The organism is Brevibacterium daeguense, assembly GCF_021729135.1.
GTDB lineage: Bacteria > Actinomycetota > Actinomycetes > Actinomycetales > Brevibacteriaceae > Brevibacterium > Brevibacterium daeguense.
The window spans coordinates 1-55,213 of sequence record NZ_JAJTWW010000021.1; the positions used below are offsets into that span (position 1 = coordinate 1).

53 protein-coding genes (1 of these 53 cut by a window edge) are annotated in these 55,213 nt (G+C 70.0%); 23 read left to right on the forward strand and 30 right to left on the reverse strand.

Translation table 11 applies throughout. The features are described from left to right. Positions 1-599: 599 nt before the first annotated feature. Together LXN01_RS14260 and LXN01_RS14265 are read right to left on the reverse strand one after the other, a co-directional pair. Positions 600-2,507 carry an acyl-CoA dehydrogenase family protein gene (locus tag LXN01_RS14260; RefSeq protein WP_236866140.1) on the reverse strand — a complete coding sequence of 636 codons (1,908 nt, stop codon included), beginning with the start codon at positions 2,505-2,507 and terminating at the stop codon, positions 600-602. Positions 2,508-2,523: 16 nt separating this feature from the next. Further along, positions 2,524-3,315, reverse strand: a complete 792-nt coding sequence (locus LXN01_RS14265) for an enoyl-CoA hydratase/isomerase family protein (protein ID WP_236866143.1) — start codon at positions 3,313-3,315, stop codon at positions 2,524-2,526. Between the two features lie 370 nt (positions 3,316-3,685). On the opposite strand from LXN01_RS14265, the gene LXN01_RS14270 reads away from it, so the two are divergent. Beyond that, entirely contained in the window at positions 3,686-4,270 is a 585-nt protein-coding gene (locus LXN01_RS14270; protein ID WP_236866145.1) for an NADPH-dependent FMN reductase, read from the forward strand. 154 nt (positions 4,271-4,424) lie between these two features. Next, a complete protein-coding gene (locus LXN01_RS14275; protein ID WP_236866147.1) occupies positions 4,425-5,090 on the forward strand; it encodes a 4a-hydroxytetrahydrobiopterin dehydratase in 666 nt (221 codons plus the stop codon). A gap of 47 nt (positions 5,091-5,137) precedes the next feature. On the opposite strand, the gene LXN01_RS14280 is transcribed toward LXN01_RS14275, so the two are convergent. Further along, a complete protein-coding gene (locus LXN01_RS14280) occupies positions 5,138-6,853 on the reverse strand; it encodes a glycerol-3-phosphate dehydrogenase/oxidase (RefSeq protein ID WP_236866149.1) in 1,716 nt (571 codons plus the stop codon). A gap of 130 nt (positions 6,854-6,983) precedes the next feature. Between LXN01_RS14280 and LXN01_RS14285 the strand changes: the two genes are divergently transcribed. Beyond that, complete coding sequence (locus tag LXN01_RS14285; RefSeq protein WP_236866151.1) at positions 6,984-8,621, forward strand: thiamine pyrophosphate-binding protein; 1,638 nt, start codon at positions 6,984-6,986, stop codon at positions 8,619-8,621. Between the two features lie 128 nt (positions 8,622-8,749). Here the strand turns inward: LXN01_RS14285 and LXN01_RS14290 are convergent, their stop codons facing one another. From LXN01_RS14290 to LXN01_RS14315, 6 genes are all read right to left on the reverse strand, one after another. Next, positions 8,750-9,808 (reverse strand): alcohol dehydrogenase, encoded by a 1,059-nt coding sequence (locus tag LXN01_RS14290; RefSeq protein ID WP_236866153.1) that lies wholly within the window; start codon positions 9,806-9,808, stop codon positions 8,750-8,752. Positions 9,809-9,946: 138 nt separating this feature from the next. Then, positions 9,947-10,846, reverse strand: coding sequence for an NADP-dependent oxidoreductase (locus LXN01_RS14295; RefSeq protein ID WP_236866155.1), 900 nt, complete (start codon positions 10,844-10,846; stop codon positions 9,947-9,949). A gap of 142 nt (positions 10,847-10,988) precedes the next feature. Then, a complete protein-coding gene (locus LXN01_RS14300; RefSeq protein WP_236866157.1) occupies positions 10,989-12,176 on the reverse strand; it encodes an acyl-CoA dehydrogenase family protein in 1,188 nt (395 codons plus the stop codon). A 140-nt stretch (positions 12,177-12,316) separates the two neighbouring features. After that, positions 12,317-14,002: an AMP-binding protein gene (locus tag LXN01_RS14305; RefSeq protein ID WP_236866159.1), complete on the reverse strand. Its 1,686-nt coding sequence runs from the start codon at positions 14,000-14,002 to the stop codon at positions 12,317-12,319. Continuing rightward, positions 13,999-14,853 (reverse strand): alpha/beta fold hydrolase, encoded by an 855-nt coding sequence (locus tag LXN01_RS14310; RefSeq protein WP_236866161.1) that lies wholly within the window; start codon positions 14,851-14,853, stop codon positions 13,999-14,001. Before LXN01_RS14310 ends, LXN01_RS14305 begins: the two co-directional genes overlap by 4 nt. A gap of 3 nt (positions 14,854-14,856) precedes the next feature. Further along, positions 14,857-15,729 carry a hypothetical protein gene (locus tag LXN01_RS14315; RefSeq protein ID WP_236866163.1) on the reverse strand — a complete coding sequence of 291 codons (873 nt, stop codon included), beginning with the start codon at positions 15,727-15,729 and terminating at the stop codon, positions 14,857-14,859. 44 nt (positions 15,730-15,773) lie between these two features. Between LXN01_RS14315 and LXN01_RS14320 the strand changes: the two genes are divergently transcribed. Continuing rightward, on the forward strand, positions 15,774-16,430 hold the full coding sequence (locus tag LXN01_RS14320; protein WP_236866165.1) for a TetR-type transcription factor C-terminal domain-containing protein: 657 nt from the start codon (positions 15,774-15,776) through the stop codon (positions 16,428-16,430). Positions 16,431-16,440: 10 nt separating this feature from the next. Here the strand turns inward: LXN01_RS14320 and LXN01_RS14325 are convergent, their stop codons facing one another. The 4 genes from LXN01_RS14325 to glyA all read right to left on the reverse strand — a co-directional run bounded on the left by LXN01_RS14325 (position 16,441) and on the right by glyA (position 20,604). Further along, positions 16,441-17,031, reverse strand: coding sequence for a nuclear transport factor 2 family protein (locus tag LXN01_RS14325; protein ID WP_236866167.1), 591 nt, complete (start codon positions 17,029-17,031; stop codon positions 16,441-16,443). Further along, positions 17,024-18,481, reverse strand: coding sequence for an MFS transporter (locus tag LXN01_RS14330; protein ID WP_236866169.1), 1,458 nt, complete (start codon positions 18,479-18,481; stop codon positions 17,024-17,026). Before LXN01_RS14330 ends, LXN01_RS14325 begins: the two co-directional genes overlap by 8 nt. A 172-nt stretch (positions 18,482-18,653) precedes the next feature. Further along, positions 18,654-19,244 carry a hypothetical protein gene (locus LXN01_RS14335; RefSeq protein WP_236866171.1) on the reverse strand — a complete coding sequence of 197 codons (591 nt, stop codon included), beginning with the start codon at positions 19,242-19,244 and terminating at the stop codon, positions 18,654-18,656. Between the two features lie 25 nt (positions 19,245-19,269). Beyond that, on the reverse strand, positions 19,270-20,604 hold the full coding sequence (gene glyA, locus LXN01_RS14340) for a serine hydroxymethyltransferase (protein WP_236866172.1): 1,335 nt from the start codon (positions 20,602-20,604) through the stop codon (positions 19,270-19,272). A gap of 111 nt (positions 20,605-20,715) precedes the next feature. On the opposite strand from glyA, the gene LXN01_RS14345 reads away from it, so the two are divergent. From LXN01_RS14345 to LXN01_RS14365, 5 genes are all read left to right on the forward strand, one after another. Continuing rightward, positions 20,716-22,275 carry a sensor histidine kinase gene (locus LXN01_RS14345; protein ID WP_236866175.1) on the forward strand — a complete coding sequence of 520 codons (1,560 nt, stop codon included), beginning with the start codon at positions 20,716-20,718 and terminating at the stop codon, positions 22,273-22,275. After that, a complete protein-coding gene (locus LXN01_RS14350) occupies positions 22,263-22,907 on the forward strand; it encodes a response regulator transcription factor (RefSeq protein WP_236866177.1) in 645 nt (214 codons plus the stop codon). The genes LXN01_RS14345 and LXN01_RS14350 overlap by 13 nt, the downstream gene beginning before the upstream one ends. A gap of 58 nt (positions 22,908-22,965) precedes the next feature. Beyond that, positions 22,966-23,898, forward strand: a complete 933-nt coding sequence (locus LXN01_RS14355) for a DUF4097 family beta strand repeat-containing protein (protein WP_236866179.1) — start codon at positions 22,966-22,968, stop codon at positions 23,896-23,898. Between the two features lie 63 nt (positions 23,899-23,961). After that, a complete protein-coding gene (locus LXN01_RS14360) occupies positions 23,962-25,320 on the forward strand; it encodes an amidase (RefSeq protein ID WP_236866180.1) in 1,359 nt (452 codons plus the stop codon). 94 nt (positions 25,321-25,414) lie between these two features. After that, positions 25,415-26,731: an MFS transporter gene (locus tag LXN01_RS14365; protein ID WP_236866182.1), complete on the forward strand. Its 1,317-nt coding sequence runs from the start codon at positions 25,415-25,417 to the stop codon at positions 26,729-26,731. Positions 26,732-26,829: 98 nt separating this feature from the next. Here LXN01_RS14365 and LXN01_RS14370 read toward each other — a convergent pair whose 3' ends face one another. Next, on the reverse strand, positions 26,830-27,702 hold the full coding sequence (locus LXN01_RS14370) for a PhzF family phenazine biosynthesis protein (RefSeq protein ID WP_236866184.1): 873 nt from the start codon (positions 27,700-27,702) through the stop codon (positions 26,830-26,832). A gap of 188 nt (positions 27,703-27,890) precedes the next feature. After that, the gene (locus tag LXN01_RS14375; RefSeq protein ID WP_236866186.1) at positions 27,891-29,603 is read right to left on the reverse strand and encodes an HNH endonuclease signature motif containing protein; all 1,713 of its coding nucleotides are present in this window, start codon (positions 29,601-29,603) and stop codon (positions 27,891-27,893) included. A 241-nt stretch (positions 29,604-29,844) separates the two neighbouring features. Between LXN01_RS14375 and idi the strand changes: the two genes are divergently transcribed. From idi to LXN01_RS14390, 3 genes are all read left to right on the forward strand, one after another. Next, a complete protein-coding gene (idi, locus tag LXN01_RS14380; RefSeq protein ID WP_236866188.1) occupies positions 29,845-30,387 on the forward strand; it encodes an isopentenyl-diphosphate Delta-isomerase in 543 nt (180 codons plus the stop codon). Between the two features lie 101 nt (positions 30,388-30,488). Further along, entirely contained in the window at positions 30,489-31,376 is an 888-nt protein-coding gene (locus LXN01_RS14385; protein WP_236866189.1) for an enoyl-CoA hydratase/isomerase family protein, read from the forward strand. Between the two features lie 71 nt (positions 31,377-31,447). Then, positions 31,448-32,779, forward strand: coding sequence for an MFS transporter (locus LXN01_RS14390; protein ID WP_236866191.1), 1,332 nt, complete (start codon positions 31,448-31,450; stop codon positions 32,777-32,779). Between the two features lie 18 nt (positions 32,780-32,797). On the opposite strand, the gene LXN01_RS14395 is transcribed toward LXN01_RS14390, so the two are convergent. After that, a complete protein-coding gene (locus LXN01_RS14395) occupies positions 32,798-33,217 on the reverse strand; it encodes a cupin domain-containing protein (protein WP_236866193.1) in 420 nt (139 codons plus the stop codon). Positions 33,218-33,352: 135 nt separating this feature from the next. Then, entirely contained in the window at positions 33,353-34,282 is a 930-nt protein-coding gene (locus tag LXN01_RS14400) for an amidohydrolase family protein (RefSeq protein WP_236866196.1), read from the reverse strand. 31 nt (positions 34,283-34,313) lie between these two features. Between LXN01_RS14400 and LXN01_RS14405 the strand changes: the two genes are divergently transcribed. Together LXN01_RS14405 and curA are read left to right on the forward strand one after the other, a co-directional pair. Beyond that, entirely contained in the window at positions 34,314-35,114 is an 801-nt protein-coding gene (locus tag LXN01_RS14405; protein WP_236866198.1) for a ribonuclease FAU-1 family protein, read from the forward strand. Positions 35,115-35,186: 72 nt separating this feature from the next. Beyond that, entirely contained in the window at positions 35,187-36,206 is a 1,020-nt protein-coding gene (curA, locus tag LXN01_RS14410) for an NADPH-dependent curcumin/dihydrocurcumin reductase (RefSeq protein ID WP_236866200.1), read from the forward strand. 74 nt (positions 36,207-36,280) lie between these two features. On the opposite strand, the gene LXN01_RS14415 is transcribed toward curA, so the two are convergent. Then, positions 36,281-36,448, reverse strand: coding sequence for a hypothetical protein (locus LXN01_RS14415; RefSeq protein WP_236866202.1), 168 nt, complete (start codon positions 36,446-36,448; stop codon positions 36,281-36,283). A gap of 263 nt (positions 36,449-36,711) precedes the next feature. After that, positions 36,712-37,749, reverse strand: coding sequence for an asparaginase domain-containing protein (locus LXN01_RS14420; protein ID WP_236866204.1), 1,038 nt, complete (start codon positions 37,747-37,749; stop codon positions 36,712-36,714). 165 nt (positions 37,750-37,914) lie between these two features. Here LXN01_RS14420 and LXN01_RS14425 point away from each other — a divergent pair, with 165 nt between their 5' ends. Further along, complete coding sequence (locus LXN01_RS14425) at positions 37,915-40,161, forward strand: heavy metal translocating P-type ATPase (RefSeq protein ID WP_236866206.1); 2,247 nt, start codon at positions 37,915-37,917, stop codon at positions 40,159-40,161. On the opposite strand, the gene LXN01_RS14430 is transcribed toward LXN01_RS14425, so the two are convergent. The 6 genes from LXN01_RS14430 to LXN01_RS14455 form a co-directional block, all read right to left on the reverse strand. Further along, positions 40,136-40,987: a prenyltransferase gene (locus LXN01_RS14430; RefSeq protein WP_236866214.1), complete on the reverse strand. Its 852-nt coding sequence runs from the start codon at positions 40,985-40,987 to the stop codon at positions 40,136-40,138. The two genes, LXN01_RS14425 and LXN01_RS14430, sit on opposite strands and share 26 nt — an antisense overlap. Continuing rightward, complete coding sequence (locus tag LXN01_RS14435) at positions 40,980-41,327, reverse strand: lycopene cyclase domain-containing protein (protein ID WP_236866216.1); 348 nt, start codon at positions 41,325-41,327, stop codon at positions 40,980-40,982. Before LXN01_RS14435 ends, LXN01_RS14430 begins: the two co-directional genes overlap by 8 nt. After that, positions 41,324-41,686, reverse strand: coding sequence for a lycopene cyclase domain-containing protein (locus tag LXN01_RS14440; protein ID WP_236866218.1), 363 nt, complete (start codon positions 41,684-41,686; stop codon positions 41,324-41,326). Before LXN01_RS14440 ends, LXN01_RS14435 begins: the two co-directional genes overlap by 4 nt. Beyond that, a complete protein-coding gene (gene crtI / locus LXN01_RS14445; RefSeq protein WP_236866228.1) occupies positions 41,683-43,254 on the reverse strand; it encodes a phytoene desaturase family protein in 1,572 nt (523 codons plus the stop codon). Before crtI ends, LXN01_RS14440 begins: the two co-directional genes overlap by 4 nt. Continuing rightward, entirely contained in the window at positions 43,251-44,201 is a 951-nt protein-coding gene (locus LXN01_RS14450; RefSeq protein ID WP_236866230.1) for a phytoene/squalene synthase family protein, read from the reverse strand. The genes crtI and LXN01_RS14450 overlap by 4 nt, the downstream gene beginning before the upstream one ends. 101 nt (positions 44,202-44,302) lie before the next feature. Beyond that, positions 44,303-45,328: an NAD(P)H-binding protein gene (locus tag LXN01_RS14455; protein ID WP_236866232.1), complete on the reverse strand. Its 1,026-nt coding sequence runs from the start codon at positions 45,326-45,328 to the stop codon at positions 44,303-44,305. A gap of 80 nt (positions 45,329-45,408) precedes the next feature. Here LXN01_RS14455 and LXN01_RS16445 point away from each other — a divergent pair, with 80 nt between their 5' ends. The 7 genes from LXN01_RS16445 (at position 45,409) to LXN01_RS14490 (ending at position 51,233) form a co-directional block, all read left to right on the forward strand. Further along, positions 45,409-46,116: a CPBP family intramembrane glutamic endopeptidase gene (locus LXN01_RS16445; protein WP_236866234.1), complete on the forward strand. Its 708-nt coding sequence runs from the start codon at positions 45,409-45,411 to the stop codon at positions 46,114-46,116. A gap of 44 nt (positions 46,117-46,160) precedes the next feature. Next, complete coding sequence (locus LXN01_RS14465; RefSeq protein ID WP_236866236.1) at positions 46,161-46,811, forward strand: hypothetical protein; 651 nt, start codon at positions 46,161-46,163, stop codon at positions 46,809-46,811. Continuing rightward, on the forward strand, positions 46,808-47,362 hold the full coding sequence (locus LXN01_RS14470) for a thiol-disulfide oxidoreductase DCC family protein (RefSeq protein ID WP_236866238.1): 555 nt from the start codon (positions 46,808-46,810) through the stop codon (positions 47,360-47,362). The genes LXN01_RS14465 and LXN01_RS14470 overlap by 4 nt, the downstream gene beginning before the upstream one ends. A gap of 76 nt (positions 47,363-47,438) precedes the next feature. Continuing rightward, entirely contained in the window at positions 47,439-48,539 is a 1,101-nt protein-coding gene (locus LXN01_RS14475; RefSeq protein ID WP_236866240.1) for an alpha/beta fold hydrolase, read from the forward strand. Between the two features lie 60 nt (positions 48,540-48,599). Continuing rightward, complete coding sequence (locus tag LXN01_RS14480) at positions 48,600-50,042, forward strand: alpha/beta hydrolase (RefSeq protein WP_272902521.1); 1,443 nt, start codon at positions 48,600-48,602, stop codon at positions 50,040-50,042. A gap of 82 nt (positions 50,043-50,124) precedes the next feature. Further along, positions 50,125-50,928 (forward strand): enoyl-CoA hydratase-related protein, encoded by an 804-nt coding sequence (locus tag LXN01_RS14485; protein WP_236866244.1) that lies wholly within the window; start codon positions 50,125-50,127, stop codon positions 50,926-50,928. A gap of 77 nt (positions 50,929-51,005) precedes the next feature. After that, entirely contained in the window at positions 51,006-51,233 is a 228-nt protein-coding gene (locus LXN01_RS14490) for a hypothetical protein (protein ID WP_236866245.1), read from the forward strand. 39 nt (positions 51,234-51,272) lie between these two features. Here the strand turns inward: LXN01_RS14490 and LXN01_RS14495 are convergent, their stop codons facing one another. Further along, on the reverse strand, positions 51,273-51,677 hold the full coding sequence (locus LXN01_RS14495; protein ID WP_236866247.1) for a (deoxy)nucleoside triphosphate pyrophosphohydrolase: 405 nt from the start codon (positions 51,675-51,677) through the stop codon (positions 51,273-51,275). 115 nt (positions 51,678-51,792) lie between these two features. Here LXN01_RS14495 and LXN01_RS14500 point away from each other — a divergent pair, with 115 nt between their 5' ends. Next, positions 51,793-52,620 carry a hydrolase gene (locus tag LXN01_RS14500; protein WP_236866249.1) on the forward strand — a complete coding sequence of 276 codons (828 nt, stop codon included), beginning with the start codon at positions 51,793-51,795 and terminating at the stop codon, positions 52,618-52,620. 49 nt (positions 52,621-52,669) lie between these two features. Here the strand turns inward: LXN01_RS14500 and LXN01_RS14505 are convergent, their stop codons facing one another. The 4 genes in view from LXN01_RS14505 to LXN01_RS14520 are tightly spaced (at most 12 nt apart) and all read right to left on the reverse strand, a layout consistent with a single transcriptional unit that may run on beyond the window. Further along, on the reverse strand, positions 52,670-53,206 hold the full coding sequence (locus tag LXN01_RS14505) for a hypothetical protein (RefSeq protein ID WP_236866251.1): 537 nt from the start codon (positions 53,204-53,206) through the stop codon (positions 52,670-52,672). 12 nt (positions 53,207-53,218) lie between these two features. Further along, positions 53,219-53,683 (reverse strand): 6,7-dimethyl-8-ribityllumazine synthase, encoded by a 465-nt coding sequence (ribH, locus tag LXN01_RS14510; RefSeq protein ID WP_236866253.1) that lies wholly within the window; start codon positions 53,681-53,683, stop codon positions 53,219-53,221. After that, on the reverse strand, positions 53,683-55,059 hold the full coding sequence (gene ribB, locus LXN01_RS14515) for a 3,4-dihydroxy-2-butanone-4-phosphate synthase (RefSeq protein WP_236866255.1): 1,377 nt from the start codon (positions 55,057-55,059) through the stop codon (positions 53,683-53,685). Before ribB ends, ribH begins: the two co-directional genes overlap by 1 nt. Beyond that, on the reverse strand, positions 55,056-55,213 hold the final stretch of the coding sequence (locus LXN01_RS14520; RefSeq protein WP_236866257.1) for a riboflavin synthase. The gene runs 538 nt beyond the window's last position; 158 of the gene's 696 nt are visible here — the last part of the coding sequence; its start codon lies off the right edge, out of view — the gene reads right to left on this strand; it ends in the stop codon at positions 55,056-55,058. The genes ribB and LXN01_RS14520 overlap by 4 nt, the downstream gene beginning before the upstream one ends.

The following is a 55,213-nucleotide window of genomic DNA, read 5'->3' on the forward strand; positions in this document are numbered from 1 at the left end:
CTGTGCAAACGGCATCACCAGCTCAAGACGCGGGGGAAGCTTCGGCTGGAACACGGACCCGACGGGATCATCCGCTGGCTCCTGCCCCACGGCATCATCCACGACGACCATCCACCTGATCGGCCCATCGATCAGGCCCACGCCGACCACTTCACCACCCCGCCAGCCGCTGGAGAATCACCGGACGGCCGACCAGCGGATTGCAGCGGGCCGACAGGCACTGCCGAACCTCCGGACGCCGACAGACCATCAGTAAAGGCCGGCGAGCCTCCCGACGACCCCGGACCTCCCGACGACGCCGGGCCTCCCGAAAGAGGAGCAGCACCACGAAATGCTGGGCCTCCAGGAAACGGTGCGCCCCCAGAACCGGGCCGACCATCCGACGGGACGCGACCAGCGAATCAGCAGCCCGAACCGAACCACGAGGACTCACCCGACGTCGAGCTGCCCTTCGAAGAACCCGGACTCGACGTCACGGGAGGCCGGCGACTCCAGGACGATCACGATCCGCCGCCCTTCTGACCCGTCGTTCTCACAGCATGCGATCGATCCCCGACCTCACCGGCTCAGCGCTGCGACTACTCCCGCGGAGCCGAGAACTACTCCCGCGGTGCGGAGTCGGTGAGGACGTCCCAGATGACGGGTTCGCCGCCGGCCAGGGCCATGCTGCCGAGTGCGACGAGGGCCTGGTGCTCGGTGGTGTTGGTGTCGCGCCGGGCCCAGATCAGCTGGGTCAGGTGGTGGAGGGGGTATTCGGCGGTGATGCCGATACCGCCGTGGAGCTGGTGGGACTGGGCCGCTACGAGTCCGCCGGCTTGGGCGGCGATGGCCTTGGCGGCGAACGCGGCGGCCACCTCGGCGTCGCCGGCCTTGGCTTCGGGTGTCTCGCCGGTGATCTCGAGGGCGCGGTCGAAGGCTTCGATGGCGAGATCGAGCTGCATCCGCATCCGGGCGATCCAGGTCTTGACCGCCGGGATGGTCGCCAGCGGCGCCCCGAACTGCTCGCGCTCGATGACGTGCCGGGTGGTCAGCGCGAGCGCCCCTTCGGCTGCGCCGATGAGCACCGCGGCGTCGAGCAGCGCGGCCAGCGCGTCACGGGCTCGCCCGGCCAGCCCGTTGCCCTCATGGGCAGCGAGGAGGTGCTCGGGCAGCTCAGCGGTGACGCCGAGCCGCGCCAGCCCGCGCACGATGGTTGCCGCGTTGGTGAGCGTGCCGCCGGATCCGCCGGCGGTTTCGGGGATCGAGACCCTCGTCCAGCCGAGTTCCTCGACGACGGCCTTCATCCGGTCGGTGCCGGCTGGCGTCCGGTTGACCTCGAGCAGACTGCCGCCGGCGACTCGAGCGGCCAGTTCGATGAGCTCCTGGGCATCGGGGTCTGCCAGCTTCGGTTCCGGATCGGCCTTGCTCAGGTCCCGCGGCAGTTCGAGCTTGGCCACGATGCCCAGCAGCACGTCCTCGGCTCCGCCGCGGATGCCGAAGGCTGGTGAGGCCCACAGCGCCTGCTGGATCATCTCTGCCAGCGGCTCACTCGGGCACGGCACGAGGCGCCGGGCGACGTCGATGAGGTCCTTCTCGAAGGTGTTGCCGAGGTACTTCGAGGCCGCCGCCAGCCGGATGGGCGCCTGCCCGGCGTCGAGGGCGGCGGCGATCCTGCGGTACATGTGGCGCAGCCCGGCAAGTGTGGCCACCATCTGACCGAGGTCGCGCTGGGCGCCCTCATCGGTGCGCAGCTGCTCCTCGGCCAGCAGCTCCGGCATCAGCACCCAGGTCGACAGTGCCCGTTCGGGCCCGCCGCGCTCGAAGCTGAGCTGCTCGATGACCTGCTTCCAGCCCTCGCCCTCGGTGCCGATCAACCGGTCGGCCGGGATGAACACGTCGGTGTAGCGGACCTCGTTGAAGTGGTGCTCGCCCGCCAGGTCGACGATCGGGGAGACCTCGATGCCGGGGGAGTCCATATCGATGATGAACTCGCTGAGCCCCTGGTGCTTCTTGTCCTCGACCGAGGTGCGGGCCAGGATGTACATCGCGGTGGCGTTGTGGGCCTGGGTGGTCCAGATCTTGTGCCCGTTGAGGATCCAGCCGCCCTCGGCGGGCACGGCTCGGGTCTTGACGCTGGCCAGGTCCGAACCGGCCTCCGGCTCGCTCATCCCCAACCCGATCACCGCACGACCGGCGATGATGTCGGGCAGGATGTCGGCCTTGAGCTGCTCGGTGCCGGCACGCAGCACCGCTGGGCCGATCTGCCGTTCGGCGATCCAGTGGGCCGTCACGGGTGCCCCGACCCGCAGCAGCTCCTCGGTCAGCGCCAGCCGGTCGGTGTTGGGTCTGCCGGCCCCGCCGTGCTCGGTCGGCCACGTCATGCCCAGGAATCCGGCCGCTCCCAGATCGCGGGAGAAGTCGTGGTCCACCGAGCGCAGCCAGCAGTCGACCTTCGGGGCGAACGCCCCGGAAGCCAGCCGCTCGTCGAGGAAGGCGCGGATGCGGGTGCGGATCTCATTCGAACTCATAGCGTCTCTGCTCCTCTCAGCGTCCCTGGAACTGCGGAGTCCGCTTCTCCTTGAAGGCGGTCACCGCCTCCCGGGAGTCCTCCGTCGACTGGATGACCGCCTGCTCGGCCGCCGCGTGCACCAGGTGATCGGTCAGCGTCTGCGTCCGCGCGATCCGCGTCAGCCGCTTGATCGTCCGGATCGCCACCGGCGGGCCGGACGCCAGCTGCCGCGCCAGCTCCATCACCGCCGGCATCAGCTCCTCGGCCGGGTGGGAGGCCATCGTGATGCCCAGCTCGGTCGCCTCCGTACCGTCGATGAACCTGCCGGTCCACATCAGCTCGAGTGCCCGCTGCTCGCCGACCATCCGCGGCAGCATGTGCGCACCGCCGTCACCGGGCACCAGCCCGACCCGCACATAGCCCTGCGACAGCCGCGCGGTGTCCGCGATCAGCCGGATATCGGCCATCAGCGCCATGTCCATCCCCGCACCGATCGCATCACCGTTGATCGCGGCGATGTAGGGCTTCTCGAAATGCTCCAGCGCTCGCCCGACCGCATGGACGTCGTCGGCCAGGTAGGCCCGCCGCTGAAGCGTCTCGGTCACCCCGCCGAACTCCTCCAGATCGACCCCGGCGCAGAACCCCTTGCCCGCACCCGTGATCACCAGGACCTTGACCTCGGGATCAGCGGCCGCGGTGTCGATCGCGGCGGCCCATCCGGCCAGCATGGCCCGGTTGAAGGCATTGCGGCGATCCGGACGATTGAGAGTGAGAACGGCAACGCCATCCTCCACCAGATAGTCGACTTCAGAACCCAGAGAGGCCATGAACAGTGCTCCTTTGCGCGGTGGGGCGGAGAGTTGCGCTGCTGCAGCAGGCGACTCTGCCCGGAGGGACGACTTGATGAACGCCGACTGATCGAACGTTCAGTTCAACTGGAGTCTATTTCCGACGGGGTCGGGCGGTCAAAGCGAGCCCCGCAGGTCATCGTGGGCCAGGCGGCCGAAGTCGGTGCCAGGCGGTCAGAGTGGGTCGGGCGGTCAATGCACCGACTCTCCGAAGGCTCGGAGCGCATCCTTGTGACGCACCTCGCACTGGAGCCCGGAATTATTAAATCTTGAATCAAGTTGTCTGAAGTGTGGCGTCGCAGGGCGCTGCGCTGACTTCCGCTCGACATGACATACCAGGAGAGACTGAATGCTCAAGATCGCCATCATCGCAGGATCGAACCGCCCGAACGCCCTCAACCCGCAGGTCGTGGACTGGGTTGCCGAGCAGCTCGCTCAGCGCGGCGACGTCGAGGCCGAGGTCGTCCGCTACGACGACTTCAACCTGCCCGTGCTCGATGAGCCGGTGCCGGCCGGTGCCCACATGTACCAGAACGACCACACCAAGGCCTGGGGCGCCAAGCTCGCCGATTTCGACGGCTACATCTTCGTCACCCCCGAGTACAACCACTCGGTGCCGGGCAACCTGAAGAACGCCCTCGACTACGTGGCTGTCGAGTTCAACCACAAGGTCGGGGCGATCGTGAACTACGGTGCTGACAAGGGTGTGCGCGCCGCCGAGCACCTGCGGCTGATCCTCATCAACACGAAGATGGCGACCGTCCGCGACCAGACCTCGTTCAGTATCTTCACCGACTTCGCCGACGGGAAGTTCGCCCCGCAGGCGGTCTCCAGCCAAAGCTTCACCCCGATGGTCGATGACCTCGTGCTGTGGGGCGAGGCGCTCAAGGGTGTGCGCGAGCGGATCGCCGAGAAGGCCGCCGCCGGCGCGTGACCGTCGTGCCTGCCGGAGCATAGGCGGCACCGCAGCATTCGAGATCCCACGGACCCGCCCAGGGCTCGTGGGATCTCGTGCTGTCCGGGGCCTTCGCGGGAGCTGCCGACCGATATCGCTGACAAGGGAGCCGGCAGCGGCGATACTCGGAGGCATGGACATTCTCAAGAAGCACCACATCGTCGATGCCCTCGCCCCGGAGTGGCGGATGCTCTCCCAGGCGGTCCACGCCCGTTTCCTCACCGGTGACTTCGCCACCGGGATGCGCTTCGTGAATGCCGTCGCCGAGGCGGCAGAGGCCGCCGATCATCACCCCGACGTCGATCTGCGCTACCTCCACGTCGACATGGGCCTGATCAGCCACAGCGCGGGCGGCATCACGGAGCGCGATCTGCGGATGGCGCAGCAGATCTCGGACATCGCGGCGGACATGAACATCCGCTCCGCGCCCGAGGAGCTCGCCGAGCTGGAGATCGCCCTCGACACCGCGCGCGCCCAGTCGATCGCCCCGTTCTGGGCGGCAGTGCTCGACGGCGAGATCGGCGGGGACGGTGACATCGTCGCCGAGGCGACCGGCCGGCTCCCCATGCTGTGGTTCCAGCCCACGGACGAGCATCAAGAACCCCGCCAGCGCTTCCACCTCGACGTGTGGGTGCCGGCCGACGTGGCCGAGGAGCGCATCAGGCGAGCGGTCAAGTCCGGGGGCACCGTCGTCGACTCCTCCCACGCGCCGAGCTTCACCGTGCTCGCGGATCGAGACGGGAACAAGGCCTGCATCTGCACGGCCCTGGACCGCGAGGACGCCGGCGTCGAGGGCTGACGCCCGACTCCGACTCCGACCAGCCTGCTCCGATGAGCAGACTCCGACTAGGCGGTGCCCGCGCGGGTGGTCAGCAGAGCGACCGCCTCGGCGTCGGTGGCGACCGTCTCCGCACGACGGCGGAGCTCGACGTCGGCGGTGAACCGGTCCACCTCGGCGGTGATCCGGGCATCGTCCCACCCGAGTTCTCCGGCCGCGAGCTCCGCGGCAGCGCGCGCGGCGGCCACGCCCCGGTCGGCGACCTCGAACTCCAGGCGCAAGCGGCGGTGGAGAACGTCCTCCAGGTGCACGGCGCCCTCGGAGCGGGCGGCGTAGACGACCTCGGCCTGCACGCAGTGCTCTGCGCCGGGCAGCGGCGAGGCGAGGCCGGGCCGGTCGTCGATCAGATCGAGCAGATCGGCGAGCAGGGAGCCGTAGCGGCCCTCGAGCCGCTCGAACCGCGACTCGTCCCAGCCGTAGCCGGTGGTCAGCGCCTCCCGGCGGGGCGCGGACAGCGCTACGTGCTCGGCGCCGAGCAGCGGCTCGGTCTCCGTGCGGGAACGCGACCGGGGAAAGCGCTTGCGGACCGCGAAGTCCACAGCGTCGGCGGCCATCACCCGATAGGTGGTGAGCTTGCCGCCGGCGATCGCGCTGAGTCCCGGCGCGATCTCCTTGACCGCGTGCTCGCGGGAGATGCGCGTGCTGTCACCGGTGTCGGCCACGGGCTGGAGCAGCGGGCGCAGGCCGGCGAAGGCGCCGACGACGTCCTCACGGGTCAGCGGGTCGGCGAGCACGGCGTTCGCGCCCGAGAGCACCCGGTCGATGTCGGTGGCGGTGACGAGCGGGTGGGAGACGTCCTCGTGCCAGGGCGTGTCCGTGGTGCCGATGAGCCAGCACTCGCCCCACGGGATGATGAACAGCACCGAGGTGTCGGTCCGGGTGATGACCCCCGTCCCGGGTGGGCCCGCGATCCGCTCGCGCGGAACGGTGATGTGGATCCCCTTCGAGGCGAGCACCCGCAGGCCGCGCTCGGCGCCGGCCGCGGCCTGCTGCTGGGAGGTCCAGACGCTCGTGGCCAGGATCGTGCTGTGGGCGCGGATGGCGAATTCCTCGCCGGTCTCCTCGTCGCGGGCACGCACGCCGACCACCTGATCATCCTCGTGCAGGTAGGCGACGACCGAGGCGTAGTTGGCGGCCAGGGCCCCGCGGCCGACGGCGGAGCGGACGAGCAGCTGGGTGAGGCGGGCATCGTCGACCTGGGCGTCGAAGTACTCGATGCCCCCGTACTCCGCGGCAAGGCCCGGGAAGCGCTCGGCAAGGCGTCCGGGCCCGAGGTGGCGGTGAGTGGGCACCGCCCGCCGCTTCCCGAGCCGGGCGGCCATCACGTCGTAGAGGGTGACGCCGGAGCCGATGTAGGCCCGATCGGCGAGCAGCGTCTCGAACGGGAACACGAAGGACACGGGCCGCACCAGGTGCGGGGCGATCCGGGTGAGGAGCAGATCCCGCTCGTGGAGCGCCTCGGCGACGAGTGGGAAGTCGAGCATCTCGAGGTAGCGCAGCCCGCCGTGCACCAGCTTCGAGGATCGCGAGGAGGTGCCGGACGCCCAGTCGCGGGCCTCCAGAATGCCCACATCCAGGCCGCGCGTGGCGGCGTCGAACGCGATCCCCGCGCCCGTGATCCCCCCGCCGACCACGAGGATGTCCAGCGGGGTGGCCGCCGAGGTGCGGGCCAGGTTGCGCAGCGCTGCTCGGCGCGAATCGGGATTCAGGTGAGCGGTGCGCATCGGCCCACACTATCAACGCCGCCTGTGCGCTCCGGTGAGCAATTCGCGCGGTCTTGCCATTTCCGATCCTCTGACATTCAATGAACGAGCGAACAGTAGTGCGTTTTGACGGCCGGGAGAAGAGGAACCGATGAGGGTTTTCGAAGCAGTGGCGAAGTACTTGGCCGAGGAGCGGGCGGGCAGACCGGTGTTCGGCCTGATGGGGGATGCGAACCTGGGATACCTGGGCGCCTTCATGGAGCGCGAGGGCGGGCGCTACATCGCCGCGGCGCTCGAAGGGGGAGCGGTGTCGATGGGCGACGGCTGGGCGCGTGCGACCGGTGAGGTCGCCGTCGTCTCCGTCACCCACGGTCCCGCGCTGACGAACACCCTGACCGCCCTCACCGAAGCCGCCCGCTCCCGCAGTGGGCTCGTGCTGCTCGCGGGGTCCACCCCGGAAGTCAACGACCACTTCCAGTATGTGGACATCGAGGGCTTCGCGCGCTTCGCCGGTGCCGGTTTCGTCAAGGTGCGCACACCGGCGGAGCTGCTGCCGATGCTCGACCGCGCCTTCGCCCGCGCGGCAGCTGAGTCCGCTCCCGTCATCCTCGACATCCCCTATGGCGTCCTGCGGGCCGAGATCGAGTACCGCGCGCCGCGGATCCCCACCCTGCACGGGCGGCGGCTCCTGCCGGACCCGGAATCCGTCGACGAGGTGCTGGGCCTGCTGATCTCGGCCAAACGGCCGCTGCTGGTGGCCGGCCGGGGAGCGGTCGCCTCGGGCGCTCGCGAGGCGATCCTGCAGCTGGCGCGGGCGGTGAATGCCCCGGTGATGACCACCCTGCTGGCCAAGGACTTCTTCGACGGCGAGCCGGAGAACCTGGGGATCCACGGCACCCTGTCGACGCCGGCGGCGATCGAGTACATGGCCGATGTCGACATCGTGATGTCCTTCGGCGCCTCGCTCAACCACCACACGACCGACAGCTTCGCGCTGCTGCGCGACCGGATCCTGATCCAGACCGATGTCGATCCGAGGGCGATCAGCGGCTACGGCCCCGCGCACCATGCGGTGCTCGCGGATGCGCGCGCGATGGCGCAGGCGCTGCTCGACCGCCTGCGGGAGTCCGAGCTGGAGACCAGGCGCGCCATCTACATGGACGTGGTCGCCGCAGCACCGCACCGCGAGTCCAAAGACCTCTACGAGTCGACCACCGGTGACGGCTTCATCGACATGCGGGACGCGACCCGCTGGCTGAACTCGGTGCTGCCGGAGGGATCCGTGCAGGTCAGCGACGTCGGCCGCTTCGTGTACTCGACCTGGCCGCACATCACCGTCGATCCCGCGCGCTGGATCTACGCCGGCGCGTTCGGCTCGATCGGGCTCGGCACCGCGACGGCCGTCGGCGCAGCGGCTGCTCGCGACGACGTGCCGACCGCGCTGTACGTGGGCGACGGCGGCGCGATGCAGGGGATTGTCGAGCTCGGCACCGCGGTGCGGGCCGGGCTGCCGCTGGTGATGATGGTGCTCAACGACCAGTGCTACGGCGCCGAATACCTCAAGCTCAAGTGGTTCGGCTCGTCCCCGGAGCAGTCGTTCATCGACTGGTCCTCCTTCGCCGAGGTGGCGAAGTCGCTGGGTGCCCACGCCGTGCGCGCCACCTGCATGGCCGAGCTGGAGCCCGCCGCCGAGGCGATCCGCGCCGGCCGCTTCCCCCTCCTCATCGAGGTGGTCGCCGATCCGGGGAAGGTGGCGAACCGGCCCGGGATCGTGCCGATGGACGACTGACCGGCAGCTGCCGAGCCCGCGGCGGCACCCTCGAACGCGAACCGGCGCCGACCTCGATGGTCGGCGCCGGTTCGCGTTCGCGCGAGTCCTGCGGCGCGAGTCGTGCAGTGCGCGTCAGGCGACGAGTGTCACGCGACGAGCACGGTGCGGCCGCGGGACTTGCCGGCGGCCAGGGCCTCGAGCGAGGAGTTGATGTTCTCCACGGTCAGCGGCTTCTCCTCGATCGGCAGCTTGGGCAGGTCGTTCGTCTTGGCCAGCTCCACCAGCTCCTTGAGCTCGGGGAGGCTGCCGACGAAGTTGCCCTCGATCGTGAAGACCTGCAGGGCCAGCAGCGAGGTCGGGTAGGTGTGCTCCCCGCCGAACAGCCCGACGCTGACGAGCTTGCCGCCCTTCTGCAGCGCGCCGAGTGCCATGCTCGCCGTGCCCGCATTGTTGACGAAGTCGATGGCGGCGGCGATCTTCTTGCCCGTCGCCTCGAGGAGGCCCTCGAGCGGGTTCTCGACGCGGGAGTTGAAGGTGATCGTGGCTCCGAGCTGCTTGGCGCTCTCGAGGTTCTCGTCGCTGACGTCGACTGCGGCGATCTGCTTGTGGCCCAGCGCCTTGAGCATCGCCACTGCCATGAGGCCCACGCCGCCGGCTCCGATCACTGCCACGATGTCCTCGTCACCGCGCGGCAGCACCTTGTTGACGGCCGAATAGCTGGTCACGCCCGAGCACGCCAGCGTCGCGCCCCATGCCGGGTCGAGGTCGCCGAGCTCGATGAGGTACTTCTCGTCCGGCACCCAGGCCTCATGCGCGTAGCCGCCCTTGAGGGCCACGCTGAGGTTCCGGGGGCGCGGGCAGTAGTTCTCGCGATCCTCCCGGCAGGCCTGGCACTCGCCGCAGCCGATCCAGGGGAAGACGATGTACTGCTGGTCGCCTGGCTGCAGACTGGAATCGGGACCGACGGCCTTGACGGTGCCGACGATCTCGTGCCCGAAGACGGCCGGGTACTCGACGCCCGAGGCGGTGACCGGCAGCTTGCCGGCCGCTCCCAGATCGAAGTAGCCCTCCTGCATGTGCACGTCGGAGTGGCACACGCCGGTGTGCGTGATGTTCACGAGGACTTCCCTGCCCTTGAGCTCCGGAGTGGGCAGCTCCATCTCCTCGACTGACTCACCTGGTCCGGACACGGTGTATGCCTTCATATGATCCTCCTTGATCAGCTGTTCCCTATTCGGCTCTCTCATTCCATCACTCGGGGAGTTCAAAGTCGAGCGGAAGTCGACCGTTTGTTCGGAGAGTTGAAATCGGGGTCTCGGCCGCGGCTCGGCTGCGGTGGGAGGTCAGGGCACGAGCACGATGTTGCCGGTGGAATGCCCGCCTTCGACCTCCGCGACGGCGCGGCCGGCCTCGGCCAGCGGCACGACCGTCACCTGCGGGTCGATGAGGCCGTAGGAGGCGACGTCGACGATCTTCTTCAACGCCTCGGGGTCGTGCTGGAGCTCGAGCACACCGTGCTCCGCGACTGCTCCGGAATCGACCGTCGTGATGATGCGGTCTGCGCTCACCACCTCGAGTGCTGCGCGCAGGCTGTCGCCGCCCACCAGGTCGAGGACCAGGTCGATCGTCCCCGAGCTCGCCGCCCGCAGCCGGTCGGCCAGCCCCGGACCGTAGACGACCGGGGTCGCGCCGAGGCCACGCAGGTAGTCCTGCTTCGATTCGCCGGCAACGCCGATCACGTTGAACTTGTGGACCCCGCCGATCTGGGTCGCGATCGTGCCGACTCCGCCGCCGGCCCCCAGGATGACGAGGGTCTGGCCCCGCTCGAGCTCGATCTGGTGGGTGCCGTCGTAGGCGGTGACTCCGGCCACAGGCATCACCGCGGCATCGGTGAAGCTGAGCGCGGCAGGCTTCTCCACCGTGGCGGCGGCCCGGAGAACGGTCTGGTCCGCGTAGCCGCCGAAGCCCTTGGCCACGGTGCCGACCACCTCGGTCCCCACCGGGAAGCCCTCGACGTCGGGACCGACGGCCCGGACCACGCCTGCCGCCTCGACGCCCATGGCGCGCGGAAGCTTGGCCTTGCGCCCGAACAGGCCGGACCGCAGCTTCCAGTCGTACGGATTGACGCCGGCGGCCCGGACGTCGATGAGGAGCTGCCCGGGTCCGGGCTCCGGGGTCGGGCCCTCGAAGAACTGCTCGTGCTCGGCGGAGCCGAAATCGGTGAAGACGTAGGTGGTGGTCATCGTGATCCCTTCGGGTGCGCTGGTGGTGATGTGAGTCCAGACAACCCCAGTGCCCCCTCCGGCGCCTTGATCCCGGTCAAGATGTTGCACCGCTGTGCGGCCCGGCCGAGCCCTGCCGGCTCAGCCGCCGGGCCTCACTCGCTCACCGGCCGAGCAGCTCGTCGGAGATGATGCGCATCTGGATCTCGGAGGAGCCCTCGAAGATCTTGGTCAGGCGGGCGTCGCGCCAGTACCGCTCGACCGGGAAGTCCTTGGTGTAGCCGGCGCCGCCGTGGATCTGCACGGCTTCGCTGGTGACCCGCTCGGACATCTCGGCGGCGAAGTACTTGACCATCGCGGCTTCCTTCGAGCAGCGCTCGCCGGTGTCGATCTTGGTGCACACGGAGTACATCAGCTGCCGGGCGGCCTCGATCTGGGCGGCCATGTCGGCGATCTTGAACCGCAGGTGCTGGAAGTCGGCGAGCTTGTGGTTGAACTGCACGCGCTGCTGCATGTAGTCGATCGAGTCCTCCAGCGCGGCCTGCGCCAGCCCGATCGACCGTGCCGCGGTGTGCGCACGCCCGACCTCCAGGCCGGAGACGGCCTGGTAGAAGCCCTTGTCCTGCTCGCCGAGCAGGGCATCGGCCGGCAGCCGGAAGTTGTCGAAGTTGAGGTCCCAGGTCTTCCAGCCGAAGTACCCGATCTTGCGGGCCGGGGTGCCCGACATCCCCTCGGGGAACGTGCCGCGCTCCTTCTCGACGAGGAATGCCGAGATGCCGCGGTGGCGCTTGGTCGGATCCGGATCCACCCCGGTGCGGGCGAAGAGGATGATGTAGTCGGCCTGGTCGGCGTAGGTGCACCACATCTTGGTGCCGTTGATGATCCACTCGCCGGTAGTTGCGTCCTGCTCGGCCTTGCACTTGATATTGGCGACATCGGAGCCGGCCTCCGCCTCGGAGAGGGCGAACGCGCCGAGGTACTCGCCGGTGGCGACCTTGGGCAGCAGGCGCTCCTCCTGCTCCTGCGAGAAGCCGCCGCCCATCCCGTTGCCGCGGGCGAGCAGCCCGGACACGCTCATCCAGGCGCGCGAGAGCTCCTCGGCCACCAGGCAGTACTCGAAGACGCCCAGACCCAGCCCGCCGTACTCCTCCGGGATGAGGATGCCGAAGAAGCCCATGTCCGCCATCTGCTGGACCATGTCGCGGGGGAAGTCGCCCTCCTCCGGGTCGACCTCGTTGGCGATCGGGAGCACGACCTCACGCGCGAACTGGCGCGCGAGCTTCTGCAGCTCGAGCCGGTCCTCGGTCATGTAGTGGGGAGTATCCGGACGTGGACGGGGCTTGTGCGTCATTGAACTTCTCCTAGTCACCCAGCAGGGCTGGCTCTCACCCCGGGGCGTTCACCCCGTACGGGTATCAATAATCCGTCATTATGCTACCGCGTGAAACAATCGCTGCGCAGTCCCGGTCCATACCCCGGAACCCGCCGGGCTCAGCGTGGGGCGGAAACCCCCGCGGTCCCGGTCCCCGGTGCCTCAGCCGCGGGACGGGCGGCCCACTCGCGCAGCGTCACTGCCCGGATCTTGGCGCCGTTGGTGCCGGCGACCGTCGGCATGTCCTCGATGATGCGCACTTCCGCCGGGACTTTGTACCGGGCCAGGCTCGCCCTGCAGTACTCGCGCAGGTCGTCCGGCGTCGCGGTGCCGGTGTCGGCCAGCGACACGAAGGCGACCGCCTCGGGCTCCCCGCTGCCTGCGGTCCGGCCGACCACCTTGGCGATCTCGACGTCCGGGTGCCCGGCCAGATGCATCTCGATCTCGGCGGGGTCGACGAGGAAGCCCTTGAGCCGCAGCACGTCGCCGATCCGGCACACGTACAGGTACGATCGGTCATCGATCGCCTCGCCGAGGTCGCCGGAGCGGAACCAGCCGTCGGCGGTGAAGGCCTTGGCGCCCTCGCCCGCGTCGCCCAGGTACGCGCTGACGACGTTGGGACCGCGGAACTGGATCTCACCGCGCTCGCCGGCGGGCACCTCGGCTTCGGTGGCGGGATCGACGATCCGGAAGGTGTACTCCGGCGAGGTCAGCGTGCCGCCGCCGGACCAGCGCAGCTCCTCCGGTCGCTCCTGGGTCCAGAACGAGGTCAGCGCGAAGATCTCCGAGGAGCCGTAGACGCCCCCGGTCGCGGTGCCGAACTCGCGCGCCGACCAGGCCGCGATCTCCTTGGACATGCCCTGGAAGTCGGCGATGCCTGTCCAGCGCCATGAGTCCAGGTCGAGCTGCTCGGCCTCCCACGCCGCCCGGAGGCGGGAGAGCATGTCGTCGGCGCCGACGAAGTGGGTGCCGCCGAACTCGTGCCAGGCGTGCAGCAGTCGGGTCTCGTTGAAGACCGCCTGCAGCAGGACGGCCGCTCCGCCGAACAGCGCTGCCATGCCGGCCACATATCCGAACACCCCGGAGTAGGGCAGCGGCTCGACCATCAGGTCCGCAGGGCCGAATCCGATCCGTGCGGCGACCTGCTCGGAGTGGTGCACGACGGCGAACTCGTCGTGGGCGGCCAGCTTGGGCAGACCGGTCGAGCCCGAGGTGGTGAAGGCCACCGACAGCGTCCTCGGGTCGCCCTGGAGGCGGAAGTCCACCGCCGAGGCGCCCGCCGGCACGTCCGTAGACCGGCAGCTCCCGGCTCCCTGGTCGTAGTCGGCGGCGTCGTAGTCCTGTTCGGCGCCCGGCGCCGCGGTGGCGATGACGAATGGCGGGGTGAAGCCATCGCCGGCGCGGCTCCGCGCTTCCGTGATCGCGCCGTGCAGCGTGGTCAGGAAGTCGATGCGCTGGAACGCGTGGGCCATCACGAGCGCCTTCGGCCGGGCCTTGTGCAGGACGTGGCCGACCTCGGTGATGTTGTACCGGGTGTTGACGCCGATGACGTGTGCCCCCACCGCGGAGGCGGCGAACTGCCACGCGTAGGAGTCCGACCAGCTCGGCAGCCAGACGGCCACGCAGTCGCCCTCGCCCACACCCTGCTCGCGCAGCAGCGCGGCGAAGCCGGTGGCGGTGTCGAGCAGCTGGGCTGCGGTGACGGTGCGGTGCTCGTCGCCGACCGGCTCGACGATGAGCCGGCGGTCCGGGGACTGGGCGGCCCAGGCGTGCAGGTGCCCGTACAGGGTGGTTGAGGTGCTCATGCTGGCGCGGCCTCCGTTCGGTTCAGCGCCGCCTGGATCCAGTCGTGGACCACAGGTGCGAAGTCGGTCATCTCCTCCATCGGATAGTGCCCGATGCCCTCCAGCAGCGAGAACTCCGCGCCGGGGATCTGCTCGGCTGCCCGGCGCACAGAGGCCGGGTCGATCCACAGGTCACCGGTGCCGGCGACCAGGCGGGTCGGCGCGGTGATGCGGTGGAGCCGATCGAAGATGTCGTGATTGCCCCATGCGATGAGGTCCGAGCTGGAGATCTGCGGGTCCTCCCGGCAGTGCATCCGGGCGATGAGCTCCCGCCGGTCCTCGTTCACGGCAGAGCCGACGACGGCGCGAGTTCCCCAGTAGGTGCGGTCCGAGCGCGCCGGGGTGGAGATGTCGTTGAGCTCCCGCTGCATCGCACGGACGTTGACGAAGCCGCGGTCGGCGTTGGCGGCCATCGCGATCGCGGCCCGGATCCCGGAGCCCGCGCGGATCGCGATGTCGAGGGTGATCTTGCCGCCGATCGAGCAGCCGATGACGATCGGGTGCTGGATGCCGAGGCGGTCGAGGACGGCGAGGTTGAACTCCGCGTAGTCGCCCAGGTCGGTCACCGGCCCGCCGGGGCTCGGCTCAGAGTGACCGTGGCCGGGCATGTCGGGCACGATGACCCGGTAGCCGAGTGCGGCGAGGTCCCCGGCGACGCGGCGGTACTGGACGCCGCTCTGGCCGGCCGTGTGGATCGCCAGGATCGGCTGCGCATCCACGTCTCCCCAGTCCTCGGCGAAGGCGAGTGCCCCGCCGAGGTCCAGGTAGTGGGCGCGCAGGGTGTGCGCCGGAGTGGTGGGTGTGGGAGACATCTCTCAGACCTCCTCGAAGACGGGGGCGGGGCCGGCGGGCATGACAGTGGCTCCGACGACAGTGGACGCGTCGACGTGGTCGGCGCAGGCGTCCGCCCAGCCGGAGTCGACGGCGATCGCGCGGGCGATGTCGACGATCCGGATCAGGGCGGACGTCATGCGCAGGTATTCGTAGCCGGAGCCCGAGGAGCTCACGCGCCGCATCATCGCAGACTCCATGAAGGCATTGTGATCGGCCTGCATGAGCTCGATGAACTCAGCCCCGGGAATCGACACGAGGAAGTCGGCTCCGAGGATCGACCGGGCGGAGGCCTCGATCACCGACCCGCGGTAGCACCGCAGGTGCACGTCGCGGCCGCCGATCCGCAGGCCGATCGTGCCGTCGTAGGTCTCGATGAGGCGGGCGAACTCGGCGTCGTCGGTCAGTCGCGAGCCGAGCTCGGCGGTCCAGGCCTTGGACCCGGGGCACAGCAGGCCGGAGGGCTCCGGCAGCGCGGTCAGGAGCGCCAGTCGGACTTCGAGGGCGATCTCGTCGCGCTCGTCGCGCAGGCAGGCGGTCACCTCGGCGGTGGTGGAAGCACCGTCGATGCCCGTGCGGCCGGCTGCGAGGGCTGTCACCATCGCGTCGGCGGCCAGCTCGGGGGTCACGGCAGGCGCGGCCGATTCAGGGCCGGCCGGGCCGGGGAATGCGGCCGGTGCGCGCACCTCGGCGTCGGCGGTGAGGAGGGTGGCGCTCGCCGGCAGGGCGGCGGCCACTTCGGCGGCGAGGGCGTCGGCTGCGGCCAGCGCGGTGGCGCCCCACTGCCGGAAGCGCCCGGTGAACAGGCGCGAGCCGGCGGTGATGCTGCCGACTGCGGAGCCGGAGGCGTGAGTCATGAGAATTCCTTCCCGGATACGGGGTTGTGCGAAACTGGGCGTCTATGAGCGAGGAAGCCGAGCGGAAGGTCCGAAAGCGGGCGGCGCCGAAATTCATCGATCGGGAGACCGTGATCTCGGCGGTCCTGGAGATGTTCTCGACCCGCGGCTTCCACGGTGCTTCGATGCGGCAGATCGCCGCCGCGGCCAGCACCTCGCTGTCGAACCTCTACAACTACTTCGAGTCCAAGGACGAGCTGCTGGAGTTCGTGCTGGAGAACACCGCGCGTGCGCTCGCCGATCAGCTCGAGGCGGCGGTGGCCGAGGCGGGGGACGACCCCGCCGATCAGCTCGAGGCCGCCGTCCGCTCCTATGTCGACTTCATCGTCGACCAGCCGCAGGCCTCGACGGTCGGCATCACCGAGTTCCGCTATCTGCAGGGCGCGAACCGTGCCGAGGTGGTCGCGCAGCGCGATCGGACCGAGGCGACGTTCCGGCGGGCGATCGAAGCGGGTGCCGCATCGGGAGCGTTCTCCGTCGCGGACATCGGGGTGGCGACCCGCGGGACGGTGACCCTGTGCAACTCGATGTCGACCTGGTACCGGCCCGACGGCCGGCTCTCGCGCAGCGAGCTCGCCGACCTGCAGGCCGACCTGGTGCTCGGACTGGTGCGGGCGCAGCGCCGCGCCGTGCCGGGGCAGCCGTCGGCCGGCGCGCGCTGAGCCTGCGGGGTCACTGCAGCGAGCCACTGCTCTCCCGTTCGGCGGCAGCGTCCCGGCTGGTCCCGCTGTCCTGGCTGTCGGCCCCGTCCCGGCGCTCGAGCGTGCGCGAGTCGGCGGCCTCGACCGAGGGCGGCCACGAGAAGCGGGCGGCATCCCAGCCCTCCTCCAGGGACGACCAGAAGAAGAAGGACACGCGCCGCTCCTGGAACCTCCAGCCCTCAGCCGTCCGCACCATGGTGTCGGTGTAGCGGCCGGCCGCGAGCTGGGACTCGCCCTCGACCACGCACGGCTGCAGGAGCCAGGTCACGCCATGCGCGGTGTCACCGTCGATCTCGACGGTCTCGTTCGAGCTGAAGTGCCACCACGAGGTCACGGTGGTCGCGTTGAGCGTGGGGAAGAAGTCGAGCATCTCCGCCCGCCCGCGTGCCGTGGACAGGCCGACGAACGCGCCGTCGGGGGTGAAGGTGTCGGCCAGCGCCTCCCAGTGCCCGTCATCGAGGGCCTGGCAGTAGCGGGCCCGCAGCTGGGTGATCTCCTGGACGTCCTCGACACGGCGCAGGCGCGCGGCGAGCTCGGCGATGTCGATCTCGATGTCAGGCATTGGTCGCGGCCTCCTGCGCTGTGGTTCCGGTGGCTGCCCTGCCGGTGACTGCCGTGCCGGCGACCGCCTCGGCGGCCTCCCGCTTGGCGACCTCGTCGGACGTCTCGTGGAGGTCGGCCTGGAACCGCTCCCTGATGGTGAACACGGCCACGAAGGTGATGATCGCCATCGCGAGGATGTAGACCGACACGCTCAGCGAGGTCCCCGTTGTCGCGATCAGCCACACCATGACCATGGGCGCCAGGCCGCCGGCGAACACGCTGGCGAGCTGGAAGCCCAGGGAGGCGCCGGAGTAGCGGACGTCGGCGGGGAACATCTCCGCGAACATCGCGGCCTGGGGCCCGAACATCGTGGCGTGGAGGGTCAGGCCGATGATGATCGCCAGACCGACGACGACGGGATTGCCGGTGTCGACGAGCCAGAAGAACGGGAACGCGTAGACGCCCATGAGAGCGGCGCCGACGAGGAAGATCTTGCGGCGGCCGTGCCGGTCGGAGAGCGCCCCGAAGAACGGAATGGTGACCATCTGGGTCAGCACGGCGATCACGACGACCACGATCATCGTGGTCTGCGACAGACCGAGGTTGGCGGTGCCGTAGGACAGCATGCCGGAGATCATGATGTAGAAGGTGCCGTTGACGACGAAGAACGCGCCGGCCGCCTGGAGGATCTGCTTCCAGTACTTGCGGACGGCCAGGGCCAGCGGGACCTTGGGGATCTCGACGTCCGCGGTCTTCGCGGCGGCCTTGGCCTGCATCGTCTTGAAGACCGGGGTCTCCTCGATCTTGAGCTGCACGTAGATGCCCACGGCCACGAGGAGCAGTCCCGACAGGAACGGCACGCGCCAGCCCCAGGCGGCGAAGGCCTGATCGTCCACGAACAGCAGGATCGCCAGGAAGAAGGCGTTGCCGATGACGATGCCGGCCACGGTGCCGAGCTGCACGAGCGAGCCGTAGAACCCACGGCGCTTGACGGGCGAGTGCTCGGTGAGCAGCAGGGTGGCGCCGCCCCACTGGGCGCCGACGCCGAGGCCCTGGACCAGGCGCGCGACGATGAGCAGGATCGGAGCCCAGATGCCGATGGTGTCGTAGCCGGGCAGCAGGCCGATCGAGAAGGTCGCCAGGCCCATGACGATCATCGAGGCCACGAGCGGGCCCTTGCGACCGTACTTGTCGCCGAGCGAGCCGGCGATGATGCCGCCGAGCGGACGGGCGAGGAAGCCGACGGCCAGGGTGCCGAACGAGGCGATGGTGCCGCCCGAGCCGCCGAGGGTGGGGAAGAAGACGGTGCCGAAGACGAGTGCCGATGCCGTCGAGTAGATGAGGAAGTCGAACCACTCGAGTGCGGTGGCGAGGATGGACGCCGAGGCGAGCTTCCCCATCTTCTTCTCGGTGACCTCGACGGTCTCCGGGGCTCCCGTGCGGGTGCCGCTGTCAGGTGCGGTGCTCATGTTTCACTCTCCCTTGAGTCACAAGAACGAACGTTCTTCCGTAAAAGTGTGGCAGTGCAGCGCTCTGAATGCAATAGGCAGTTTCGGCACGGGGAACGAGTCAGGGTAGGACTGTTTCGGGGATGTGCGACCTCAGAAAGTCCTACTCTTCCCCAGAAAGTCGCACACTGGCTCAGCGCTCCCGGCGGGCCTGCCTCCGCGTCCGCGCCCCGCGCAGGCTCCCGACCCCGACCAGCGCCAACGTGACCGCCATCGCGATCAGCACGGTCGACCACTTGATCCCGGGGACCTCGGTGGAGAGCGTGAGCTCGTACACGATGATCGACAGCAGCGAGGACAGCACTGCCGGGATCGTCCAGCCGGCCGACAGCCGCGAGGAGATCGAGATCAGCGCGATCGCCCCAGCCGGCGCCGCCATCACGGAGACCAGCCAGACGGACAGCACCACCAGACCTGCCACCAGCGCCGATGGTGGACCGACGTAGGCCTCCTGGGCCTCCATCGGATCATGGGTGAGCGCCGCCGGCAGCAGCGCCAGCGCGAGCACTCCCAGGCACACGTCGACGAAGATAATGATGATCGAAGGCTCGGACAGCCTGATGCCGTCGATCGAGGCGGGCACGAACAGCTCTGCGAAGTGGTAGGTGCCCGACAGCACCAGACCGCCGATCGCGGCGATCCACCACAGCGTGCGGGTGCGCGTGGGCGATCGCACCGATGTCGGCGGAGTCGTCTGCGGGGTCGTCGGCGGCTGCTCGGTCATGGCATCACCCTACAAAGCGAGAGCGTCACCCGGCCGTGTAGTGGACGCCGGTGAACCTCGACCGCCAGGCCGCCACCTCGCGTGCCAGGGCGATCTTGTCCTGGCGAGCCTCCGGCTGCAGGGCACGGGCGATGAAGTCGGCGAGCTGCGGCATGTCGGCGGTGGTCAGTCCGCGGCGGACGACCTCCGGGGTGCCGATGCGCAGCCCGTTGGTGTCGCCGGGGACCGGGTCCGCGGGCAGGCCGATCCCGTACGCGAGCAGGTTCGCCCGCTCGAGCCGGTCGGCCATCACCGAGCCGCCGCCGAAGGGGGCGGCCAGGAGCGCGAACTGGTGGGAGTCGGTGAACCCGTCGGCGCATCGGTACGGCTCGATCCCGCGCGCGGCGAGCTCCTCGGCCAGCAGCATCGAGGTCTGCCGCATGGTGCGCGCGTAGTCGGCGCCGCAGGCCTCCCAGTCGGCGAGCGTCACGCCCAGGGCCGCGACCGCTCCGACGTCGAAGTTCGCGGTCATGCCCGGGAAGGCGATCTCCTCGATGCGCTCGGCCAGCGCCGCCTCGTTCGTGAGCACGAGGCCGTGCACCGGTCCGCCCAGGCTCTTGTAGGTGCTCATCGTCATCAGGTGCGCACCGTCTGCGAGCGGGTTGGGCCATACCCGGCCGGCGATCATCCCGGACACATGGGCGGCGTCGAACAGCACTGTCGCTCCGACCTCGTCGGCGATCTGCCTGACCTGCGCCACCGGATGGGCGAACAGGTTGAGCGAGCCGCCCAGCGTGATGAGCCGGGGACGCACCTCACGGGCCAGCTCGGCCAGCGCGTCCAGGTCGACCGAATACCGGTTCGGATCGACGGGCGCATCCACCGTGGTCAGCCCGTAGAGCCCGGCCGCGCCCTCGCGATGATGCGTGACGTGCCCGCCGATCGTGGCCGGCGAGGCGATGATCGTGTCGCCGGGGCCGCAGGTGGCCATGAAGGCGTACAGGTTCGCCATCGCCCCTGACGGGACCCGGACCTCTGCGAAGTCGGCGTCGAACACCCTTCCGGCAAGCTCCGCCGTGATGACCTCGATGCTCTCGAGGTGATGCAGTCCGGTCTCGATCTTCGCGCCCGGATAGCCGAGCGAGGTCCGCGGTCCCATGCCTGCCGACAGCAGCGCCTCGGCGCGGGGATTCATGACGTTGGAGGCGGGGTTGAGGTTGAGCGCTCGTGCGCTGTAGTAGGCATCGTTCGCGTTCGCGAGGTCCTCGATCGCCGACGACACGGATACGGGGTCGGAGTCGGGGCCGAACACCTCGGCCGTGACGGCGGAGATGCGGTCGCGGGAGACAGCGGGGATCCAGGGGCGTGGGGCCAGGCGCATGGTCCTATCCTGCGGGATGGACAGGCGGGAGACAATGGTGGGGAAAACCCGACCGGAGGTGGGCGGGCGCCTGCATAGTGGGGGAGCACCCCGGAAAAATACGGTGTGACTATGAATGATTCCGCTGTCCCGGAACGGCCCCAGCGCCCGCCCGCCGTCCCGCCCACCGCCGCCTATCCGACCTCGGTGCTGCCCGGCGGCTCCGCTGCCGACGAGCCCTCCGACCCCAACGCGTCACCCGGCCCCAGCGTGCCCTCCGACCCCTACGCGCCCTCCGACCCCTACGTGTCGGCCACGTTCGACTCGCCGGCCACGTTCGCCTCGCCCGCCGCCCCGGCCACCGCCGTCCTCGAAGAGCCGCGCAATCACGGGATCGCCGACGGGGAGTTCCGCCCGGCCGAACCCGAGGCGGCCGCCCACCGGGAGTGGAATCCCGCACCGCCCGGCCTGCTGGGCACTGCCAATCTCATCGTCTCCTCGCTCGTCGCCGTGCTCTGGATCTGGATTCCGCTCGCCCTGTTCTTCGTGGGCATCGGCGGCCTCTTCGCGCTGGGCTCGGGCCTCATCTGCCTCTTCCTCTGGCTGTTCCTGCAGCGCGGGATCAACTACGTCGAGCGGCTCCGGGCCGAGGCGGTCTACGCCGACGCCATCCCGATGCCCCTCCCGGATCGGTCCGCCAAGGACGGGGTGGCCGGCTTCTTCGACAACCAATGGCTGATCCTCAAGTCGAGCGCCTTCTGGCGGTCGACCGCCCACCACTACGTCAAGGCCCTCTACGGCGCCTTCGCCTGCGGGCTGGCGCTCATCGGCTTCGCCGCCGGGTCCTCCCTGCTGGCCGGGGCGATCAACCCGGTCGGGGCGGACTTCCAGCTGTTCGGCCCGCTCGACGGCGGCGGCGTGAGACTGCTCAACGGATCGCTCGGCGTCGTGTTCATGCTCGTCGGACTGGCGATTCTGTGGTTCGCTCCCTACCTCGACCGAGCGCTGGACCGGGGCCTGCTGCCGGCGACGAGGACGACTGCCCTGCGCGCCGAGGTCGACACCCTCGACCGGGCCCGGGTCGGCGCCGTCGACGCCGCGACCGCCGAGCGCCTCCGGATCGAACGCGATCTGCACGACGGCGTCCAGCCCATGCTCGTCGCGCTGTCGATGAAGCTCGGCATGGCCAAGGCCAAGCTCGACAGCGATCCCGAGGGTGCCCAGCAGCTGCTCAATGAGGCCCACGGGGAGAGCAAGGCCGCGATCACCGAGCTGCGGCAGCTGGCCCGCGGCATCCACCCGGCAGTGCTCACCGATCGCGGCCTCGACCCCGCGATCTCGGCCCTCGCGGCCCGCTCGGTGGTTCCTGTCGACATCGTCATCGACCTGCCCCGGCGCCCGGGCACGGAGGCCGAATCGGTGGCGTACTTCGTCGTCGCCGAGGCGCTGACCAACATCCACAAGCACTCCGGCGCGACCCGGGCGCGGGTGAGCATCATCGGCACCGGGCACACCATGCAGGTCAGCGTCTCCGACAACGGCACAGGCGGAGCCCAGGTCTGCCGCGACGGCTCCCACACCGGACTGTCCGGGCTGGTCGACCGCGTGACCGCCGCCCGCGGCACCTGGACCCTCACCAGCCCGCCCGGCGGCCCGACGACCCTCGTGGTGGAGGTGCCGTGCGCATCCTGATCGCCGAGGACTCGGTCCTCCTGCGCGAAGGCCTCGTCCGCCTCGTCACCGAGTTCGGCCATGAGGTCACGTCGGCAGTCTCCGATGCGAATGCGCTGCTGGCGGCGGTCAACACGGACGCCCCGGATCTCGCCGTCGTCGATGTCCGGATGCCCCCGACCTTCACCGACGAGGGGATCCGCGCCGCGGTCCTCATGCGCAAGCAGAACCCTGAAGTGGGGGTGCTGGTCCTCTCGCAGTACGTGGAGGAGCGCTACGCCAGCGAGCTGATCGCGGAGAACACGGGCGGATTCGGCTATCTCCTCAAGGACCGGGTCGCCGATGTCGAGGACTTCGTCAGGGCCATCGGCGAGGTCGCCTCCGGCGGGACCGTGCTCGACCCCGAGGTGGTCACCCAGATCCTCGTCCGCTCCCGCCGCCAGGACGGGCTGGCCACGCTCTCCCCGCGGGAGCGCGAGGTGCTGCAGCTGATGGCGGAGGGCAAGTCCAACGCCGCGATCGCCGGCGGCCTGTATCTGAGCGCAGGGGCCGTGGAGAAGCACATCAGCTCGATCTTCACGAAATTCGGCCTCACCCACGACACCTCCGAGAACCGCCGGGTGCTCGCAGTGCTCCGCTTCCTCGGCGCCTGAGCCCGAGCACCCGAGCACCCGAGCACCACCGAAGACTTCGTCCGGAAAGGACAGACCGATGTCACCCAGCAACTCGTCGAATCCGTCGGGGATGAGCCCCGGCACCCGACTCACCATCCGCGTCATCATCGCGATCGTCGCCTGCCTCGCGCTGCTCCTGCCGCTGAGCGCCGGGACCTCGAACTTCTTCCAGCGTGTCAACACGAAGGAGAGCACGGAGACGAGCGCCCTGCCGGCGGACATGTCGAAGCTCGAAGTCGACGCGGAGCGCGCTCGCGTGCAGATCAGCACGACGCCCTCGCCCACCGGCAGCGCCACCCTCGAATTCCGCGGCACCAGCAGCACCGTTCCGCAGATCAGCCTCGACACGTCCGGCGGCATCACCCGGGTCGGGGTCACCGGGCTGGACAGCAGGCCCTTCCTCGACCGCGACGAGCTCCGGCTCAACATCGAGATCCCCGAGGCGCAGGCGCGCGAGATGGACGTCACGAGCACCTCGAAGTTCTCTCACACCGTCATCAGCGGCGAGTACCGCCGGCTGGTCGCGTCGACGACCACGGGGATGATCGAGGCCGACGTCACGGCACAGGCGCTGCAGCTGAGGGCCACCAGCGGTGCCATCGACGTCACCGGCAGCGCGGCGACGGTCGCCCTGGAGACGAAGGTGGGCGCGATCAGCTCCACGGAGCTCAACGTCTCCGAGAAACTCACCGCCAGCACCTCGACAGGAGCGCTCGACCTCCGGCTGGGGCAGAAGACCGTGCCGACGGCCGGCATCGAGGTGTCGGTGAACTCCGGCGCTGTCGACCTGCGGGTGCCGCGGATCGACTCCGTCGAGGACACCGAGGCAACGGGCTACCGAGTCGACGCGAGCACGAGCAGCGGTGCCTCCGACGTCGGCATCGACGAGGTGCCCAGCGGCACCGAGGAACCGTTCGTGCCGATCACCGTGCGCTCCGATTCGGGATTCGTCGACATCCAGTACCTGTGAGGCATCACCGGTGAGGAGGCCCGTCCGCTGGTCCGGCCGGTCGGCCTGGGGTAGAAGTGGAGCATGACTCTCCGTGATCTCGCCTCCCACCTCGGCACCGGTGCGCAGACCGCGGCCGCTGCCGTGGACACCGCGCTGACCGCCTGCGCCACCGTCGGGCGGGAGTACAACGCCATCGTCGACCAGGGCCTCCGTCCGACCGCCGAGTCGACGACCCTCGACGACACCGCGCGGGCGGCCGCGACCGCCGCCGGTGTCCGGAGGGATCGTGGGAGGCCGCTGTCAGCGCTCGACGGCGTGCCGTTCGCCATCAAGGACGTCATCGACCTCGCGGGAGTCACGACGACCATGGGCTCTCGGGTCGCTCCCGAGGCGCCGGCCGCCTCCTCGGCGCGGGTTGTGGAGAAGTTCGAGGAGCTGGGCATGGTCCCGGTGGCGAAGACCACCTGCCACGAGCACTCCTACGGGATCATGGGCGAGGAGAGCACCCACGGGAAGGGCGTGAACCCCGTGCGTCCGGGTCTCCTCACCGGCGGCTCGAGCTACGGCTCGGCGATCGCGGTCGCGACGGGGATCGTCCCCGTCGCGATCGGCACGGACACCGCAGGCTCGGTGCGGGTGCCGGCGGCGTGTGCCGGGATCACGGGGCTCAAGCCCACTTTCGGACTGGTGCCCACCGAGGGCGTCTCGCCCCTGTCGCCCAGCCTGGACACGGTGGGCTTCTTCACCCGCACGCCGACCGACATGCTGACCCTGTGGAACGAACTCGCGGCGCACGTCGGCTGGGCTCCGGCGTCCGACCGCGGCCAGGGTGCGGTCCGCCTCGGCGTTCTGACGTCGGAGCTGGCCGACAACGGCGGTCCCTGGTTCGACACCTTCGTCCGGCCGACCCTGCAGAGCCTGCCGGGGACCGAGCTGGTGGCCGTCGACGAGGAGCCGTTCTACTTCGGCCGGTCGGCACACGTCTTCGCGATGATCCGCGGCTACGAGACCTACCAGGTGCATGAGCCCGCCCTGCAGGCCGGGCATCGCGATTTCCAGCCGCAGGTCATGCGCAACCTCGACAACGATGCCTCGATCTCGCACGAGGACTATTCCGACGCGCTCACCGAGCTCGCCGAGCTGCGCCGGCGCGCCGCGGAGCAGCTCTCACCGGTCGATGCGCTGGTCGTGCCGACCCTGGGCACGGACCCCGTCGAATGGGAGGAGACGACCGCGCGCACGCGGGACCAGCTGCGCCTGTACACGCAGCTGTTCAACCTGCTCGGCTGGCCGGCGCTGTCGGTGCCGGTCCGGTTCCTCGACGCGGAGCCCGCCGAGGCGCCCTCCCGGTTCCCCGCCAGCGTCCAGTTCGTCATGGGCCCGGGGGCGGACGCCGACCTTGTCGGTCTCGTCGCACGCCTTGCCGCCGACCCCGGCTGATTCCCCTGCACCCGACCTCACGCCCCGAGCCGATCCCCGCGGGGGCGGGATTCGGAGTGCGTGCCCAGGGAACGCGTGCCTAGACTGGGTGCATATGGCCTCGGACCCAGCTGCAGGTGCCAGGGAGGACGACCGGGCGCGGACGAGCAGTTCCCGTGCCCGCCTCGGCATCTCCCTCTTCTTCTTCCTCAACGGCTTCATCGCCGCGGGTCTGCTGGCTCGCCTGCCGGAGGTCAAGAGTCACCTCGAGCTGACGACGGTGGCCTTCGGACTCATCGTCGCGGCCTTCCCGCTGGGCTCCATCAGCGCGGCGTGGCTGCCCGCCCCGCTGATCCGGCGCTTCGGCGCCGCGGAGGTGGCCGGGGCGGGAACCGTCATCCTGGCGCTGATCTTCGCCACGGCAGGGTTCGCCTCGGCGCCGTGGCTGCTGGCCCTCCTGCTGCTGCTGGGCGGGTTCATGGACGCGGTCGTCGACGCGTCCCAGAACGTGCACGGGCTCGCGGTCGAGCGGCTGCGCGGGAAGTCGATCTTCAACTCCCTGCATGCCGCCTGGAGCGTGGGATCGGTGACCGGCGGCGCACTCGGACTGGGTGCCGGGGCACTGCTCATCCCGCTGTCGACCCACCTCGTGGTCTCCGGCAGCCTGGCCGTGCTCATCGCGGGCTGGGCCTGGTCCCTGACGGTCCTGTCGAAGAGAGCTCCTGCCTACAATCTTGTCGGCTCGATGGGACCGGGAGCCGCTCCGGCCGGGGAGCGGGCCGACGCGGCAGCCGGCGGTGCGGCGGCCGGCGGTGCGGCGGCCGGCGGGGCGACAGCGGACGGGAACTCCGCCAAGCCCTGGGCGCTCCTGATCGCGATCATCGCCCTCGGCCTGCTGGGGGCGCTCATCGAAGATCTCGGGATGAACTGGTCGTCCGTCTACCTGAACCAGGTCGCGGGAGTCCCGGTGCATACCGCGGGAGCTGCGTATGTCGTGGCCCTCGGCGGCCAGCTCATCGCCCGCCTGCTCGCCGATGCGACGACCGACCGCATCGGCCGTCCCGCGGTCGTGCGGGCAGGCGGTGTGCTCGTCGTGTGCGGAATGCTGCTGGCGATGCTCGTCGCGGAGCCCTGGGCGGTGGTGATCGCCTTCTTCCTGTCCGGGTTCGGGTCTGCGACCTTCATCCCCAGCGCCTATGCCGCCGCTGGCGCTCTGCCAGGGTTCCGCCACGGCACGGCGATCACGCTGACGAGCTGGGTGCTGCGGATCGGCATGCTCGTGTCCTCACCGCTGCTCGGCTATGCGGCCGGACTCGTCGGGCTGCGCTATGCCCTGGTCATCACGCTCGCAGCCGGGGTGGGAGCGGTGTTCGCCGCCGGCTGGATCGGCGCGGGCCGGCGCCGCCGACGGGTGCGCGAACGCATCGCGTGAAGCACGGGGAAGCACGGGTGAGGCACGGGAAACGCGCCTGATGCGCGGGTGAGGCACGGGGAGGCGCGCCTGATGCGCGGAGAGGCGCGGGCGGGAGTTCAGATCTCCAGGGAGCCGCTGATCACGGTGCTGGTCGCACCGCTGACCCAGATATCGGCGCCGGCCTTCTCGATGCCGACGATCCCGGCCCGGCCCAGCTGAGTTCCCTGCGAGACGGTGTACTTCTCCGGGGCCGCACCGGTGCCGATCAGCCATTGGGCCAGGCCTGCGTTGAGGCTGCCGGTCACCGGGTCCTCCGGCACTCCGATCCCGGGGACGAACGCCCGCACCTCGAAGTCGGCCGGCCGGTCGACCGGGGTGCCAGGGGTGTGGGACCCGCCGGTCGCCTCCGGGTAGGCCCCGATCACGCCGATCCGGAGGCCCTCGAAGCGGGAGAAGTCGGGCCGCAGCTCGCGCACCAGCCGAGCGTCGGTGAGCTGGAGGCCCATCCAGCCCGGGCCGTTGTCCACCCAGCTGCTCGCGACCAGATCGGCCGGGGAGATCTGCAGCGCGGTGACCGCCAGCCGCAGGTCCTCCTCGTCGACCTTGCCGAAGCGGATCAGCGGCGGTGCTGCGAACGCGATTCCGGTGTCGGCGAGGCGCAGGGTGACCAGGCCCGCCGCGCACTCCTGGACGACCGCGCCTGCTCGCCGGGGCCGGCCCCCGTTCTCGAGCCAGGCGTGCGCGGAGCCCAGCGTGGGGTGTCCGGCGAACGGCAGCTCGCCGCCCGGGGTGAAGATGCGCAGCCGGTAGTCCGCCTCCGGCGTGGTGGGCCGCAGCAGGAAGGTCGTCTCCGACAGGTTCGTCCAGCGGGCGAACGCCGCCATGGTCGAGTCGTCGAGGTCATCCGCCCCGTGCACCACGGCAACGGGGTTGCCACCCAAGGGGCGCGAGGCGAAGACGTCGACCTGGGAGAATCGAAAGGCTGCCATGACCTCAACTCTATTCCCAGACTGGATTGCAAACTCGCTTCCAGCGTCCATTTCAAACTCGCTGCCTGCGTGCATGCCAGACTGTATTTCAGCGTTCATGCCAGCCTGCGACAGGATGTTCTGGGTCTCGTTGCAGAGGATCTGGGGATCTCGCGTCCCCGCGGGGACGTTTTGCGGATGCGTGCGGGTCAGGCCGCGCGACCGCGCGAGCCGTCGTCGTCCTCGGGTCCGGTTCGTTGTCCGAGGAAGCGTGCGGCGTCGAAGATCCACCGCACGCATTCTCCGAGATCGAAGCCTTCGCCGCCCCCGATGGTGCTGATGCGGTCCGGACTCGGCAGCGTGGCTGCGGGGACTGTCCCCAGGATGTCTGCGGGTGCAGGCGGGCTCGTCGTCACCTCTTGTGCCGCCGGGCTGAACATATGATCGGAATCGGCGGCGTCGCGTTTCCGGATCGTGGCGGTGTCGAAGACCCGCATCTCCTTGTCGGGGTCCTCCGGCGGCACCAGGCGCGTCCCGTCCTCGGTGGCGAAGTCGAAGCCGCTGGTCGCCTGCAGCGCGCCCGTGAAGGGAGTCGTCGCGCGGGTGATGAGGAGGTGGTGCTCGTGGACGGCGATGTGGTGTGAGCGGCACAGCAGCAGCATCGCGTCGAGGTCGGTAGGTCCGCCCCGCGACCAGGGTCGGATGTGGTGGGCCTCCAGACGGCGGGTGCGACTGCAGCCGGGGAACTGGCAACCGACGTCCCGGATTGCCAGCGCTCGTCGCTGCTTGGGAGAGGCCAGCCTGCGGGACCGGCCTAGGGCGAGGACGTCGGCCGAAGCGTCGATCAGGGCGCCGACCAGCGGGGACTCGCACATCAGCCGGGCAGCCGTCGCGCCGGTGATCGGCCCGTACCCCTCGATCCTCGCAACACCGTCGACACGGCGACGTGCTGGCCCGGCGGGCTTGCTGGGGCCGGCAGGCAGGGCGGGATCGCGTTCAGGGGTGGCCTCTGAACGCGAGGTCGTTGTCGTGCCGCCGTCGGCTTCCGGTGCGGTCGATGCTTCCGAAGCGGCTGCTCGGGCTGCGCCGGGAGTCTCAGCGGCGGCGACCGCGTCGGTTGAAATGTGGACGTACACCTCGGCTCGCCGCCTCGCTGCGCCTGTCGCGGACGGGTTGCGGGAACCGAGGCGCAGCAGGTGCAGCAGCCGATCCACACGGGACACGTGCTCCTCAGAACCAGCACCGCCACCCGGTGCGGCGGAAGCAGGCAGGGTGGCGGGGTCGGTGTCCGGGCGCTGCTCGGAGCGGATCTGCTCATCGACGGCCGCATCGACCAGCACCAACAGCTCCGCGGCTTCGGCCTCGGGCAGTTCGATGGTGATCCGCGCCCGACCGCCACCTTCCAAGGGGTGGACGCGGAAGACGTCGTCGGGCAGCTCCCGGGGCGACTCCTCGCCTTCTACCGGGGCGATCCGCCGGTAGACCGACACCATCCGCGACAGCTGGGAGGCCTGCGCGTACTGGCACATGCGGGCCGCTTCCTCCTGGTCGATCCGGCCTGCCAGCCGGGTGATCTCGCGCACCTTCGAGTAGGACACCCGCCCGGCGGCGAACAGCGCCGCCACCTGAGGCAGCCGGCGCAGACCTCGCATCACGCGCAGGTACTCCCGGGCGGTGTGCAGGTTCATCTCGCACACCTGGGCGACCCAGTGGGGCAGAGAGCGGATGCCGATCCAGCCCTCCCATGCCCCGGTCCTCTCGATCCGGTCCAGCACAGCCAGGAATTCGGCCTGACACTGCGCCACCCTCGCGGCCGCCTCCCGTGCCGCTCGCACCAGCTCGTCTCTGTCCGCTGGCTCCACAAAGTCCGGCTCCGCAGAGCCGATCGGCTCCGATCCTGTCCCTACGTCGGTGTGGCGCATCGCGCATCTCCTCCCCTTCGAGCACTGCCGGTGATCCGTCGGCAAAAGCGATGAAACCACGATATAAACACGCACGGACATGCCCTGTTCGAAACTGATGGACGTCGGCGAGCGGGTGCACTGCTGCTCTGCGCATGGGCGACACGACGCCTGGCTCGTCCCGCCCGGCGACCGCCCAGACCTCACTCAGCTGACGCCCGCTCCGTTAGAGTGATTGGACCCTGCGACTGGAGGTTCGCCCATGTCCAGCTCTGAAGAGCTCGTCGTCCTGCTCGACGAATCCGGTTCGCCGATCGGCACCCACCCCAAGGCGACCGTGCACGGCTCGGACACCCCGCTGCACCTGGCCTTCTCGTGCTTCCTGTACAACGACGCCGGAGAGACCCTGCTGACCCGGCGCGCGCTCACCAAGCTCACGTGGCCGGGCGTGTGGACCAACGCCTTCTGCGGACACCCCGGTCCGGACGAGCCGTTCGCCGAGGCGATCGCCCGCCGCGCCGAAGACGAACTCGGCTGCCAGGTCGCGGACATCGCTGAGACGCTGCCGGACTTCAGATACCGCGCCGTCGACGCCTCGGGCGTCGTCGAGAACGAGATCTGCCCGGTCTTCACCGCCAGGCTCGTGGGTGATGTCCGACCGCGGGCCGACGAGGTCGCCGAGTTCGGCTGGATCACCCCGGAGAACCTCACCTCCGCCCTGCAGGCTGCCCCCTTCGTCTTCAGCCCCTGGCTCATCGAGGAATGGGAGCAATTAGTTGGGCTGACCAGGGGCAGGCGGGGCTGACCAGGAGCAGGCGGGCGCTCGCCGGCCCTGCTGCCCGGCTCGTCGGCGAGTCCCGCTAGTCTGTCGTCATGGACTTCAATGATGCAGCCACAGGAGATTCGATGACGACACCGGCAGCCCGCGACACCGCACCCACCGGCTTTTCGACCGCCGAGGGCATTGCGCCCGCGCAGACGGCCTCGACAGAGGCGTCGATCCGGGCCGACCGACCGGAGCCCGGGGTCACCCGGATCACCTTCTGCCGCCCCGAGCGGATGAACACCGCCGACATCGACTTCGTCGCGCAGCTGAAGGCGGCCCTCGCCGAGGTCGACGCGGACCTCGACACCCGCGTGCTCGTCCTCACCGGCCAGGGGCGTGCGTTCTGCGCCGGTCTCAACCTCACCGGCTACGGCGACGAGGATCTCATCGACGAGCAGGGACTGCTCCCGCGGGCGATGGGCCGTCAGAAGGAGATCGCCGACCTCGTCGCGCGGATCCGGGGACTGCGCGTGCCGGTGATCGCAGCGGTCAACGGAGCGACAGCGGGCGTGGGTCTGTCGATCCTGTGCGCCTCCGACGTCCGCTACGCGGTGCCGGACGCAAACTTCGCCGTCGGCTACATTCGGGCAGGATTCTCCGCGTGTGACATGGGCCTGTCCTGGCTGCTGCCGCGGATCATCGGCGCTGCCCGCGCGCAGGAGCTCATGCTCACCGGCCGGCGCTTCACTCCGGCGGAGGCGGCGAGCTTCGGACTCCTCGCCGCCGTCGTCGAGCCGGACGAGCTCATGGACCGTGCGCTGGAGACAGCCCGGCAGATCATGCTCAACGCGCCGATCTCGGTGGAATTCACGAAGGAGGGGCTGTGGAAGTCGCTCGAGATCCCATCCTTCGAGGCCGCAGTCGAATTCGAGAATCGGCAGCAGATCTACACGGCTCTCACCGAGGACCGCGCCGAGGCGACCGCATCCTTCCTGGAGAAGCGGGCTCCGGTCTACCGCCGTCGGTAGGAGGTCGAAGCCGCCGGCGGTAAGGGAGCGCTTCCTGGTGAGCGGACCGACGCCCGGCTAGCCTGGCAGACGTGAGCGCGACCGAGAGAATCTATTCCCTGCTGATGAAGCGGGATCCGCAGGCGGAGCAGGCGTTGCCGGACGAGGTGCGGCGCAACGTCCCGCGCAACGGACTTCGCCTGGTCCTTGCCAACGCCCTGCAGTCCTCGGGTGATCAGACCGTCAACGCCTCCACGGTGCTGCCGTGGCTGTTCCACGCACTCGGAGTGCCCGCTGCGCTGACCGGCGTGCTCGTCCCGATTCGCGAGTCCGGATCGATGCTGCCGCAGGCGCTCCTGACCCCGATGATCCTGCGCGTCCGGTACCGGAAGCGAGTCTTCATCGCCGGGGCCGTGGTCCAGGCGCTGTCGGTGGCACTGATGGCGGCCACGGCCGCGCTCGGTCAGGGGCTGGCGGCCGGGCTCGTCATCGTGGGCGCGCTGGTGGTGTTCTCGCTGGGACGGTGCCTGTGCTCGATCTCGTCCAAGGACGTGCAGGGCCGCACCGTGCCGAAGGGGCAGCGTGGCCAGATCAACGGACTGGCCACCGCCGCCTCGGGCCTGGTGGCCATCACGTTGGGACTGGGCATCCGGCTGTTCGGCGGCGAGGACCTGCAGGCGGGGCAGCTCGCCTGGCTGCTGGCCGCCGGAGCCGCCCTCTGGGTGGCGGTGGCCGTCGTCTACACCGGCATCTGCGAACCCGCCGGCGAGGAGGAGCGTGAGCCTGCGCGCGGCGCCGGCGAGGAGGCGAAGCGCTGGTTCGCGGAGACCTTCGGGCTGTTGCGCGACGACCGCGCCTTCCGCCACTTCGTCACCGTTCGCAGCTTCCTCCTGGTGTCGGCGCTCAGCCCACCCTTCGTGGTGGCCCTGTCGATCAGCTCCGGGACGGACAGTCTGGCGGGCCTCGGCGGCTTCATCATCGCCTCGGGTCTCGCCGCGCTGCTGGGCGGGCGCCTCTTCGGCCGGCTCGCCGACCGGTCGAGCAAGCAGCTGATGACGGTCGGGGCGGGAGTCGCCTCGGGCATCATCCTCGCCCTGGTGCTGATCGTCTCCCTGCCAGGGTTCACCGCTGACAGCGCGGGGGGTGCCCTGCTGTTCATCGCCGGCTACTTCCTGCTGACCCTCATGCACACCGGCGTCCGCGTAGGCCGGAAGACCTACGTCGTCGACATGGCCGAGGGTGATCAGCGGACGACCTACGTGGCGGTGTCGAACTCGGCGATGGGCCTGATCCTGCTCATCGTCGGCGGCATCAGCTCGCTGCTGGCGATCCTCGGCGTGGTCTGGGCCCTGGTGTTCCTGGCCGCGATGGGCCTGGCGGGCGTGTTCGCCGGCGCGCGCCTGCCCGAGGTGTCTCGGGGCTGAGCGCGCGCCGGCGGAGCCTCAGTCCTCGTTCGGGTCCTTCTCCTCGTCCTCCTGCGTCTTGTGCACGGTGCCGTGCACGTGCTCGGGCGGGCCGTAGATCGCGTACACCTTCATCGGCTCGTCGCCGATGTTCGTGACGTTGTGCCAGCTGCCGGCGGGCACGAGGATCACCCAGTCGTCGGAGACCTCCTCGTCGAAGGTGAGCTCGTCCTTCGACGGCCCCATCTGCACGCGGCCGCGGCCCTGCTCCAGGCGCAGGAACTGGTCGGTCTCCGGGTGGACCTCGAGCCCGATGTCGCCGCCGACCGGGATCGACATCACGGTCATCTGGATGTGCTGGCCCGTCCAGAGGGTGGAGCGGAAGTTCTCGTTGGCGAGTGTCGCCTCTTCGATGTTGATGACGTAGGGGTTCGGTCCGTGGTCAGTGAGATCAGCCATCGTTCTCCTCATGGTCTGCGAAGCGGTGTGTCTCTGCGAAGCGTCCGTGTCTGCGGAGCTGTCTGCCATCCTACTGGGACACCTGGTGTGTCGCCCGTGTCACCGGCGTCGCCCGTGTCGCGCGCGTCACCCGTGTCACCGGCCGGATGAACCGTGCCCGCCCTCTGCGCCGACCCGCGCGTCCAGCCCCAGCAGCCGCGCGCCGTTGTCCCACAGCACGGCGCGCAGCCAGTCCTCGCCGAGCCCCAGTCGGCACAGCGCCTGCAGCTGGTGGGCGTAGGGGTAGGGGATGTTCGGGAAGTCCGAGCCGAGCACGACCTTGTCGGCCAGCCCTGCCAGCCGAGTGCGGTAGGCCTCGTCGAATGGGGTCGTGGCGTTCGTGAAGTCGGTGTTGAACATCGTGGTGTCGAGGTGGACGCCCGGGTGCTCCTCGGCGAGATCGGCGAAGGCGTGGTATTCCGGCATGCCCATGTGGGCGATGACGAAGCACAGCTCGGGGTGACGGGAGAGGACCGCGGCGACCGCCTCGGGACCGGTGTGCTCACCGGGCAGCGGGGCGGAGCCGGCGTGGATGACCACCGGGATCCCTGTGGTCTCCAGCGCATGCCAGGCCGGCTCGAGCAGCGGATCGTCCGGGGCGAAGGCCCCGACCTGGACGTGGACCTTGAACAGGCGGGCGCCCGCCGCGATCACCTCGGGCACATAGTCGGCTGCAGCGGGCTCGGGATACAGGGTGGCGCAGTGGATGATGTCCGGGTCGCTCGCGGCGAACTGCGCGTTCCAGTCATTGAGCCACGCGGCCATGCCCGGCTTGTGCGGGTAGGTCAGTGCCGGGATCGCGCGCAGCCCGAAGCCGCGGAGGATCTCCAGGCGGGCGTCGACGTCGAACCGGTAGCTGATCGGCCACGGACGGCCGTAGTTGCGCTGTGCGCCGTCGAAGTAGGCCCACACCTTCTCCTGCATCGGCTCCGGGAGGAAGTGAACGTGGATGTCGGCCAGCCCGGGCAGGCCGAGCTCGGAGAGGAAACGGGGGATGTCCGCATCGTCGCGGGGTTCGTCGAGCATGTTCCCTACTCTAATGGGACACAATGTCCCCATGACCTCGACCGACCCGTTTCCGCTGTCGCTGCCCTCCGGCACTCGCGCCGTCGGCCGGGAGCCGTACGGCCGACCCGGGGAGATCGTGCGCTGGCGGTTTCGGCGCATCGACTTCGATCGGTTCGGCGGCGAGATCGTGCAGCCGATGCGCGTCGTGCGCGAGGACGAGCGCGGGCTGGTGCTGTGGCTGGCCGGCGACACCCCGACCGCCGAGAGCCGGCTGCGCGGCTTCGAGGCGCTCACCGCTCGCCAGGTGCCCGACGGCATCCGGTTCGCGCACGCCGATCGCGCCCTGGCCCGCGTGCAGGTGCCGAGTCGCTGGTACGGAGGCGGGGTGCTGCGGATCGTGCCGGCGGAGATGCCGTTCTCCGTCTGGGTGTTCCACAGCGACGACGGCCGATTCCGCGGCTGGTACGTCAACCTCGAGCACGAACACCGGCGCCTCGGCACGACCGAGCTGTTCACCAGCGACCACATCCTCGACCTGACGATCTCGCCGGCCGGGGTCATCCGCCGCAAGGACGAGGACGAGCTCGCCGGTGCTCTGGAGCACGGCATGTGGGACGCCGAGGCGGTCGCCCGGATCGAGGCCAACGCCGAGCTGGCCGTTGCCGCCTTCGAATCCGGCCACTGGGCCTTCGACGCGGAGTGGACGACCTGGCTGCCGGACCCGGCGTGGCCGGTGCCCGGCGCGGAGCACCTCGACGGCTTCCTGCCGCCGACACCGTCGGGCGGGTCGGGCGCCGTCGGCCGCGTCGGCTGCGTCGGGCGGGTCGGGCGCGGGGCGCCCGCTGACTGAGCCGCTCAGCGGGATCGACTCCTCCCGCATAGACTGACCAGGACCGATCCCTGTGCGACCGAAGGAGTTTGCATGACCGAGATGAACCGCCGAATCCGCCTCGCCTCCCGCCCGGTGGGCGTGCCGCAACCGGACAATTTCATCCACGACGACGCCCCGGTCCCGGAACCCGGGTCCGGCGAAGTCCTGCTGCGGACCCTCTATCTGTCGCTCGACCCCTACATGCGCGGCCGCCTGTCCGACGCCAAGTCCTATGCCGCTCCCGTCGAGGTCGGCGACGTGATCGTCGGAGGCACTGTCTCCGAGGTCGTCGAATCCACGGTGCCCGAGTTCACCCCCGGGCAGATCGTCCAGGGCTACGCCGGCTGGCAGTCGTACTCCGTCGAGCCCGCCTCGCGCCTGCGGCTGCTCGACCCCGCCGAGGCGCCCGTCACCACTGCGCTCGGCGTGCTGGGAATGCCAGGCTTCACCGCTTACGCGGGTCTGCTCAAGATCGGTCAGCCGAAGGAGGGTGAGACGGTTGCCGTCGCCGCCGCCACGGGGCCGGTCGGTTCGGCGGTCGGGCAGATCGCCAAGCTCACAGGCTGCACCGCGATCGGCATCGCAGGAGGATCGCAGAAGGTCGCCTACCTGGAGGAGCTCGGCTTCGACCACGCGCTCGACCACCGGGGTGAGGACCTGCGCGGAGCGCTCAAGACCGCCGCGCCCGACGGCATCGACGTGTATTTCGAGAACGTCGGGGGAGCGGTGTGGGACGCAGTGCTGCCGCGGCTCAACACCTTCGCGCGGGTCCCGGTCTGCGGGCTCGCCGCCAACTACAACGCCACCTCGCTGCCGGAAGGGCCGGACCGGACTCCCGCTCTGATGCGCAGCGTCCTCTCCAAGAGCCTGCTGCTGCGCGGCTTCATCCAGACCGAGTTCGTGGAGTCGACATTCGCGGACTTCCTGCGCGACATGGGCGAGTGGGTGCGCGTCGGCAAGGTGAAGTACCGGGAGGACATCACCGAAGGCCTCGACAACGCGCCGGCGACCTTCGTGGGCATGCTCGACGGCAAGAACTTCGGCAAGACCCTCATCAAGGTCGCGGACTGAGGAGCATCACGGTCGCGGACTGAGGAATTGCGACTCAGGTCCCGACCGACGACACTGCCGGCTGAGCTGCGAGCTCAGCCGGCAGTGTCGTCCTTGCGGTGCTCGTCGGAACCGTGAGTGCCCTTGGTTCGGCGGAACTTGACCACCAGGGCTGTGGCCGCCGCCCCGACCAGGGTGGTCGCAAGGGTGATGAGCAGCCCGGCACCCTCATAGGGTGAGCGGTTCGGATTCGGCTTCGTCATCAGAGCACCGTTCCCTCGTTTCGACTTGACTGAACTGTCTTCAGTCGCGGGCTGATCCCGGACACCCAGGTCCGATACCACCGAGGGTACGCCGTGCAGCTGATATTCGGACAGGTCGCGGGCGCGCGACCGGTCACAAGTCTCGGCAGGACCCGTTGGCAGCACGATCGACGAGGTGGGGTGTCTCTCCCGGCTGGAGCCTGGTGCCGGCGACCGCGGGGGAGGACTCACCCGAGCCCTCATCAGTCAGGGGGCTGATCGTCTCATCCGAAGTCCTCGAACACCGCTGCCGGTGCGACTCCTGCACCGAGGGCGAGGGTGAGCAGGAGACGAGATTTCCGGGCGTCCAGACGTCCTCCCCGGATCAGCCCGCGCGAGAGCAGGTCGATCTCCGCTCCCGGGTAGCCGTAGGTGTGCGCCAATGTCGAACCCGAACCCGTCCGCGAGGCGAGCACCACCGGAATGCGACCTGCAAGCCGCTCGACCCGTTCGACGGTCGATGCCGGCACGTGCCCGCCGCCCACTCCCGCAAGCACCGCACCCGCGTACCCGAGGTCGGGCAGCTGATCGATCCACCGGAGGGACTCGCCCAGTCCGACCTCGATGTGCGCCACCTCGGGGAAGGGGGAATGTGCCGATGGTTCGGCGGCCTGGGAGGTCTCCGAACCGGGCGCCTCGGGAACGGCAAACTCCGCCGGCAGCGCGAGTGCCGCCGGGATGTGCGGCAGCTGCAGCCGGTCCTCGACGACCCAGCCGAGCGGGCCGGCCGCCGGGCCCGAGGTGAAGGCGGCAATCGAGCTCGTGTGCGCCTTCCGCACGAATGTCGGGTCGTGGACCTCGTCGGCGAAGACCGCGAGCGCGGGGAGCTGCCGGATTCGGGGGTCGAGGGCGACGATCGCAGCGGCGCGGACGTTCGCCGGGCCGTCCGCACCGGGCAGGGTGGGGTTGCGCATGGCGCCGGTCAGGATGATCGGGATACCCGAGTCGTTGAGGAGCGAGAGCACGAATGCCGAGTCCTCCAGGGTGTCGGTTCCCTGGGTCAGGACGATGCCGCAGGCCCCGCGTGCGGCGGCGCGGCGAGCAGAGCGCGCCACCTCGGCGAGGATCTCCAGGGTGATGCTGCCGGAGCCCACCTGGGCGAGCTGCTCGAAGGTGACCTCCGGTGCTCCTGTCGGCAGGGTGTCGAGCTGGGCGGCCGCGGCGATCTCGTCGGCAGAGGCGGACGGCTGCACCCCGCCGGAGGTGTCCGAAGAGCTGGACGCGATCGTGCCGCCCAGGGCGATGACGTGAAGCGTGGGCATGCGGCTCCCTTTCGGTCGGGCATTGGGATTCCAATCGAGCACTGAGATTCGATGGGAAGATGGTCCTGGGCGTCAGGATAGCCGTGCGTCAGGACACGGGCGGCTGCGAGGCCGAAGACCCGGGCGCCCTTGCATGACTGCGCGATCGGGATAGCGTGGGGAAGTATGAGCCACGAGAGCCCTTCCGCAGGGAAGCACCCACGCCACGACCAGCACGACGTGCTCGGTCAGGAGCATGCCGGCCACGTGAGGCAGGGCGAGCCGACCGGGGGCGAGCACGACCACTCCGGCCACGACCACTCCGCCCACTCCGGCCACGACGACTCCGGCCATGCCGAGCACCACGATCACTCGGGCCACGGGGAGCACGGCGGCCACGACCACTCGCATCACGTGACGATGTTCCGGAATCTGTTCTGGATCATGCTCGTCTTCGCGATCCCCACGACACTGCTGTCCCATGGCTTCGCGAACATCATCGGCTACTCGCTGCCGGACACCCCGCTGGTGAACTGGACACCGGTCGTGCTCGGCACGGTCATGTACGTCTGGGGTGGCAAGCCGTTCCTCACCGGCGCGGTCTCCGAGCTCAAGGATCGCAAGCCCGGCATGATGATGCTGATCTCGCTCGGCATCACCGTGGCCTTCCTGTCCTCCTGGGCCGCCTTCCTCGGCATCGTGAGCATGCACCTGGAGTTCTGGTGGGAGCTCGCCCTGCTGGTCGTGATCATGCTGCTCGGCCACTGGATCGAGATGCGCTCGCTGGCCTCCACCCAGTCCGCGCTCGGCTCCCTGGCGGCGCTCCTGCCCGACACCGCCGAGCGCCTCTCCGCAGACGGTGCCGCCACCGAGGAGGTCGCCCCCGACGACCTCCGCCTCGATGACATCGTGCTCATCCGGCCCGGCGGCAGGGTGCCCGCGGACGGCGTCATCGTCGCCGGCAGCGCAGCGATGGACGAGTCGATGATCACCGGCGAGTCGCGGCCGGTCGCCCGCGGCGAGGGGGAGCACGTGGTGGCCGGCACGATCGCCACCGACTCCGGCATTCGCGTCCAGGTCACCGCGATCGGTGAGGACACGGCGCTGTCGGGCATCGCCCGGCTCGTCGACGAGGCCCAGCGCTCCGCCTCCCGCGCCCAGCGGCTCGCCGACAAGGCCGCCGGCTGGCTGTTCTGGTACGCCCTCGGCGCCGCTGCGCTGAGCCTCGTCGCCTGGCTGATCCTCGGCACCCCGCAGCAGGCGTTGACTCGCGTCATCACCGTGCTCGTGATCGCCTGCCCGCACGCCCTCGGCCTCGCGATCCCGCTGGTGGTCTCCATCGCGACCGAGCGCGCCGCGCGCGCCGGCGTGCTGGTCAAGAACCGGACGGCGCTCGAGGCGATGCGAACCGTCGACGTCGTCCTCTTCGACAAGACCGGCACCCTGACCAAGGGGGCCCCGGTCGTCAACGAGATCCGCCCGGCCGGCGACCGGTCAGCCGATGAGATCCTGGCGCTCGCCGCGGCCGCGGAGCTGGCGAGCGAGCACCCGCTTGCCACCGCGATCACCGCTTCGGCGTCCCAGCGGGGACTCACCGTGCCCGAGGCCACCGACTTCACCTCGTCGCCGGCGCTCGGCGTCACCGCACGGGTGGACGGCGCCGAGGTGTCCGTCGGCGGACCCGGCATGCTGGAGCAGCACGGCCTGGCCGAGCTCGGCGTCGAGGACTGGAAGGCCCGCGGCGCGATCATCCTCCACGTCGTCGCCGACGGGCAGGTGCTCGGCGCGCTCGCCCTCGACGACGAGATCCGCGCGGTCTCCCGGCAGGCGGTCGACGCGCTGCACGCCCGCGGCATCGAGGTTGCGATGATCACCGGGGACGCCGAGGCGGTCGCCCGTTCCGTCGGACGCGAGCTCGGCATCGACCAGGTCTTCGCCGGAGTCCGGCCGGAGGGCAAGGGTGCGGCGGTCAAGCAGCTGCAGGACCAGGGCAAGACCGTGGCGATGGTCGGCGACGGCGTCAACGACGCCCCTGCTCTTGCCCAGGCCGACATCGGGCTGGCGATCGGGGCGGGCACCGACGTGGCGATCGCCTCGGCGGATGTGGTGCTCGCCGCCGACGACCCGCGCGCGGTGCTGTCGGTCATCGAGCTGTCGGAGCGCGCGTACCGGAAGATGGTCCAGAACCTGTGGTGGGCCGCCGGCTACAACCTCATCGCGGTGCCGCTGGCCGCGGGTGTGCTCGCACCCATCGGCTTCGTCATGCCGATGGCGGTCGGAGCGCTCCTGATGAGCGCCTCGACCGTGGTGGTGGCCCTCAACGCGCAGCTGCTGCGCCGGGTCGACCTGTCCCCGAACGCGCTCGTCGGCACGGCGCCCGCGGAGGGGACGAGCCGAGGGGAGCCGGCTAGCGCAGCGCAGTCCAGATCATGAGCATGGTGACGAGGAAGCCGACGACGTAGTTGAGCCACAGGAACACCCTCCACCCGCGGTGGGCGTCGGCGGAGGTGGCGTCGGTGATCGACCAGAACCGGCCGGTGTTGAGCGCGTAGGGCAGCGCCAGCAGGCCGGCCAGCTGCACCGGCCAGAAGGTCAGCACCAGCAGCACTCCGGCGGCGAGGTAGACGACCGTCGCGAGCCGAACAGTGGCTCGGGCGCCGAACGCCGTCGCCACCGATTTCAGGCCGCCCTCCCGGTCCGGGAGGACGTCCTGCACGGCGCCGAAGGCCTGGCTGGCGACTCCCCACAGGAAGAACGCCCCGAGGATGAGCCAGGCGTCGCCGTCCAGCGGCTGCCCCAGCAGCGCCAGCCCGAACCAGGCCGGCGAGGAGAAGTGGATCGAGGAGGTCACGGAGTCCAGGACCGGGATCTCCTTGAACCGCAGGCCCTTGACCGAGTAGGCCACCACCGCGAACATGCTCAGCACCAGCACGGCGTTGGACAGCCAGGAGCCGATGACGAAGAGGTACACGAGGAACGGCACGCAGGCCACGACCGCGGCGATCAGGATCCGGGAGTGCTGGTCCGGGGTGGCGAGGTGGCCCTCGACGCCGCCCTTGCGGGGATTGCGCAGGTCGGATTCGTAGTCGAAGACGTCGTTGATGCCGTACATCGCGAGGTTGTACGGCACGAGGAAAAACATCGTGCCGAGCACGAAGGCGAGGTCGATCCCGCCGCCGCCCAGCAGATAGGCGGCTGCGAACGGGAAGGCCGTGTTGATCCACGACAGCGGCCGCGAGGCGATGAGCAGCTCACGCACGGTGCTCTCCCTTCCGCTCCGACGGGGTCCGCTCCCGAGGCGACCGCGGCTCTCGGCGGGCCGTGAGCTCCCACAGGGCGGGCAGGACCAGCAGGGCGAACACCGTGTAGGACAGGTCCTCGACGGGCATGACCCCGATCGTGATGCCGGAGATGTGCGGGTCGGCGTAGGTGAACAGGCCCACCCGGATCATGAGGTTGTCGAATACGATCGTCAGCGCGATCAGCGCGACCGCGGTGATGAGGAGGGCGAGCCGGGCGATCCCGCGGCGCGTCCAACCGAACAGGGCGACGGCCGCTGCTGCGGCCAGGAAGACGATGTTGATGGCGGTATAGGTCATGCCGTGCGCCTCGTCTCGTGAGCGCCGGTGGCGCCGTTCGCGCGGCCGAGGTGCCGGAGCAGCCGCGCCAGCCCGGTGTAGAGATTCATCGTCAGCCAGCACAGGAAGATGAGGAAGAAGACCTCCTCGATCGGCAGCTCCGGCGCGACCTCGATGCCCGTCATGTAGGGACTGTCGCCGCGGGCGAAGACGCCGAAGAGGATGCCGGCGGCGTCCCACAGCAAGAACGCGGCCAGGCCGATGCCGTGGACGACAGCGGCCCGCCGCCAGTCGGCGAACCAGAAGAGCCGGTGCCGCCAGTCGAGCAGGGCCATGCCCGCCGTCGAGAACAGCACGCAGCCGAGGTACGCCCAGCTCATCGAGGCTCCGGGGCGGTGCCGGCGCCCACCGCGTCGAGCCAGCCGCCCGAGGTGTCGCCGCGCAGGGCCTTGACGACGTTCTCCGCGCTGATCAGGCACATCGGCAGTCCCACGCCGGGCGCGGTGAATGCGCCGGCGCGGTACAGATTCCCGATCTTCGCGGAGCGCGCGCCGTCGCGGAAGAAGACGCTCTGCCGCAGGGTGTTGGCCGGGCCCAGGATGGTGCCCTGCCAGGCGTGGAAGTCGTCGACGTAGTCGCCGGGTCCCAGCGTTCGGCGGACCACGATGTGCTCGGCGAGGTCCGGCTCGCCCGCCCACGCGGCCAGCTGCTCGACGATCCGGTCGCAGTAGGCCTCGAACTCCACCTGGCCCGACCGCAGGGAAGGGTCGGCCGGGCTCGGGACCAGCACGAACACGTTCTCGCAGCCGTCGGGAGCGACGCCCGGATCCGTGCGCGAGGGCGCGCACACGTAGACCGAGGCGGGGTCCGGCAGGGATCTGTCGTCGCCGAAGATCGCCCCGAAGTTGGCATCCCAGTCGGTGGTGAGGAACAGGTTGTGGTGGGCCAGCGAATCCAGCCGGCGGTCGATGCCGAGCATCATCACCACCCCACCCATGCCCGGATCTCGGCGGGTCCAGGCGGCGCTGTCGGTGGTGCGGAAGCCCGGCTCGACGAGTGTCGTCTCGACGTGGTGGAGATCGCAGGCCGCGACCACGAGGTCTGCGGGGAGCACCTCGAGCCCGGCGCTCGTGCGGGCGACCACCTCGGACACGGTGCCCGGCCGGGCGGCGCGGCCCCGAGCCCGGTCCACCGGCAGGGCGACCACCTCGGCGCCGGTGCGGAATTCGACGCCGGCGGCGCGCGCGCAGCGCTCGATCGCGCTGATCACGGTGTACATGCCGCCCATCGGGTACTGCACGCCGTCGATGAGGTCGAGCCGGCTCATGAGGTGGTAGATCGCCGACGCCCGATCCGGGCTCATCGCCAGGAACACTGCCGGATAGCCGAGGATCTGGCGCAGCAGCGGGTGGGTCACGGTGCCCTCGATCCGCTCCGCGAGGGAACTCGTGAGCATCCCGGCCAGCGGACCGATGTTGCCGAGCACGTCGGGGTGGGCGAGCGCTGCGGGGGAGTCGAAGGTGGAGTAGAGGAGGTGGCGCAGCGCGATGTCGTAGGTCTTCGAGGCGGAATCGAGGTAGGCGTCCAGGCGCGGACCGCAGCCGGGCTCGAGGGACTCGAACAGCTCGCGGACGCGCTCCCGGCCCAGCGGCACGTCGGCGACCCGGCCGTCCTCGGCGAACACCCGGTAGGCAGGGTCCAGCGTCACGAGCTCGAGCTGCTCGGCCGCTGAGGTGCCGCACAGCCGGAAGAAGTGATCGAACACCTCCGGCATCAGGTACCAGCTGGGCCCGGTGTCGAAGGTGAAGCCCGCCTCCCGGTGGCTGCCGGCGCGACCGCCCAGCCAGTCATTGCGCTCCAGCACGGTGACCTCGTGCCCCTCGTGGGCCAGGAGGGTGGCGGTGGCCATCCCGGCGATCCCGGCTCCGATGACGACGGCACGGCTCATGGTTCTCCTCGGGTGGTGCGGGGCTGGGTGCTGCCGGAATCGGTGGTGCAGAGCTGAGTGCTGCGATTGCGCCGGGGCCTGCGGGAGAGCGGCCGGCCGGCCAGCGCGGCCGCCGCGATCTGCAGCTTGCGCGGCTGCGAGACCCGGATGCGGGTGGTGCGGACCCGCTCGGCCGGTGTCCGGTCGATGGTCAGGGTGAGCTCATGGAAGATCCCGTGCGCGGTCCACACTGCGGGCCGGACAGCCGCCGGCAGCAGCGGGATCCGGGCGGCGGCGGTGTCGAGCTCGCCGAGGATCTCGGCGGCGAGCGCATGCTTCTGCTGCTCGGTCAGCTGCTCGGGATCCACCCCCGGGAAGTACGCCCGGCCCAGCTCCCCGGCGTCCTCCGCCAGGTCGCGCAGGAAGTTGACCTTCTGGAAGGCCGAGCCGAGGGCACGCGCTCCGGTGTCGACGTCGTCGGCGATCTCTGCGGGTGGTGTGCCGTCGAAGAACGCGCGCACGCACATCTCGCCGATCACCTCGGCGGAGCCGTGGATGTAGCGCCGGAGGCCGTCGGGATCGAAGGTCTGCGGCCGGGCGTCAGCCCTCATCGAGGCGAAGAACGGTTCCCAGTGCTCGGGCCCGATCGCGGTGCGGCGGGCAGTGTGCGCGAAGGCGTGCACGACGACGTCGGTGGAGAATCCCGAGGCGACCGCGTCGGCGATCCGGGACTCGAAGTCATCGAGCAGCGCGAGCTTGGCCGCGGGATCGGAGCTGTCGAAGCCGCCGTCGACGATCTCGTCGGCGACCCGGACCATCGCGTAGACGGAGGTGATGTGCACGCGGGTGGGCGCCGGCAGGGTGCGGGTCGCCAGCGAGAAGGACGTGGAGTAGCTGCGCAGGATCTGATGCGCCGCCTGCTGGCACGTCCGCGTGTAGGCGGACTGGGCGGGGGTGGTCGCAGTCACGGGGCGGCCTCGGTCATTCTCTCAGCGTATTGCACGGCCGGCCGGCCGCCGGACAGGTATCGCACGGGCGGCCGGCCCCCGAACAGCTCACGGTCGTCCCGTCAGTCACGGGCGCCCACATGGCCGAACAGGCTTCGATATCGGGTGGCCCCGGAGATCTCGATGTGACCTCCGCTCCAGTCGGCGTCCGTGTCCGCTGCCGACTGCGGGTCCCCGAGGACTGCCGTTCCGGTGCGGGCGGGACTGAGCGCGCGCCGGATCGCCGAGGCGACGTCGGTCCTCGGATGGTCGGCGAACCAGTCCGACGGCAGCGGATGGGTGCAGACCATGTCCTCGGCGACGCTGCGCGCCAGCGCGGTGACCGTCCGGCGGGGCAGCCCGGACACCCGGGCCACGCTGCGGCCGACGACCTCGGCCGGCACCGGCCCTGCCGCGACCTGCGGGCGGACGATCCCTGCGACATCGGCATAGAGCCGGATGAAGTCGGGGTAGGTCATGATCTCCGGGCCGCCGATGTCGACGAACCCGGTGCGGTCATCGGCCAGCGCGCATCCGAGCGCATGGAGGACGTCGACGACGGCGATCGGCTGCACCCAGTTGTTCATCCAGCTCGGAATGGGGATGACCGGCAGCCGCTCGGTCAGCCGCCGGACGATCTCGAAGCTGGTGGAGCCGGCGCCCACGATGATCGCCGCGCGCAGCGACAGCGTCGGAACTGCGCCGGCCAGCAGGATCTCCTCGACCTCCAGCCGGGACCGGATGTGACGGGAGTGGCGGGCCTGCTCGCCCTCGGGCACCAGCCCGGACTGGTAGACGACCCGGCCGACACCCGCCTCGGCGGCGGCCCGCGCAAAGCCCCGGGCTGCGCGTGCATCCAGGCGGACGAAGTCCCGGTTCTCGAGGGAGTGGACGAGGTAGACGGCAGCGTCCGCGCCACGCATCGCCGGCACCTGGGTGTCCTGCCGCAGGGCGTCGAACTCCACCGCGCGGACCGAGTCCGACCAGGGGAAGTCCGCAAGGCGGTCGGGGCGCCGGGCGCCGGCTGTCACCTCATGGCCGGCGGCCAGCAGGGCGGGGACGAGGCGGGAGCCGAGGTAGCCGGTGGCCCCGGAGACGAATACGCGCATGGTGTCCTCACTCGTGGGAGACGATCCGAGCCTTCCGGGAACGGGTTCGTCCCCAGGGCTCATCACCTAGTATCGGGGGTGTGGTATCTGCTCCGCACACCGCCCAGAGCACCGGACGCACCTCGCCCGTGCTCGTGGCCGCCATCGTCGTCCCGCTGGCCGCCGGGATCTCGGCGCTCTACCTGACTTTCACCGTGCCCTATGAATCCCGGGAGTTCTTCCGGTACTCCGCGATCCTGGCCGCCTGCTGGGTCGCGGTGTTCGCGGTCGGGACCGCGATCGGGGTCCGGCGCTCACGTGGGCAGGCGAGTGGCAGTGAGGCGGCGGGCGGCGCGCGGCAGCCGGATCGAGAGCCGGTGTCGCTGCGCCGGGCGTGCGGGACCGGTGTGGCGTTCGGTGCCGTGATCGGGCTCATCAGCGTGGTCGGGGCGTTGGCCCTGTCCCTCATTCCGCTGACCGCGGGGCTGGTCGAATCGGTGCTCGGCCCGATCCGGGCCGAGAACTTCGTGCCCGTGTTCTTCACCGCGCTGATCGTCGGGATGGCCGAGGAGCTCGCCTTCCGCGGCGGGGTGTTCGCGGCGCTGCCCGCGCGGAAGGTGCTGTGGTCGACAGTGATCTACGCACTCGCCACCGCCGCCACCCTCAACCCCGCGCTCGTGCTGGCCGCTGTGGTGCTCGGTGCGCCGCTGGCCTGGCTGCGCGCTCGCACCGGACACGTCCTCGCATCGGTGGCGGCACACGCGGTGTGGACCTGCGTGACGCTCGGACTGCTGACGGTGATCCTGTGAGCCGTGCTGGCCGTGTTGCTGTGAGCCGTGCTGGCCGTGCTGCTGTGAGCCGTGGCAGCCGGCGGGCGACGGCCGCCTTCGCCGTCGCTGCTGCAGGGGCCGTGCTGCTGAGCGGGTGCTCCGCTTTCGGAAGCGATCAGGAGGACGCCTACCCGGTTCAGGCGACCGCCCGCGGGATCACCCCCGGGTTCATGGTCGAGGTGCGCGGGGAGGCGCTCGTCGTCGAGTACACGCTGGAGAACTCCGGCCAGGAGCCGGTCACGGTCGTCGACCAGCTGCCCGCGGTGATCGGGATGAGCGACATGACCCAGGACGATGTGGATCCCCGCCTCGCCTACGTCGGCGCGGCCGGCGACCGGACCATGCGGATCTCCCGCCAGGTGTTCGGACTCGGGGACGACTCCGGCAATCCCGACGTGCAGCCGGTCGTCGGCGGCACCCGGCTGGAGCCGGGTCAGGAGCACGAGGGAGTCATGGAGGTGCCGCTGCCGGTGCAGGCGAAGGCGCCCGGCTACTCGACGCCGAACTTCAGTGACGGGGGCCTGGGCCGCAGCGAGCAGGTGCAGGCGTGCCTCGGGATCGTGGGGGACCTGCCGGGCGAGGGCGAGTTCCGCCGCGTCCCCGTCAGTCAGCAGGACCAGGTGCTCGTGTGCTCGGCGCCGGAGGCGCTGCCGGAAGGGGTGACGTTCGCATGACCGACTCGCAGCTGACTGCCCGCACCGCGGCCGGGCAGCCGGCGCTGACGGTGATCTTCGATGGGTACTGCGGCTTCTGCACCCGGTGCGCGGAGTTGGGGCAGCGCCTCGACGGGCATTCCCGCGTCCGATTCCTCGCCCACCAGGCGCCGGGAGTCCGCGAGCGCTTCGGGATCACCCGAGAGCAGGCGGAGTACCAGATCTGGGCCATCGACGCTGCCGGCGGAAAGCGGGGAGGAGCACAGGCTGCCGCCGCGATCCTCGACACGATCCTCGGTTCGGCGCCGTGGGTGGGGTCGAGGCCTGCCGCCGAGCGAATCAGCCGAGGCAACGGACGGGCCGGCCGAGGCGCCGGACGGGCCAGGCGAGGCGGCGTCCGGCACGGCAACGTCCGGCGAGCCCGGACCCGAGGCCTCCTCGAAGGCCTCGCCGGGCTGCCCGGGATCGAGCAGGGGCTCGACCGTGCCTACCAATGGGTGGCCCGCAACCGCGGCCGCTTCCCGGGAATGACTCCGTGGTGCCAGTCCCACGCGGGGCAGTGCGGCCCCTGATAGCCTGCGGACGAGGCCATCCCACCGACGCGAACCCATCCACCGCACGTGACGCCACCACCGCGAAGGGCTCTCCATGCCGAAGCCGCTCTCCCCGACGTCCCGAATTCTCAGACTCTCCGCTCTCACCTGCGGCGCCGTGCTCGTCGCGGGCCTTGCCGGCGCAGGTGGCTATGTGCTCCGGAACACCACCTACGCTCGCCGTGACCACGCGAGCGCCGCGGCCGCCGGCTTCGCCGAACGCGCGACGATGATCAACGGGTATCCCATTCGATATGCCGAAGGCCCGGACAATGGTCCGGCGCTTCTCCTCATCCCCGGCCAGACCAGTGATCTGCTCAACTACGCCCGCGTGATGCCCGCGCTCTCCGCCGACTTCCACGTCTACGCCGTCGACGTGCCGGGCCACGGCGGGTCTGCCTGGGATCCGGAGCTCTACAGCGGACCGGTGCTCGGCGAGCTGTTCGCCGACTTCGTGGCGGGAGTGATCGAAGAGCAGGCCATCGTCTCCGGGCACTCGTCGGGAGGGCTGATCGGCGCGTGGATGGGTGCCTCCCGGCCGGAGGTCGTCTCCGCCCTCGTCCTCGAGGATCCCCCGTTCTTCTCCTCGGTGATGCCGCGCGCCGCTGACACCTCGAACTACCGGGACCTCGCGACGATCGCCCATCGCTTCCTCGACCAGGACGGCACCGATGACTTCGTGGCCTACTACCTGCAGCACTCGGAGTTCTTCGAGCTGTTCGGCCGGAGCGCAGACCGGCTCCGCCAGGCGGGCATCGATCAACGCTTCGACGGGTCGGACTCGCCGGTGAGCTGGCCCTACATGCCCCCGCTGATGAACGAGTTCTTCCGCGGCATGGAGTCCTACGACCCGCACTTCGGGCAGGCGTTCTACGACAACAGCTTCCACGACCACTTCAATCACGAGCTCACGCTCGCCGCGATCAGCGTGCCCACGCTGCTGATCCACTGCAACTGGCAGTACGACGACGCCGGCCTGCTGCTCGCCGCGATGACCGACGAGGACGCCGCCCGTGCCCTCGACCTCATCCCCGACTGCCGGTTCGCCCGGATCAGGTCGGGGCACAGCTTCCACTTCGAGAAGCCGGGCCGCTTCGCCCGCCTGGTGCGAAGCTTCGCCGCGGAGACGATCCACGAGGTCGACGTCCTCGACTGACACCCGGCGCGGCCCGCTCCCTCCCGGTCCGGAGGCGCCGGCACCCCTACACTGGCGGACATGGACAGATCAGCGAGCATGCGCCGCAGGGCCGAACAGGTTCCCGGCCTCAAGTCGATCCGCCGTCCGATCTCCTGGACCGAAACCGGTGCCGACCACACCGCGGACACTGCTCCCGGCGTCGCGCCCGCCGCTGAGACCACCATCGCCCAGGCCGGCCGCGGAACCCCCGCAACCGCCGCGGATCCGTTCGCCCCCAGTGCCGCCGGAGCGGCGGCCGCCGGCTTCGTCGGGCCCGAGTTCGACCTCAGCTACATCCGCCTCGGCTCCGAGGCGCGGGCCGGCCGGCTGCCGTTCGCGCGTGGTGCCGGAGGCCGGAAGCGGGCAGGCGCCTCGGCGGCGGAATCCCTTCCCGTCGTCGTGATCCCGGGCGGCCCCGGGCTGGCCTCGGCGCTGCCGTACCTGCACTTCCGGCGGGCGGCCGCCGCCTCCGGTCTCGACGTCGTCATGGTCGAGCACCGCGGAGTCGGCCTGTCCCGCCACGACCTGCTCGGCCACGACCTGCCGCTGGAGGCGATGCAGATCAGCCTCGTCGTCGACGACATCGCCGCCGTCCTCACCGCCGAGGGAATCGAGCAGGCCGTCATCGTCGGCTCGTCCTACGGCTCTTACCTGGCACAGGGGCTCGCGGTCAGCCACCCGGAGCTGGTCGCCGGCCTCGTGCTCGACTCGCCGATGCTGTCCGTCGTCGACGACCGGGTCGGCCGCGAATACGCCCGCGACCTGCTCCTGCGCGGGACCGTGGGCGGCCCGGAGACACGGCTGCTGGCAGCCAAGATCCACGATCTCGTCGACTCCGGCACCGTCGACGAGCAGGAATTCGGGCGCAACGTGCGGATCATCTTCGAATTCGCCGGCCCGGACGTGCTCGACCAGTACCTCAATCAGCTGCGCCTGGGCCGGGTGAAGCAGACTGAGGCGCTGCTCGAGCGGTTGGGCACCTCCGAGGTGTCGCAGACGATGCCCTGCATCATGGAGTTCGACCTGGTCGGCCAGATCTGGTTCCGGGAGCTCAAGGACCCCACCGACGGGGACGGGGCGATTTTCGACAGTTCCCACGAGTTCGATGCGGTCCGCGACCGGTACGGCGAATTCGTCGGCGAGCCCTACCGTCTGGCCCAGGCGCTTCCGGAGTTCGACGTCCCTGTGCTGGTGCTCTCCGGTGACCGCGACCTGCGCACACCGCGCCCGGTGGCCGAGGAGATCGTGCGCCTGGCACCCGAAGGCATGCTCATCGATCTGCCCGGCCACGGACACAGCGCCCTCGACACACACATGAACGCCGTTCTCGCCGCGGCCGAGGCGGTGGCCGCCGGGCGTGCAGGGGAGCTGGCCTGGCAGCCGGACCGGTTCACCGGTCTGAAGAGGACCGGCGGTCCCAGCCTCCTGGTGGGCCGCACGCTGGCTGCCGCGCTGACGGCCGATCGGCTGCTGCCCCGCTGAGGTGCGGCCCCGCTGCGATGCTGTCCCGCTGAGCCGCGCCCCCCGCTAGACTGACTGCAGCACGCTCACAAGGAGGTCCGCCGTGCCCGAAACGCCCCAGTCAGCACAGTCCCCGAGGGTGGAGAGCCCCGATTCCGCACCGCTGCACACCGAGATCACGCAGGGAGCGATGATCCTGACGCTGCAGCGCCCCGAACGGCGCAACGCCGTCAACCAGGAGTTGGCGGACGCGCTGGACCACGCCTTCGCGGTCGCCGAGGTGACCCCGTCCATCAGGGTCATCGTGCTCACCGGCGCCGATGGGTACTTCTCGGCGGGAACCGACCTGAGTGAGGGCACCTCCCCGAAGACCGAGGACGGCGGCTCATACGGATTCGTGCGCAGGCAGCGCAGTGTTCCGGTGATCGCCGCGGTGGAGGGATTCGCGCTCGGCGGCGGGTTCGAGATGGTGCTCGCGTGCGACATGGTCGTCGCCGCCGACGACGCCCGCTTCGGGCTGCCGGAGGTCAAGCGCGGGGTCGTCGCCAACTGCGGAGCGTTCTTCCGAACGCCGTCGAAGCTGCCCCCGACACTTGCCGCGGAGATGCTGCTGACGGGTGATCCCATCTCGGCGGTGCGCGCTCAGCACATGGGACTGGTCAACGTGGTCACCGAGCCGGGAGAGGCGCTCGAGGCGGCATGCGATCTCGCCCAGCGCATCACCGCGAACTCGCCGGCTGCAGTCGCGGAGACCACGCGGGCCCTCATCGAGGCCCGCGAGCTGGCGGAGGAAGAGCTGTGGCCGCTGACCGAGCGGGCATCCCGGGTGCTGTGGGAGTCCGAGGACAGGAAAGAGGGAATCGCAGCCTTCTTCGAGAAGCGGGAACCGCGCTGGCGGACGGACTGAATCCCATCCGCGGACAGGAGTGACCGGCAGGCGATACAGGTCTTGTCATCGGGCGCGCGAGGTGCCAAGAATAATGAATGGAAGTCGTCATCGTCATCCTCGCGGTGCTGCTGATGATCGGAGCGTATTTCGTCATCGGGCGGCTGGCCATCCCGGCTCGGGAGCGGCTTCCAGTTCGTGCGCTCGGCCTCCGTGGGATCTTCTGGACCGTGATGCGCGCGGTGCGGTACCTGAGTCCGCGGTCGTCGCGCTCTCAGGAGCGAACGGAGCACCGCAGCGATGAGCGCAAGAAGGACGGTGCGTAGCGGCTGAGGGACCGGGCGCGGCTCACTGTTGCGGGCGGCTCACAGCCGCAGCCGGGCGCCGCGCAGCTTTCCCACGGCCGGCAGATCCGGATCGGCCCAGTGCACGGTGTCGAGCTCCTCGGGCGCCAGCCAGCGGATCAGATCGTGATCGGTGCTGTGCCGTGGAGTCTCCGAGGAGTCGGCGATGAAGTAGCAGGCGAGATCGATGGTCGTGTCGCCCACCGGCGTGGCGCTGCGATCGAGGAGCTCGCCGACTGCAACGGTCACCGACATCTCCTCCGACAGTTCCCGCACCAGCGCGTCCTGCGGTGTCTCGTCGGCCTCGACCTTGCCGCCGGGGAACTCCCAGCGTCCTTCCGCGCTCTTGCCCGGTGCGCGTCGGCAGGCGAGGATCCGGCCGTCGTCGACGAACACCCCGGCGACGACTTCGATGTGTCGGGACATGTGTCCGACTGTAGCCGGAGCCGCGCTCCGGGCTGAGATCGCGACCGCGCTCGCGGTCCGACCCTGGCCGCCTCCGGGAACCGCGCACTATCCTCGACAGCAGGAGGCATCCACCATGAGCGCACTCACTGACGTGACGATCTGCCGGACCTGCGGCGTCGAATCGGAGTCGGAACCGCCGGCGGTCTGCCCGATCTGCGACGACGAGCGCCAATGGGTGCCGCAGTCCGGGCAGGAGTGGACCAGCCGCGAGGAGCTCGAAGCCGAGGGCCACACCATCTCCATCACCGAGCGGGAGCCGGGACTGTACGCACTGCGGACCGAGCCGAAGCTGGGAATCGGGCAGACGTGCTACCTGGCCCAGTCCGAACGCGGCAATCTGCTGTTCGACATCCCGCCCTACATCGACGCCGAGGCGGTCGCCGCCGTTGCCGAGCTCGGCGGCATCCATGCCATCGCCGCCAGCCACCCGCACATGTTCGGAACCCAGCTCGAATGGAGCGGCGCTTTCGACGACGCGCCCGTCTTCGTCTGCGCCCTCGACGCGGGTTGGGTCCAGCGGAGAGGCTCGGCTCTGCGGTACTACGAGGACGACGCCGAGGTGCTGCCCGGGATTCCGCTGCGGCGCACCGGCGGGCACTTCCCCGGCAGTGCGGTCGCGCTGTGGACGGGGCGGGATGGGACAGGCGTCATGCTCAGCGGCGACTCGATCGGGCCGGTGGCCCGCACCGGCTGGGTCACCTTCATGCGCAGCTTCCCGAACTTCCTTCCCCTGTCGGCCGACGTCGTCAAGCGGATCGCCGCCTCGGTCGCGGATCTGGAGTTCGACCGGATGTACGGCAACTTCGGCCAGCAGATTCCCACGGGGGCATTCGCCGCAGTCCAGGAGTCCGCGCAGCGGTACGCCGAATGGGTCTCCGGGGAGCACGACCACCTGACCTGAACGGGTGCTCTTCCCTTCGGATCTCGTCGTGATGCGCGGTCGCCGACGGTCACGACGTCGCCCGCCAAAAGCGCCAGATCTCCGTGCAGTCGCGGCCATCACGCATTCCGAGCACCAGCGCTCGAGCTGCCTCCTCAGGGCTCGTCAGCTCGGTGCGCCAGTTCTCGCGCGGGCTGTAGCGTCGGAAGCCGATAGCCGCCAGCCCTTCGGGGTTCTCGGGGAAGCCGTCGTCGCGGAACCAGCCGCCGTACTTCTTCGCGCCGACCTCGACGATGTAGCCGCCGACCTCATACTTCTCCGGGTCGGCGAAGATGCACTGACCGTAGCGGGAATGCTTCGGCTTCCGGCGTCTCGATCGCGACTGCTTCTGGGGGCCAGGACTGCTGGTTGCAGGGCTGCCGGCGCCGGAGCCTGAGCCGCCGGCGCTGGAGCCCCCCGAGCGAAATCCCCCCGAGCCGAACCCCTCATCGCCGGATCCCTCTGCGGCAGGTTCGTCGGCGTACTCGTAGACCTCGAAATCGCCGTCCTGGAGGCCGCTCAGAGTCCGCGCGATCCGCTCGATGAGGTTGTCCCACGGGTCGATCATCGCTCTGTCAGATCACAGCCGGGCCAGGATCTCTGCCGTTGCCAGCGCCGCGGTCGCTGCTTCGTAGCCCTTGTCCTCCCGCGAGCCCGGCAGTCCCGCGCGATCGAGCGCCTGCTCGTCGGTGTCGCAGGTCAGCAGTCCGAAGCCCACCGGTTTCCCGCTGTCCAGAGCCACCCGGTTGAGGCCGTCCGTGGCGGCCGCGCAGACGAAGTCGAAGTGCGGTGTTCCGCCCCGGATCACCACGCCCAGCGCCACCACGGCGTCATGGGTGGCTGCGGCCTTCTGCGCCACCACCGGCAGCTCGAAGCTGCCCGGCACCCGGAGCAGGGTCGGTTCGATCTCGGCTTCGGCGGCGGCGCGCTGGGCCCCGGCGATCAGGCCGTCCATCACCTCGTCGTGCCAGGAGGAGGCGACGATCGCCACCTTCAAGCCCGATCCTGCCTGCGGTGTCAGATCGGGTGCTCCGTGGTGTGCCATCAGCCGGCCTTCCTTTCGCTCTTCGACTGCGGGAGTTGCTCTGCCTGGGGAAGAGATTCTGCTTGCGTCAGATCCCCTGTCTGCAGGAGATCCTGTGCCTGGGAGAGCGGACCCGCGTCGGGGAGTGATTCTGCGTCGCCAGCGGTGCTGAGCAGGTGGTTCATCCGCACCCGCTTGGTCTCCATGTACCTGGCGTTCTCGGGACGCACCGGCACCTCGACGGGCAGGCGCTCCTCGACCTCTACCCCGAGCTCCTGCAGCGCAGTCACCTTTGCGGGGTTGTTCGTGATCAGCCGCACCCGTTCGATGCCCAGCTCTTCGAGGATCGCGGCGGCCGCCCCGTAGCTGCGGGCGTCGTCCGCGAAGCCCAGCGCGCGGTTCGCGTCCACCGTGTCCACGCCCCGCTCCTGCAGGGCGTAGGCCGCCAGCTTGTTCGCCAGGCCGATCCCGCGGCCCTCATGGTCCCGCATGTAGATGAACAGGCCCCCCTCGTCGGCGATCCGGCGCAGCGACTGCTCGAGCTGCTCGCCGCAGTCGCAGCGATGCGAGCCGAAGATGTCGCCGGTCAGGCATTCGGAGTGGACCCGCACCAGTGGGGCCGGGGTGCTCGCCGGCTGACCCGACTCGAGAGTGAAGTGCTCGATCCCGTCGACCACCCACGCCCGCGCCGTGAAGGTGCCGAAGGTGCTCGGCAGGGTGACCGGTTCACCCGTGACGGCCCGCGGTAACTCCCGCGCATCCCGGGCGTCGAGCCAGACGATGAGATCCTCGATCGACACCACGGCCAGCTCGTGCTCGGCGCCGAAGTCCAGCAGCGCATCCAGGCGCATCATCGACCCGTCGTCGTGCACGAGCTCGGCGATCACCGACACCGGCTGCAGGCCGGCCAGCTGTGAGAACTCGACTCCCGCCTCGGTGTGCCCCGCGCGTTCTCGCACACCGCCCTCCTTGGCGATGAGCGGGAAGATGTGGCCGGGACGAGAGATCGCCTCGGGGCCCAGTGCCGGATTGGCGAGCACCAGGGCGGTCTGCGCGCGGTCGGAAGCGCTGATGCCGGTGGTGGTGCCTGCGATGGCATCGCAGGACACCGTGTAGGCCGTGCCCTTCGGGTCCTCGTTCTGCGACACCATCGGCGGAAGCTTCATCTCCGCGGCCCGAGTCGCGGTCAGCGGAGTGCAGATCACTCCGGAGGTGTGACGGATCAGGAATCCCATCCACTCGGGCGTCATGAGCTCCGCGGCCATGATGAGGTCGCCCTCGTTCTCCCTGTCCTCGTCATCGACGACGATGACGGGTCGTCCGGCGGCGATGTCGGCGATCGCACGGTCGATGGTGTCCAGGCGCGATGCGCCGGCGGTGTGTCTGCCGCTGTTCATCCCTGCAGCCCTTCTTTCGTGTTCAGTGCGGATGTTGAGGAGAGGTCAACGGTGTGCTGGAAGCTCAGGAGCCGTTCGGCGTATTTGGCGAGCACATCGACCTCGATGTTGACCTGCTCGCCGGCCTCCGCCTTCCCGAATACGGTGTTCTCCA

Excerpts from the sequence above, each read along its gene's own strand:
- LXN01_RS14260 (WP_236866140.1), bottom strand. The coding sequence starts at position 2,507 with ATGAGTTCGAATGAGATCCGCACCCGCATCCGCGCCTTCCTCGACGAG.
- LXN01_RS14265 (WP_236866143.1), bottom strand. The coding sequence starts at position 3,315 with ATGGCCTCTCTGGGTTCTGAAGTCGACTATCTGGTGGAGGATGGCGTT.
- LXN01_RS14270 (WP_236866145.1), top strand. The coding sequence starts at position 3,686 with ATGCTCAAGATCGCCATCATCGCAGGATCGAACCGCCCGAACGCCCTC.
- LXN01_RS14275 (WP_236866147.1), top strand. The coding sequence starts at position 4,425 with ATGGACATTCTCAAGAAGCACCACATCGTCGATGCCCTCGCCCCGGAG.
- LXN01_RS14280 (WP_236866149.1), bottom strand. The coding sequence starts at position 6,853 with ATGCGCACCGCTCACCTGAATCCCGATTCGCGCCGAGCAGCGCTGCGC.
- LXN01_RS14285 (WP_236866151.1), top strand. The coding sequence starts at position 6,984 with ATGAGGGTTTTCGAAGCAGTGGCGAAGTACTTGGCCGAGGAGCGGGCG.
- LXN01_RS14290 (WP_236866153.1), bottom strand. The coding sequence starts at position 9,808 with ATGAAGGCATACACCGTGTCCGGACCAGGTGAGTCAGTCGAGGAGATG.
- LXN01_RS14295 (WP_236866155.1), bottom strand. The coding sequence starts at position 10,846 with ATGACCACCACCTACGTCTTCACCGATTTCGGCTCCGCCGAGCACGAG.
- LXN01_RS14300 (WP_236866157.1), bottom strand. The coding sequence starts at position 12,176 with ATGACGCACAAGCCCCGTCCACGTCCGGATACTCCCCACTACATGACC.
- LXN01_RS14305 (WP_236866159.1), bottom strand. The coding sequence starts at position 14,002 with ATGAGCACCTCAACCACCCTGTACGGGCACCTGCACGCCTGGGCCGCC.
- LXN01_RS14310 (WP_236866161.1), bottom strand. The coding sequence starts at position 14,853 with ATGTCTCCCACACCCACCACTCCGGCGCACACCCTGCGCGCCCACTAC.
- LXN01_RS14315 (WP_236866163.1), bottom strand. The coding sequence starts at position 15,729 with ATGACTCACGCCTCCGGCTCCGCAGTCGGCAGCATCACCGCCGGCTCG.
- LXN01_RS14320 (WP_236866165.1), top strand. The coding sequence starts at position 15,774 with ATGAGCGAGGAAGCCGAGCGGAAGGTCCGAAAGCGGGCGGCGCCGAAA.
- LXN01_RS14325 (WP_236866167.1), bottom strand. The coding sequence starts at position 17,031 with ATGCCTGACATCGAGATCGACATCGCCGAGCTCGCCGCGCGCCTGCGC.
- LXN01_RS14330 (WP_236866169.1), bottom strand. The coding sequence starts at position 18,481 with ATGAGCACCGCACCTGACAGCGGCACCCGCACGGGAGCCCCGGAGACC.
- LXN01_RS14335 (WP_236866171.1), bottom strand. The coding sequence starts at position 19,244 with ATGACCGAGCAGCCGCCGACGACCCCGCAGACGACTCCGCCGACATCG.
- glyA (WP_236866172.1), bottom strand. The coding sequence starts at position 20,604 with ATGCGCCTGGCCCCACGCCCCTGGATCCCCGCTGTCTCCCGCGACCGC.
- LXN01_RS14345 (WP_236866175.1), top strand. The coding sequence starts at position 20,716 with ATGAATGATTCCGCTGTCCCGGAACGGCCCCAGCGCCCGCCCGCCGTC.
- LXN01_RS14355 (WP_236866179.1), top strand. The coding sequence starts at position 22,966 with ATGTCACCCAGCAACTCGTCGAATCCGTCGGGGATGAGCCCCGGCACC.
- LXN01_RS14360 (WP_236866180.1), top strand. The coding sequence starts at position 23,962 with ATGACTCTCCGTGATCTCGCCTCCCACCTCGGCACCGGTGCGCAGACC.
- LXN01_RS14365 (WP_236866182.1), top strand. The coding sequence starts at position 25,415 with ATGGCCTCGGACCCAGCTGCAGGTGCCAGGGAGGACGACCGGGCGCGG.
- LXN01_RS14370 (WP_236866184.1), bottom strand. The coding sequence starts at position 27,702 with ATGGCAGCCTTTCGATTCTCCCAGGTCGACGTCTTCGCCTCGCGCCCC.
- LXN01_RS14375 (WP_236866186.1), bottom strand. The coding sequence starts at position 29,603 with ATGCGCCACACCGACGTAGGGACAGGATCGGAGCCGATCGGCTCTGCG.
- idi (WP_236866188.1), top strand. The coding sequence starts at position 29,845 with ATGTCCAGCTCTGAAGAGCTCGTCGTCCTGCTCGACGAATCCGGTTCG.
- LXN01_RS14385 (WP_236866189.1), top strand. The coding sequence starts at position 30,489 with ATGACGACACCGGCAGCCCGCGACACCGCACCCACCGGCTTTTCGACC.
- LXN01_RS14395 (WP_236866193.1), bottom strand. The coding sequence starts at position 33,217 with ATGGCTGATCTCACTGACCACGGACCGAACCCCTACGTCATCAACATC.
- LXN01_RS14400 (WP_236866196.1), bottom strand. The coding sequence starts at position 34,282 with ATGCTCGACGAACCCCGCGACGATGCGGACATCCCCCGTTTCCTCTCC.
- LXN01_RS14405 (WP_236866198.1), top strand. The coding sequence starts at position 34,314 with ATGACCTCGACCGACCCGTTTCCGCTGTCGCTGCCCTCCGGCACTCGC.
- curA (WP_236866200.1), top strand. The coding sequence starts at position 35,187 with ATGACCGAGATGAACCGCCGAATCCGCCTCGCCTCCCGCCCGGTGGGC.
- LXN01_RS14415 (WP_236866202.1), bottom strand. The coding sequence starts at position 36,448 with ATGACGAAGCCGAATCCGAACCGCTCACCCTATGAGGGTGCCGGGCTG.
- LXN01_RS14420 (WP_236866204.1), bottom strand. The coding sequence starts at position 37,749 with ATGCCCACGCTTCACGTCATCGCCCTGGGCGGCACGATCGCGTCCAGC.
- LXN01_RS14425 (WP_236866206.1), top strand. The coding sequence starts at position 37,915 with ATGAGCCACGAGAGCCCTTCCGCAGGGAAGCACCCACGCCACGACCAG.
- LXN01_RS14435 (WP_236866216.1), bottom strand. The coding sequence starts at position 41,327 with ATGACCTATACCGCCATCAACATCGTCTTCCTGGCCGCAGCAGCGGCC.
- LXN01_RS14440 (WP_236866218.1), bottom strand. The coding sequence starts at position 41,686 with ATGAGCTGGGCGTACCTCGGCTGCGTGCTGTTCTCGACGGCGGGCATG.
- crtI (WP_236866228.1), bottom strand. The coding sequence starts at position 43,254 with ATGAGCCGTGCCGTCGTCATCGGAGCCGGGATCGCCGGGATGGCCACC.
- LXN01_RS14455 (WP_236866232.1), bottom strand. The coding sequence starts at position 45,328 with ATGCGCGTATTCGTCTCCGGGGCCACCGGCTACCTCGGCTCCCGCCTC.
- LXN01_RS14470 (WP_236866238.1), top strand. The coding sequence starts at position 46,808 with ATGACCGACTCGCAGCTGACTGCCCGCACCGCGGCCGGGCAGCCGGCG.
- LXN01_RS14475 (WP_236866240.1), top strand. The coding sequence starts at position 47,439 with ATGCCGAAGCCGCTCTCCCCGACGTCCCGAATTCTCAGACTCTCCGCT.
- LXN01_RS14480 (WP_272902521.1), top strand. The coding sequence starts at position 48,600 with ATGGACAGATCAGCGAGCATGCGCCGCAGGGCCGAACAGGTTCCCGGC.
- LXN01_RS14490 (WP_236866245.1), top strand. The coding sequence starts at position 51,006 with ATGGAAGTCGTCATCGTCATCCTCGCGGTGCTGCTGATGATCGGAGCG.
- LXN01_RS14495 (WP_236866247.1), bottom strand. The coding sequence starts at position 51,677 with ATGTCCCGACACATCGAAGTCGTCGCCGGGGTGTTCGTCGACGACGGC.
- LXN01_RS14500 (WP_236866249.1), top strand. The coding sequence starts at position 51,793 with ATGAGCGCACTCACTGACGTGACGATCTGCCGGACCTGCGGCGTCGAA.
- LXN01_RS14505 (WP_236866251.1), bottom strand. The coding sequence starts at position 53,206 with ATGATCGACCCGTGGGACAACCTCATCGAGCGGATCGCGCGGACTCTG.
- ribH (WP_236866253.1), bottom strand. The coding sequence starts at position 53,683 with ATGGCACACCACGGAGCACCCGATCTGACACCGCAGGCAGGATCGGGC.
- ribB (WP_236866255.1), bottom strand. The coding sequence starts at position 55,059 with ATGAACAGCGGCAGACACACCGCCGGCGCATCGCGCCTGGACACCATC.